Below are 57,671 nucleotides of genomic sequence, written 5' to 3'. Positions count from 1 at the left end.
CAAGGGGGAGTCAAGAAATGGTGAGTAGTTAGTTTACCAAACGATTTTGGGGTGGTTACGCCCAGCGCCCGGGGTGGTGCTGGCCCCACCCTCGATCCACCGGTCGCCGTCATGGCTCCGACCTGCGCCGGAACCCTAGGTTTTAGATGTTGACCACAGTGCGGGAAGCACCGGACGAGAGGCGGGGCCATGGGGCTGCGCGGCAAGCGACAGATCGAGGACCGTGCGATGGCGGACGTCACCACGGGCACCGGTGACTGGGCCGTCGAGCTGCGCGGGGTCTCCCGCCGCTACGGCCGCGGGACATCCGCCGTCCACGCCCTGCGCTCCCTCGACCTCGCCCTCCCGCGCGGCAGCTTCACCGCCGTGATGGGGCCCTCCGGGTCGGGCAAGTCCACCTTCCTCCAGTGCGCGGCCGGGCTCGACCGCCCGACCGAGGGGTCCGTACGACTCGGCGGCACCGAGATCACCGGCATGAACGAGAACAAGCTGACCGAGCTGCGCCGCAGCCGCCTCGGCTTCGTCTTCCAGTCGTTCAACCTGCTCCCGTCGCTGACCGTCGAGCAGAACGTAGTCCTCCCGATGCGCCTCGCGGGGGAGCGAGCCGACCGACGGCGCGCCGCGGAGGTGCTCTCCCAGGTGGGGCTGGCCGACAAGGGCGGGCGCCGCCCCGGCGAGCTCTCCGGCGGCCAGCAGCAGCGCGTCGCCGTCGCACGCGCCCTGATCACCAGCCCGGACGTCCTCTTCGCGGACGAGCCCACCGGCGCGCTCGACACGGGCACCGCGGCCGAGGTACTCGGCCTGCTCCGGCACGCTGTCGACAGCCTCGGCGCCACCGTCGTCATGGTCACCCACGACCCGGTCGCCGCCGCCTGGTCCGACCGCGTCCTCTTCCTCGCCGACGGCTCCATCGCCGACAGCTTCCACCGCGCCTCCGCCGAGCAGATCGCCGCGCGGATGGTCTCGCTCACCGCCCGGCCGGGCTCCTTCGCGGGCGCGGCCGCATGAGCCTCCCGTACGCCGCCGCGTCCCGACCGCACCAGCCGCCCGTCCAGCGGGGAGAAACCCGATGAACTCGGCCGACGCCAAGAAACCCCACCCCAGGAAGGCTGCCGCCAACGGGCTCGCCCGCGCGGCCGTCCGCTTCAAACCCGCGTCCTTCGTGGGGACCTTCGTCGCCCTCCTGATGGCCGCCATGATCGTCTCGGCCTGCGGCATCCTCCTGGAGACCGGACTACGCGCCTCCGTGCCGCCCGAGCGGTACGCCGGCGCTCCCGTCGTGGCCGCCGCCGACCAGAAGGCGCACTACGTGACCGGCCACGGCGAGGACCGTGAGAAGGAGTCCGAACCGCTCCCGGAAACGGCCCGCCTCGACGCCTCCCTCGTCGGCCGGATCGCGCACGCCCCCGGCGTCTCGGCCGCGATCCCGGACGTCACCTACCCCGCGCACCTCACCGCCGCGAAGACGGCCGCCCCCGTCACCGCGCACGGCTGGGGCTCGGCCGCCTTCACCGGCGCCGAGCTCACCACGGGCAGCGCCCCGCGCACCGGCCGGATCGTCCTCGACGAGACCACCGCGCGCGCAGCGCACGCCGGAGTCGGCGACCGCGTCGCCCTCAACACCCCCAGCGGCGCCCGCGACTTCACCGTCGCCGGTACGGCCCGTACGGCCACGCCCACCGTCTGGCTCACCGACGCCCAGGCCGTCAAGGTCTCCGGCCACCCCGGGAAGATCGACGCGGTCGCGGTGCTGCCCACGTCCGGCACCTCCGCCGACCGGCTCGCGCACTCCGTCGAGGAGGCCGTCGGCAAGGCCGCCCAGGTGCACACCGGCGACGACCGGGGCGCCGTCGAACAGCCCGCGCTCGCCAAGGCCAAGGAGATCCTGATCGGGCTCGGCGGCTCGTTCGGCGGCATCGCGGCCATGGTGGCGATCTTCACCGCCGCCGGGACCGTCGCCCTCTCCGTGAGCCAGCGCGGCCGCGAGTTCGCGCTGCTGCGCGCCATCGGCGCCACCCCGCGCCAGGTACGCCGCTCCGTCGCCGCCGAGGCGCTGCTCGTCGCGCCCCTCGCCGGAGCGATCGGCTGCCTGCCCGGCATCGCCCTGGCGCGCTGGTGGTTCGGCCAGTTGAAGGAGAAGGGCGCGGTCCCGGACGCCGTGCACCTCGCCGTCTCCGGCCTCCCGCTCGCCGCCGCCGTCGGCGTGGGCCTGCTCACCGCGCTCTGCGCAGGGGCCGCCGCCGCTCGCCGCCCGGCCCGTATCAAGCCCGGCCAGGCCCTCGGCGAGGCCGCCGTGGAGCGTTCCCGCCCCGGCGCCGTCCGTACGGCCATCGGCGTCGCGGCCCTCGTCGGCGGCGTCGTGCTGGCCATCCTCGCGGCCACCCTGACCGGCGACGACGCGGCCAACACCGCCTCCGGCGTCGTCATGCTCTTCATGCTCGGCGTCGGCCTGCTCGGCCCGCTCGTGGCCCGCCTCTGCGCCCACCTCATCGGCCTCCCGATGCGGGCCGGGAACGCCGCCGCGCACCTCGCCTCCACCAACTCCCGCGCCAACTCGCGCCGGCTGGCCTCCGCGATCACCCCGATCGTGCTGGCCATGGCCTTCGCCTCGACGCTGGTGTTCATGCACACCAGCGAGGACCACGCCCGCGAGGCGCAGCAGCGCGCCGGCATCACCGCCGACCACGTGATCTCCGCGCCCGGCGGCCTGCCGGCCGGCACGGCGGCGAAGGCGGCGGCGGCCCCCGGCGTCGAGGCGGCCGTCGGCCTGCTCCGTACGAGCGTGCTCTACACGTCCTCCGCGACCGGCAGGCCGATGACCGCCTCCACGCAGGGCGTCAGCGGCACCGGCGCCGGCCTGCGCGCCGTCCAGGACCTCGACGTCCGCGGCGGCAGCCTCGACGCGCTGGCCCCGGGCACGGCCGCGATCGACGCCAACCTGGCCTCCAGCGCGGATGTGAAGGTCGGCGACCGGATCTCCCTGATCCTCCCGGACGGCACCAAGGCCCGGCCCGAGGTCGTCGCGACCTACGGCCGAGGGCTCGGCGTCTCCCAGGTCACCATGGTCCGTACGGCCCTCGCCCCGCACGTCACCGCGGGCTTCGACAGCGACGTCCTGGTGCGGGACGCGCGCGGCGCCGACGCGCACCGGGTCGCCGAGCGGCTCGCGCCGCTCGGCACGGTCGCCGACCGCGCGGGGTACGCGGCCGCCCAGAACGCGGACCGTGAGGTCTCCGCCTGGGCCAACACCCTGATGGCCGCGGTGCTCGGCGGCTTCGCCGCCATCGCCGCCGTCAACACCCTGGTGATGACCGTCTTCGACCGCCGCCGCGAACTCGGCACGCTGCGGCTGATCGGCTCCACCCGGCGGCAGGTGCTCGGCATGGTGCGCTGGGAGGCGCTGCTGGTGGCCTTCGCGGGGGTGGTGCTCGGCACCGCGATCGCGCTCGCGACGCTCGTACCGATGATGCACGGCCTCACCGGAGCGGGCCCGTACATACCGCCGGCCCTCTACGGGAGCTTCGCGGGAGCGGCCGTGGCGCTGGGCCTCGCGGCGACGGCGCTGCCCGCCCGCGCGGTGCTGCGCAGGCGCTGAGCAGCGGTACGAGCGGCCGGATCAGGAGTCGGCGCGGGCCCGGGCCCGCGCCGTGTCTGCCGTGTCCGCTCTGAACGCCCACGCCATCTTCGGCTCCATCGCGAAGCGGAACACCCGCCGCACCGGCGGCGTGCACAACACCGTGATCAGCGCGATCGCGAGCGCCGTCACCACGAGCTCGCCCAGCGGGGAGTGCACCCACGGGTGCTCGTCGTACCAGCCCCACCACCGCGAAAGCTTGATCACGAAGCCGTGCAGCAGATACCCGTACAGGGTCCCGGCACCGAGCGCCGTGAACCACGTCCGCCGCCTCGGGACCAAGGCCAGGAAGGCGGCCGTGAGCACCATGGCGCAGCCGAAGAGGGCGAGCTCCATGACGGGCGCCGTCCACATGGGCGCGCCCATGTTCTGTACGGCCGAATTGTGGTAGAACCACGCGGTGTTCATCCGGGGCGCGGCCCAGTAGGCGAAGGCGACCGCGCAGAGCGCCACCGGCACGGCCGCGATCCGCACGGCCCGGTGCCGGACCAACTGGAAGTGCTCCGGCTTGAGATGGAGCCCTATGACGAAGAACGGCAGGAACTGGAGCACGCGCTTCATGTCGAAGTCGCTGCCGACGTGGGGGGACATGGCGGCGAGGATCGCGATGACCAGCGAGAGCGGCACCGGCCAGCGGACGAGCTTCCAGATGGGCGTGGTGAGCCGCCAGATGAAGAGCGCGGCCAGGAACCAGTTCAGATACCAGGGGTTGGTGAGGCTGATGTCCTCCGGCGGGGAGTCGTCCGCCCAGTGCTGGAAGAGCGTGTACGCGACCTCGAAGATCACATACGGCACGGCCACGCCGGTGATGAGGCGCTTGAGCTTGGCCGGGCTGAGATCGAAACTCCGGGAGAAATAGCCGGAGATGAGGATGAAGGCCGGCATATGGAAGGCGTAGACGGTCATATAGAGCGCCATGGCCGCGCGGCCGCCGTGCGTGAGGGGTTCCCACGCGTGGCCCATGGCGACGAGGACTATCGCCAGATACTTCGCGTTGTCGAAGAAGGGGTCGCGCTGCCCGGGCTTGGGGGCCGCGGGCGGTGCGGGGGAGTGCTGCCTTTCGGGCGTCGAGTCCACTGTGCGTACGGGGGGCATGGCCGCGTGGAACATTTGAGGCACCCTAGTGGTGAAACCCCGAATGCGTAAAACTTTGTCCAGGGATATTCACCGGGTATTCATCAATTCCCCGCACGGCGGCTCGATCTCGCCCGGTCCGGGCCCTTTGACCCGGCCCGTCCTCCCTAAAAGGGGCAAAAGATCAGCTTGTTCGGTATCAGGAATATCCCGCTGTGTTCGAGAACGTCATGGTTCGTGGAGCGAAATGATCAGGCCGATCTGAGTCAATGCGCCAGGTCGGCCGAAACCCGTCGCACGGACCCGTGCCCGTACGGCCCATGGGTTCGCGCCATCCGGAACCGCGACACGCGGATGGCCGACCTTCCGTCACCCGACTCCAACGGGGGGCAAGTTGGTGGCACCATGGTTGCCGCGGGGGCTGTGCGGGGCAGTATGTCTCCCGGGCCGGCGTGACGGATTCCGACCGAGGGTGTGATCAGTTGTGGCCATTTCGCTATCTGTGGTGCTTCTGTTGGCCATTGTCCTGGTAGTGCTCATGCGTGGGGGCTCCCTCAAGGCCGGGCCGGCGATCGTCGCGATGCTCTTCGGCTTCTTCCTCGCCTCCACCGGCATGGCGCCGTCGATACAGCGGTTCCTCAACTCCATCGCCGAGACCGTCAACGGGATCAAGTTCTGACCAGCCGCACCGCCGCCCTCACGGCCGCCGGGAGAGCGCGTCCCGTACGGTCTCCGAGTCGCGCGCCACGGCCGCGCTGCCGTCGTCCGCGGTGATGATCGGCCGCTGGATCAGCTTCGGGTGCGCGGCCAGCGCCTCGACCCACCGGTCGCGCTGACCCTCCTCACGCGGCCAGTCGGCGAGCCCCAGCTCCTTCGCGGCCGCCTCCTGCGTGCGCGTGATGTCCCACGGCTCCAGCCCGAGCCGCCCCAGCACCTCCCGCAGCTCCGCCGCGCTCGGCGGGTCCTCCAGGTAGCGGCGCACGGTGTAATCCGCGCCCTCCTCGTCGAGCAGCCGCACCGCCGAACGGCACTTCGAGCACGCGGGATTGAGCCAGATCTCCATACGACCACCCTAATCAGCCGCGCCGCGGGTCCCGGCAATTCACGCCACCCGCACGCCCCCCGGCCGAAGCGCGCCGCCCCGCCCTGTCCTCGTTGCCCGTGGGCCCGCCCGTAAACCCGTCCGCGAACGACTCCGGCCCGGTCCAGCGAACGTATCGCTGGGCCGGGCCGGGACCGTATGGAGCGGGCGACGGGAATCGAACCCGCGTAGCCAGTTTGGAAGACTGGGGCTCTACCATTGAGCTACGCCCGCGAGCGCCGCTTCAACCCTCCAGGGCCGGTCGCGTAAGACCGTGCGGCACGCAGTGCATCGTAGCGGGTCCGGGGCCGGCCTCGCATCACACCCCCGCGCCCGGGGTGATCCGCCGCGGTCCCCGCGCGGATAAGTGGCGTCCGGCACCCCCGCGGGCATGTACCCTACGTGTCGCACCGACGGGGTGTGGCGCAGCTTGGTAGCGCGTCCGCTTTGGGAGCGGAAGGTCGTCGGTTCGAATCCGGCCACCCCGACCAGCAAGATCACATTATGGGCGTCCAGGCGCTTGCGGTTACTATGCAAGCTGCGCGTCCGTGTGTCTCTATCCCGGGCGCGATCAGCTGAACCCAGCAGTATCGCTGAACCTCAGCAGAACCCCAGAAGTCAGCCCCAAGGAGACCGAACCGTGAAGAGCGCCGTGGAGACCCTGAACCCGACTCGGGTTCGGCTCACTGTTGAGGTGCCCTTCGAGGAGCTCAAGGACAGCCTCGACGCGGCGTACAAGAAGATCAACCAGCAGGTCACGGTGAAGGGCTTCCGTCAGGGCAAGATCCCGGCCCGCGTCATCGACCAGCGGTTCGGCCGCGGTGCGGTGCTGGAGGAGGCCGTCAACGACGCCCTCCCGAAGTTCTACACCGAGGCGGTCAACGAGGGTGAGCTCAACCCCCTCGGCCAGCCCGAGGTCGACATCACGGAGCTGAAGGACGGCGAGCTGCTGGCCTTCACCGCCGAGGTGGACATCCGCCCGGCCATCGAGATCCCGGACTACTCCGGTATCGAGGTCACCGTGGACGCCGTCGAGGTCTCGGAGGAGGACATCGACCAGTCGGTCGAGCAGCTCCGCGAGCGCTTCGCCACCACCACCCCGGTCGAGCGCGCCGCGGCCGAGGGCGACATCGTCGTCGTCGACCTGGAGGCCAAGGTCGACGGTGAGGTGCTGGAGGACGGCGTCGCGCAGGGCGTCGACTACACCATCGGCTCCGGCCAGCTGCTGGACGGCATCGACGAGGCCGTCACCGGCCTGGAGGCCGGCGGCTCCGCGACCTTCGCCTCCGAGCTCAAGGGCGGCAGCGCCGAGGGCAAGGAGGCCGAGGTCAAGGTCGGCGTCACCGCCGTCAAGTCCCGTGAACTGCCCGAGCTCGACGACGACTTCGCCCAGTTGGCGAGCGAGTTCGACACGCTTGAGGAGCTGCGCGCCGACAGCCGCAAGCGTCTTGAGCAGATGAAGAAGTACGACCAGGCCACCCAGGCTCAGGAGAAGGTCCTCGACGAGCTGCTGAAGCTCGCCGAGGTGCCGATCCCCGAGAAGCTGCTCGCGGACGAGATGGAGACCCGCAAGCACAACCTGGTGAACCACCAGCTCGGCCAGATGGGCCTCGACCTCGCCAAGTACCTGGAGATCCAGGGCAAGACCGAGGAAGAGTTCGACGCCGAGACCAAGGAGCAGGCCGAGAAGGGCATCAAGACCCAGTTCATCCTGGACGAGCTCGTCAACAAGGAGAAGCTGTCCGTCGGCCAGGAGGAGCTCACCGAGCACCTCATGCGCCGTGCGCAGTCCTCCGGCATGAGCCCCGACCAGTTCGCCCAGGCCGTCGTCGAGGGCGGCCAGGTGCCGATGCTCGTCGGCGAGGTCGCCCGCGGCAAGGCCCTCGCGGTCGTCGTCGAGGCCGCCACGGTCAAGGACAGCAACGGCGAGGCCGTGGACCTGGACGACGAGGAGGACGAGACGGCCGAGACCGTCGAGGCCGCCGCCGACGCCACGGAGTCCGACGCCGCGGCCGAGGCCAAGTCCGAGGGCTGAGCCCAGCCCGCCCCACAGCTCGTACGTACGGGTCCGGACGTGTTCGCGCGTTCGGGCCCGTACGTATAGGGCGGTGCCGTGGGGGCCCCGGAACCTGCGCTCAGAGCGAACAGTTCCTGATGCGGGATGGCCGCCGCCGACCAGCGCGTTAGGGTCCGTAGATACGCGGGCAGGGGAGTCCACGGAAGCGCGGCGCGGAGCATCGAGTGACCGGCCCGACCCCCGTCCGAGAAGAAGAGACGCTGAGACGGCACGCGGCCGTCGAACAACGAGCAGGTGGATACGTGACGAATCTGATGCCTTCCGCCGCCGGCGAGCCGAGCTTCGGTGGCCTCGGCGACCAGGTCTACAACCGACTGCTCGGGGAACGAATCATCTTCCTCGGCCAGCCGGTCGACGACGACATCGCCAACAAGATCACGGCGCAGCTGCTCCTCCTTGCCGCGGACCCGGACAAGGACATCTTCCTCTACATCAACAGCCCGGGCGGCTCGATCTCGGCCGGCATGGCGATCTACGACACCATGCAGTACATCAAGAACGACGTGGTCACCATCGCCATGGGCCTCGCCGCTTCGATGGGCCAGTTCCTGCTGAGCGCGGGCACCCCGGGCAAGCGGTTCGCGCTGCCCAACGCCGAGATCCTCATGCACCAGCCCTCCGCGGGTCTCGCGGGCTCCGCCTCGGACATCAAGATCCACGCCGAGCGGCTGCTGCACACCAAGAAGCGGATGGCGGAGCTCACCGCCCTCCACACCGGCCAGACCGTCGAGCAGATCACGCACGACTCCGACCGCGACCGCTGGTTCTCAGCCGAGGACGCCAAGGAGTACGGCCTGATCGACGGCGTCTACCAGGCCGCGGCGAACATTCCGGGCGGGGGCGGCACCGGGGCCTGAGCACCCGGACGCCTCACAGCCGACCTCCAGCCCACCGAACGCCACCAGGATGGTGAACACGCAGATGAACAGCAACCCCGGCAGCGGCCTGTACACCGGCCCCGCGGCGGAGTCCCGCTATATCGTTCCGCGCTTCGTAGAGCGCACCTCGCAGGGTGTGCGCGAGTACGACCCGTACGCGAAGCTCTTCGAGGAGCGGGTGATCTTCCTCGGCGTCCAGATCGACGACGCCTCCGCCAACGACGTCATGGCGCAGCTGCTGTGCCTGGAGTCGATGGACCCGGACCGTGACATCTCGATCTACATCAACTCGCCCGGCGGCTCGTTCACCGCGCTGACCGCCATCTACGACACGATGCAGTTCGTGAAGCCGGACATCCAGACGGTCTGCATGGGCCAGGCGGCGTCCGCGGCGGCCGTGCTGCTGGCCGCGGGCACGGCGGGCAAGCGGATGGCGCTGCCCAACGCCCGTATCCTGATCCACCAGCCGTACAGCGAGACCGGTCGCGGTCAGGTCTCCGACCTGGAGATCGCGGCCAACGAGATCCTGCGGATGCGTTCGCAGCTCGAAGATCTGCTGGCCAAGCACTCGACCACGCCGATCGAGAAGATCCGCGACGACATCGAGCGCGACAAGATCCTGACGGCCGAGGAGTCTCTCGCGTACGGTCTGGTCGACCAGATCGTCGCGACGCGGAAGACTTCCGTTTCGGTTTGATCGCTGTGCCGCTGGTATCCCCCTTGGACCGAGTCGGTCCAAGGGGGGCCCGCACGGGGGGCCCGGCAAGGTACCGTCGATAGGCAAGCACCCGGGTCCGCAGAACAGGGCGGATCCCAGGCGAAGGGGAAGCACCTCGTGGCACGCATTGGTGACGGCGGCGACCTGCTCAAGTGCTCGTTCTGCGGAAAGAGCCAGAAGCAGGTGAAGAAGCTCATCGCGGGTCCTGGTGTGTACATCTGCGACGAGTGCATCGACCTCTGCAACGAGATCATCGAGGAAGAGCTCGCTGAGACCTCCGAGGTGCGGTGGGAGGAGCTTCCCAAGCCGCGCGAGATCTACGAGTTCCTCGAAGGTTACGTCGTCGGCCAGGAGCCGGCGAAGAAGGCACTGTCAGTCGCGGTCTACAACCACTACAAGCGGGTTCAGGCGGGCGAGAACGCGGGCAACCGGGACGACGGCATCGAGCTGTCCAAGTCCAACATCCTGCTGCTCGGACCCACCGGCTCCGGCAAGACCCTGCTCGCGCAGACCCTGGCACGGATGCTCAACGTCCCGTTCGCGATCGCCGACGCGACCGCGCTCACGGAGGCCGGCTATGTCGGCGAGGACGTCGAGAACATCCTGCTCAAGCTGATCCAGGCCGCTGACTACGACGTCAAGAAGGCCGAGACCGGCATCATCTACATCGACGAGATCGACAAGGTCGCCCGCAAGAGCGAGAACCCGTCGATCACCCGCGATGTCTCCGGCGAGGGCGTCCAGCAGGCCCTGCTGAAGATCCTGGAGGGCACCACCGCCTCGGTTCCGCCGCAGGGCGGCCGCAAGCACCCGCACCAGGAATTCATCCAGATCGACACCACGAACGTGCTCTTCATCGTGGGCGGCGCGTTCGCCGGTCTGGAGAAGATCATCGAGTCGCGGGCGGGCGCCAAGGGCATCGGCTTCGGCGCCACCATCCGCTCGAAGCGCGAGATCGAGGCCAGCGACCAGTTCCAGGAGGTCATGCCGGAGGACCTGGTGAAGTTCGGGATGATCCCCGAGTTCATCGGCCGGCTGCCCGTCATCACCTCCGTGCACAACCTCGACCGCGAAGCGCTGCTCCAGATTCTCGTCGAGCCGCGTAACGCCCTCATTAAGCAGTACCAACGGCTGTTTGAACTCGACGGTGTGGAGCTGGAGTTCGATCGGCCGGCCCTGGAGGCCATCGCCGACCAGGCGATCCTGCGCGGCACCGGCGCGCGCGGCCTGCGCGCCATCATGGAGGAGGTCCTCCAGTCGGTGATGTACGAGGTGCCGTCCCGCAAGGACGTGGCCCGCGTCGTCATCACCGAAGAGGTCGTGCACTCCAACGTGAACCCCACGCTGGTGCCGCGCGAGCCGCGCATCATCGGCAAGGACGAGCGGCACGAGAAGAGCGCGTAGCGCTCTCGCACAGCTGAAGCCGAAAGGGGCGCCCGGTCGACGACCGGGCGCCCCTTCGCTGTTGGCGGACCGTCAGGCGGGCTTGCGTGTGTCCTTGTAGATGCTCGCGGTGGTCTTCGCGAACGCCTTGATGTCCACGGAGTCCTCGCTGACGTTCTTGGGGTCGACCGCCAGCACCATCGCGGCGTTCGACTTCTCGGCCCAGGTGCAGGCCGGGGCGTAGATCCGGCTCTGGATCTTGACGACCTCGCACTCGATGGTCGGGCCGTCCGAGCCGTTCGGCGTGAACTTCTGCCGCTCCTGCACCACGGTCGCGCTCATGATCCCGCCCTCGAAGCCCTTGAACATCCCGTCCTTGACCTTCTCGGGATCGCCGATGGTGCCGTACGCGCCGGAGAACGACAGGGCGGACATGGGGTTCTCGGCGCCCTGGTACTTGGCGAGGACGGACGTCGCGCCCTTGGGCATGCTGCCCTGAACGCTCTTGCCCTCCTGCTTGAGCGCATCCGTGTCGGAGGCCAGCTTGTACGCGCCGCCGTCCAGCGTCTGCGGCGTGACGAGCTTCATCGCCTGACCGCCGCCGCTGTCACCGCCGCTCAGCAGGACGGCCGCCGCCACGCCGCCGCCGACGACCACGACGGCCCCGATCGCGATCATGGCGATCAGCTTGTTCTTGTTGCGCGCCGGCGGGGGCGGCGGGAACGGCGGCTGGCCGTACGGGGGCTGCTGCCCGTACGGGGGCTGACCGTAGGGCGGCTGCTGCCCGTACTGCGGCTGTCCGTAAGGCTGCTGCTGCGGCGGCTGCCCGTAGGGCCCCGGCTGCTGCGGCGGGGGCGGCGGCGCGCCGTCCTGCGGCGGGTAGCCGTAACCCGGCTGCTGCGCATAGGGGTTCGGCTGCTGAGGGGGCTGCTGGCCGCCCCCGTACGGATTGGGCTGCCCACCCCCGTACGGACCGGGTTGCTGCGGCGGCGGCTGGTTGAAGCTCATCTGATTCCCCCTCAGGGCTGGTGCCGGCGGTCAGTTGATCTCGACGCGGGCGTCGGTGCGGAACTTGGCGGCGAGCTCGGCGACGTCTTCGAGCGGCTTGCCGCCGTTCAGGCCGCTCACCTGGTCGGCGAGGATGACCTCGCCGATCGTGCTGGAGTCAGCCCAGACGCAGATCGGGAGCGTCACCGTCTTCGTGCTCGTCGCCTTGCTGAGCTTGTACGCCTGGCACTTCATGACAGCACTGTCGGCGCCGTCCGGGGTGAACTTCTCCGGGCTGCCCTGCGGCGTGAAATTCACGCCGTTGGAGCCCTTCGCGTCCTTCGTGTTCTTCTCCTCCAGCATGAAGGTGTAGTCGACGGCGGCTTCCGGGTTGCTGACCTTCCCGTACTGGCCGTTGAACGTCACCTTGTCCGTGGTGCCGCGCTGGTACTCGGCGGCCACCGGATGGCTGTCGGTCATTCCCGGGATCCGGTTCTTCTGCGCCGCGCGCTGACTCGGCGACATATCGCTCTCGTCCTGGCCGGCGCCCTGCCGCTCGTAGCCGCCGACGATCGTCGCCGGGGTCGCCAGCTTGTACGTCTTGCCGCCGTCCGAGCCGAGCGGCTTGGAGCCGTCGGAATCGGAATCGGAGCTCGGGCCGGAGCTGGAGCCGCTGCCCTTGTCGCCGCCCTTGCCCTTCGCCTCGCTGCCGCCCTTGTCGTCGTCACCGCCGTTGAGCAGGACGATGCCGCCGACGATGGCCGCCACCACGACGACCGCGCCGACGGCTATGGCTATCGCCTTGCCTTTGTTCTTGCCGCCGCCCGGAGGCTGCTGGTACGGGCCCGGCATGCCGGGAGGGCCGTACGGGGGCTGCTGCCCGTATTGCGGCTGGCCGTACGGGTTCGGCTGCTGGGGCTGGCCGTACGGCGGGGGCGGCGGCTGCTGTCCGTACGGGCCCGGCTGCGGGGGCTGGGCGTACGGGTTCGGCTGCTGCGGCTGCCCTTGCTGCGGATACCCGTATCCGGGCTGTCCGGCCGATCCCCCATTACCGTACGGGCCCGGCTGCTGGGGCTGACCGTACGGTCCCGGCTGGTTTTCGCTCATCGTGCCTCTCATCCATACACCGAAAGATGGGCCTCATCCTCTCCGACGGCTTACACCGCCTTTACCGCGGGGCAGTAACTGGTTCGTAACGGCGGACCCGCGACCCGTAGAATTGCCCCGTGACCGACAACACTCAGCAGAGCCCCGACAGCGGGCCGAACAGCACCCCTGAACTGCCGACCCAGTACGCGCCGGCCGATGTAGAGGGGAAGCTGTACGAGCGCTGGGTAGAACGCGGTTACTTCGAAGCGGACGCGAAGAGCGACAAGCCGCCCTACACGGTCGTCATCCCGCCGCCCAACGTCACCGGCTCCCTCCACCTGGGCCACGCCTTCGAGCACACGCTGATCGACGCCCTCACCCGCCGCAAGCGGATGCAGGGCTTCGAGACGCTGTGGCAGCCCGGCATGGACCACGCCGGCATCGCCACCCAGAACGTCGTGGAGCGCGAGCTCGCCAAGGAGGGCAAGTCCCGGCACGACCTGGGGCGCGAGGCGTTCGTCGAGCGCGTCTGGCAGTGGAAGGACGAGTCCGGCGGCCAGATCTCCGGGCAGATGAAGCGGCTCGGCGACGGCGTCGCCTGGTCGCGCGAGCGCTTCACGATGGACGAGGGCCTCTCCATGGCCGTCCAGACCATCTTCAAGCGGCTCTACGACGACGAGCTGATCTACCGCGCCGAGCGCATCATCAACTGGTGCCCGCGCTGTCTGACCGCGATCTCCGACATCGAGGTCGAGTACCAGGACGACGACGGCGAGCTGGTCTCCATCCGCTACGGCGAGGGCGAGGACGCCATCGTCGTCGCGACGACCCGCGCCGAGACGATGCTCGGCGACACCGCGGTCGCCGTCCACCCCGACGACGACCGCTACCGCCACCTGGTCGGCACCGAGATCGAGCTGCCGCTCACCGGCCGCTGCATCCCGATCGTCGCCGACGAGCACGTCGACCCGGAGTTCGGCACGGGCGCCGTCAAGGTCACCCCGGCCCACGACCCCAACGACTTCGAGATCGGCCGCCGGCACGACCTGCCGAACCTCGCCGTCCTCGACGAGCGCGGCGTGATCACCGCTCCCGGCCCCTTCGAGGGCCTGGACCGCTTCGAGGCCCGCAGCGCCATCGTCGGCGCGCTGCGCGCCGAGGGCCGGATCGTCGCCGAGAAGCGCCCGTACACGCACTCGGTCGGCCACTGCTCACGCTGCAAGACGACCATCGAGCCGCGGCTGTCCATGCAGTGGTGGGTCAAGGTCGGCCCGCTCGCCGAGGCCGCGAGCAAGTCCGTCCGCGACGGCGAGGTGAAGATCCACCCGCAGGAGATGGAGTCCCGCTACTTCGGCTGGGTCGACAACCTCCACGACTGGTGCATCTCCCGGCAGCTGTGGTGGGGCCACCGCATCCCCGTCTGGTACGGGCCGAACGGCGAGATGGTCTGCGTCGGCCCCGGCGAGGAGCCGCCGGCCGGCGAGGGCTGGCACCAGGAGACCGACGTCCTGGACACCTGGTTCTCCTCCGGGCTGTGGCCGTTCTCCACCCTCGGCTGGCCCGAGAAGACCGAGAGCGTCGAGAAGTTCTACCCGAACTCGGTCCTGGTCACCGGCTACGACATCCTGTTCTTCTGGGTCGTGCGGATGATGATGTTCGGGCTGTACGCGATGGACGGCACCCCGCCGTTCCGCACCATCGTGCTGCACGGCATGGTCCGCGACGAGCGCGGCAAGAAGATGTCGAAGTCCTTCGGCAACGCCGTCGACCCGCTGGACTGGATGGACAAGTACGGCTCCGACGCCGTCCGCTTCACGCTGGCCCGCGGCGCCAACCCGGGCACGGACGTGCCGATCGGCGAGGACTGGGTCCAGGGGTCCCGCAACTTCGCCAACAAGATCTGGAACGCCACGCGGTTCGCGCTGATGAACGGCGCGACGGTCGAGGGCGACCTGCCGCCCGCCGAGCAGCTGTCGGCGCCGGACCGGTGGATCCTCTCCCGGCTGGGCACCATCGTCGCCGAGGTGGACGCCTACTACGACGACTACCAGTTCGCGAAGCTCTCGGACTCGCTCTTCCACTTCGCGTGGGACGAGGTCTTCGACTGGTACGTCGAGATGTCCAAGACCACCTTCCAGGCCGGCGGCCCGGAGGCCGACGCCTCGCGCCGCGTCCTGGGCGAGGTGCTGGACGTCACGCTGCGGCTGCTGCACCCGATCGTCCCGTTCGTCACCGAGTCGCTGTGGACGGCGCTGACCGGGCGCGAGTCCGTCGTCGTCGCCGACTGGCCCGCCGACTCCGGCTTCCGGGACCCGGCGGCCGAGCGGGAGATCGCGCTCGTCCAGCAGGTCGTCACGGAGGTCCGCCGCTTCCGCGCCGACCAGGGCCTCCAGCCGGGGCAGAAGGTCCCGGCGCGGCTGGAGCTGGCCGGCACGGCGCTCGTCGAGCACGAGGCGGCGATGCGTTCGCTGCTGCGCCTCCAGCCCGCGGGCGAAGGCTTCGCCGCCACCGCCTCACTGCCGGTCGCGGGCGCGAGCGTGGCCCTGGACCTGTCCGGCACGATCGACGTCGAGGCGGAGCGCAAGCGGCTGACGAAGGACCTCGCGGCGGCGGAGAAGGAGAAGGCGCAGGCCACGGGGAAGCTCGGCAACGAGGCGTTCCTGGCCAAGGCGCCCGATCAGGTCGTCGAGAAGATCCGTACGCGGCTGGCCAAGGCCGACGAGGACATCGAGCGGATCTCCGCGCAGCTGGCCGCTCTGCCGCAGGGCTGAGCCTGCCGAAGGGCTCGGGCCTCTGCGGGGGCCCCGGCCTCTGCCGGGCCCGGGGGCCCCGGCCTCTGCCGGGTCCGGGGGTCCGGGCCTCTGCCGGGTCGGCTCGCCCAGCGTCTGCTGGGGTGGGCCGCCCTGGCCCTTGCCCGGTCGGCTCGTACGCGCCCCCGCCGCTCCGGTTCGCCCCGGCTCCCGCCGGGGTCGGGGCGCCTGAGTCTTCGCCCGGTCGGCTCGTCCGGCCGGGCCCCCGCCGCCCGGACCGGCTCAGCCGGTCCCGTCGCCCCGTGGGTGCTCCGGAGTGAGGCCCGCCTTCCACGCCGCCTCCGCGGGGCCCTCGTACCTTCCGCGGAGGTGGGGGCCGCGGCGGCCCGGGCGCTGGCGCTGCCTCTCCCGCACCGGCCACAGCAGGACGTACGCGGTCGACACGGCCACGAACGCGAGCCGTATCAGCCCCTTGACCGAGTCGTCGTGCACCACGAAGACGCTGCCGTACAGGGTGATCAGCGCGAGCCAGCTCCACCACGGGACCAGGCGGCGCTGGCCCACCACGTCCCACAGCAGGGTGCCCAGCAGCACGGACGCCGTGTAGTAGGTGTAGACGCTCGGGTCGAGGGCGATACGGGCGTTGGCGCCCAGCAGCACGACCGCCGCCCAGCGGCCGCGCCAGACCGCTATGCAGCCCAGGATCAGCCCCAGCGCGGCCTGCGCGGGGCGGTCCCAGCCGGGTGTCTCCGGATCGCCGACGCCCAGCCAGCGCAGCGCCGACGCGGGATGGTTGGGGATGGCGAACTTCGCGGCGGCGAAGGAGTGCGGGTCCATGATGAAGAACGGCAGCCACGCCACGGCGACCAGGCCCGCGCACCACATCCCCGCCCGCAGCCACTGCCCTCTCGGGAGCGCCAGGAGCAGCGGCAGGAAGGCCAGCGCGGTCGGTTTCGAGTCCATCGCCAGGGCCAGGAAGATGCCGGTCGTCATCGCGTTGCCGCGCGTGATGGACCGTACGGCCAGCGCTGTGAAGAAGAGCGCGAGTACGTCGTCGAGGTGGCCGAAGCGGACCGAGACCTCGATCCACATGGGGATGAAGGCCAGCCCCGCGATGAGGACGCGCTGGCGCAGCCGCTGGTGGTTGGTGCCGGTGCCGAGGAAGTAGGTGGCGGCGCTGCGCCCGGCGAGTACCACGATCACCAGGCCGAGCACCGACATGACCAGCGCGGCCAGGAACTGCCCGGTGTGCTCGGAGAACGGGTTGAACAGCCCGGCCACCAGGAAGCTGATGGGGCCCATCTGGAGTTCGGGGTGGTGCGCGTACAGGTTCAGCCCGCCGTCGCCGCCGCCGGCCGCGCCCTGGTAGATCAGCTCGCCGCCGGCCCGCAGATAGTGCCAGGAGAAGCCGCCGTTCGGCTCCACCACGGCGAACCACAGCGCGGCCCACCCGGTGAGCAGCATCAAGTGCATCCGCTGACTGATTGCCGGCACGCTCAACTCCCGTATCCCCGCCGGCGGCTCTTCCCGGCGCAAAGCCCGCCGTAGAAGATGCCACAGCCGGTTCAAAGGTTGCCCGGGGGCGGGGCCCCGGCTCTCAGCCGGAGGACACGGCCGCTCAGCTCTCCACGGCGACCGGCCCGCCGGTCAGCGTCCGCTCCGCGTTGCGGCGGGTCTTCGCCCAGCCGTTGCGGCCCCGCAGCATACGGACGAAGGCCCGCGCGGACGCAGGGAAGAGATGGTACGCGTACAGCCACAGCGCCAGCCCCCACACCAGGGAGACCAGCAGGGAGCGGCCGGGCGCGCGGTCCCGGCGGTAGACGGGCCCCCACAGGACGAACGGCAGCACGGAGACCGCGGTCAGGGCGATCAGCAGGGGCCAGAGCGCGAGGACGCGGCCCAGGACCGTGCCCACGCCCTCGTCGGCGGCGGCGAGACCGAGGAAGGCGAGCATGACGGCGGTGAGCACCAGCGTGGCCAGGTGCGCGACGGGCTGGAAGAAGGTGTAGAGGGTCTCCAGCACGCCCCGGCCGCTGTAGTGCCGGGAGGAGACGATGCGCGGCGCGTAGCGCACGCACTGGAGGTTGCCCTGGGCCCAGCGGGTGCGCTGGGTGAGGTGGCGGCGGGCGAGCGGCAGGCCCTCCTGGGAGACCCAGGTCTCGGCGATGTGCGTGACGCGGTAGCCGCCCAGGATCATGTGCAGGCCCAGTTCGTAGTCCTCCAGCAGCGCGCCCCGCTGCCACGGGCGGCGCTCCGCCTGGGCGATCCGGTCGAGCGCGGTCAGCCGGGTGAACTGGCCGTTGCCGCCGAGGCCGACGGAGCCGGTGCGGGTGCGCAGCAGCTGCATCCCCGCGTTGGAGACGGAGAACTCCATGTCCTGCATGCGGACGAGCAGCCGGGCGGCGGCGTTGCGGACCCGGCCGCGGCCGGGCATGGGGGAGCGCTCCTCGACGTTCCGCATCCGGACGCTGACCTGCACGCCGCCGATCTCGGGGTCCCCGAAGCCGGTCGGGCCGCTGACGCGGGTGAGGGCGCGCGGGTCGAGCTGCCCGTCGGCGTCGATGACGCACACCACGACGCGGTCGCGGGCCGTGCCGTCGAAGTCGGCGAGGTGGCGGTTGAGCGCGTCGTACGCGGCGTTGAGGGCCGCGCCCTTGCCCTTGCGGGCGTCGGGGCGGCGGCGCCGTACGAGGTGCACCTGGCCGTCCTCGGCGGCGAGCTCCTCGACGATCGCGCCGGTGCCGTCGTCGCTGTCGTCGTCGATGACCCAGACATGTGCCCGCGGGAAGTCGGCGCGGAGCCGGGCGACGGTGGTGCCGACGACGGGCTCCTCGTCCCGGCACGGCACGAAGAAGTGCCAGTCGAAGGCGGTGGCGTCGCCGCTCTCGGCGGCGGGCCGGCGCAGGTAGGCGTAGCGCGCGCCCGCCCAGTAGAGGAGGAAGCAGAGCAGCAGGAAGAAGGGGAAGCAGAGCAGCAGGGTGTGGGTCGGCACGGGGTCTCCGGGGTCAGGCCGCGGTGGCGAGCGGGGCGGTGGCCGGTTCGGCCGCGGGGGTGGTGATCTCGGTGAGCAGCGCGGTGATCCGCTCGGAGGCGAGGCCGTCCCCGAACGGGCTGGGGAGCGCGGCCAGCCGGCGCAGCCCGTACGGGCCCTCGGCGAGGCGGCGGCGGGCGAGGACGCCGAGGCGCGGGCCGGGCTCGACCAGATCGGCGAAGTCGGCCATGGCCTCGGGGCGCTCGGTGGAGCGGCGCACCACGACCAGCGGGCGGCCGAGGACGGTGCACTCCTCCTGGATGCCGCCGGAGTCGGAGACCAGCAGCGCGGCGTGCCGGGCGAGGGCCAGGAACTCGCCGTACCCGAGGGGGCGGCACACGGTCAGCCCGGCGAGGAGCCCCTCCAGCCCGGCGGCCTCGATACGGGCCCGGGTGCGGGGGTGGAGCGGCAGCACGACGGGGGTCCGCTCGGCGAGGCCGGCCAGCTCGGTGAGGATGGCGCGCAGGGCATCGGGGGAGTCGGTGTTCTCGGGGCGGTGGACGGTCGCGAGGACGTAGCCGTCGGCGGTCAGCCCGTGCCGTGCGAGGAGCGCGGCGCGCTCGGCGTCCGCGGGCAGCTGGCCGCGGACGGCCTCGACGACGGTGTTGCCGGTGACGGCGATCCGGTGGTCGGCGATGCCCTCGGCGAGCAGGTTGCGGCGGTTCTCCGCGGTGGCCGCGCACAGCACGTCGGCGAGGCGGTCGATGACGACGCGGTTGTGCTCCTCGGGCATGTTCCGGTCGTGGCTGCGCAGCCCGGCCTCGACGTGCAGGAGCGGGATGCCGTGGGCGTTGGCGGCCAGCGCTCCGGAGAGGGCGGCGTTGGTGTCGCCCTGGACGACGACGGCGAGCGGGGGCCGCTCGGTGAAGAGTTCGTCGAGCTGGGCCAGGGCGGCGGACAGCTGCACGGCGCGGGAGCGGCCGCCGACGCCGGTCAGGAAGGTCGGCTCGGGCAGGCCGAGCTCGGTGAGGAAGCGTCCGGAGAGCTCCTCGTCGTAGTGCTGGCCGGTGTGCACGAGGTGGGCGGCGGGGCCGAGGAGGCGGACGAGGTCGGTGAGCTTCACGAGCTCGGGGCGGGTGCCGAGGACGACGGCGACGGAGCGCGGCGGAAGGGCGACGGACACGGGGACTCCAGGAGCTGGCAGGCGGCTACAGCACGTGAGTGTGTGGGCCGACGGTTGCCCGTCCGGGTGGCGTTCCGTTGTCCTTTGGTTGCTGTTGTCCGAAAAGAGAAAATACGGGACCTTTGACCCGATCAGGTCAGGGGCCAGGGTCCTCCCCGCCCCGGGCAGCAGGGCCCGCCCCGGGCACGTGGCAGCGGTATCCCATCCCGCGTACGGACTCCAGCGGATCGCCGATCTCGGCACCGGCGGCCTGCCGCAGCTTGCGGCGCACCCGCAGCACCGCGAACTTCACCCGCTCCGTGCCCACCCCCTCCGGGTCGTCCCACACCCGGGTCAGCAACTGCTCGGTGGTGACGACCCGGCCCCGGTTGCGGACCAGCACCTGGAGCAGCCGGTACTCGATGCCGCTCAGCCGCACCTCGTGCCCCTGCCAGATCGCCGAGCGCCGCTCGGGCACCAGCTGCAGCCCCTGGGCGGCCTCGGCGGTCGCCCACTGGGTGGGGCCGGCCCGCCGGAGCAGCGCCTCGACGCGCGCCAGGAACTCCTCGTTCCCGAACGGCTTGGGCAGATAGTCGTCCGCCCCGGCCCGCAGCCCGCGCACCCGGTCCGACTCGGCGCCGCGCGCCGTGAGCAGCAGGATGGGCAGATCGGCCATGTCGCGGGTGCGCTCCAGCACCTCCCAGCCGTCGAGCAGCGGCAGGTTGATGTCGAGCACCATGAGCGAGGGCCGGTCGGCGAAGAGCCGCCGCAGCCCCTCCCGCCCGTCGCCGGCGTGCACCACCTCGTACCCGGAGCGGTTGAGCAGCACCCGCAGCGCGAGCGCGAGATCGGGGTCGTCCTCGACGACGAGCACGCGCGTCACGACGGGGCCTGGGCGTCGGGCGCCGGCAGCGGCAGCCGGACGCGGAAGACCGCGCCGGAGCCCTCCCGGCCCGCTGTGCCCTCCCGGCCCTCTGCACCCTCCCGGGCTTCCCCGCCCGCGACGCTGATGGTCCCGCCGTGCAGCTGGACCGTGTCGCGGCTCACCGCGAGGCCGAGCCCCGTGCCGGGGTAGTGGCCGCCGCGGGCGTTGGGGGCCCGTACGAACCCCTGGAAGATCTCCTCCCGGAACCCCTCGGGGACCCCGATGCCGGTGTCCGCGACCTCGATCTCCCAGTGCCCGTCGCGGGGCGCGGCCGTCACCGCGACGCTCCCGCCGCGCGGGGTGAACTTCACGGCGTTCTCCAGGAGGTTGCCGAGCACCTGCTGGAGCCGGTGCTCGTCCCCGCGCAGCGGCGGCCCCGCCGCGCAGTCCAGGCTGAGGAAGACGCCCGCCGCCACCGCCGCGGCCAGGTGGTCCCGTACGGCGTTCTCCAGCATCCGCGCGACGCGCACCTCGCCGAACTCCAGCTCCAGCTGTGCCGAACGGGTCGTGGTGGCCGCCAGCAGGTCGCTGATCACCCCCCGTATCCGCTCGGCGTTGCGGTGGATCGCGTCCAGGAACGTGCGCTGGTCGTCGCTGAGCCGCCCGGCGGCCGGGTCCGTCAGCAGCTCGCAGAAGCTGATGATGGACGCCAGCGGGGTGCGCAGCTCGTGAGAGGCGGACGCCATGAACCGGTTGCGCCGCCGGGCCAGCTCGGTGAGGGCCCGGTTGTCCCGCTCCAGGTCGCGCTCGGCGCGCTTGTGCTCGGTGATGTCCCGGGCGGTCCACAGCGAGCCGAGCAGCTGGCCGCGCAGCCGCAGCGGCTCGACCGTCCGCAGGATGGTCCGGCCGTCGACGAGCGGGATCTCGGCGGACCGCGACACACGGAAGGCGCCGGTGGCGATGGCGGACCCCACGGCCCAGTCCGGCGGGTCGGCGTACGCGGCGAGCACGGCCTCGACGATGGGCTCCAGCGCGGCGCCGGGGGCGGTGTCGATCCCGGCCAGCCCGAATATGTCGACGAACCGCCGGTTGACCGCGACGACCGCGCTGCCGAGCCCCTGGAAGACCGCCGCTTCCGGCAGGGCCTCCATGACCGCCTGAAGCCGGTCCCCGTCCCCTGACGCCATGGCCCTCACCCGCCTCCCTTTCTCACCCGTCTCTCATGGACGTGCGGAACCAATGATCCCGGAAAGGGAGTTTTGAGGGTGTCCGTACGTGAAGGAGTTGCGCCATCCGATGAACCAGCCAGTGCGGCGCACCGCCGTGTTCTCCCTGTTCCTCGTCCTCTGCCTGCTCGCCTGGGCCACGTGGGTCCAGACGGCCCGGGCGGGCGGTCTGGACGACAACCCGCACAACGAGCGGCTGTCCATCGCGAAGTACGCGCATCCGCTCGGCGACATCGTCGTCGGCGGCGATCCGGTCACCGGCTCCGCCGCCACCGGCGGCGACCTCAAGTACAAGCGCACCTACCGGGACGGCCCGCTCTACGCCCCCGTGACCGGCTACTCCTCCCAGATCTACGGCTCCACCCAGCTGGAGGCCCTCGACCAGCCCGTGCTCGACGGCGCCGACCCCCGGCTCAAGAACCCCGGCCAGGCGCTTTTGCGGGAGGCGCCCAAGCCGGGCGATGTGATCACCACCATCGACCCGGCCGTGCAGAAGGCCGCCTATGAGGCGCTGGGCGGCAAGACCGGCGCGGCCGTCGCCCTCGACCCCGCCACCGGCAAGATCCTCGGCATGGCCAGCACCCCCTCGTACGACCCGGGCTCCTTCGCGGGCATGTCGGAGGCCGACCAGAAGGCGTGGGAGAAGCTCCAGAAGGACCCCGCCCAGCCGATGGTCAACCGCGCGCTGCGGCAGCCGCTCGCGCCCGGTTCGACCTTCAAGCTGGTGGTGGCCGCGGCGGCGCTGGAGAACGGCCTCTACTCCTCCGTCGACGACAAGACCCGGACGCCCGACCCCTATCTGCTGCCGGGCACCCACACCTATGTGCACAACGAGAGCGCCGCGGACCCCTGCGAGAACGCCACTCTCCGCCAGGCCCTCCAGTACTCGTGCAACACCGTCTTCGCGAACATCGCGGTCCACCTCGGCGAGCACAAGCTCACCGAGCAGGCGGAGAAGTTCGGCTTCAACGACAGCGAGGTCGACGTCCCGACCCGGGCGAACAAGAGCGTCTTCCCCTCGGGGATGAACGCGGCCCAGACCGGGCTCTCCGGCTTCGGCCAGTTCGATGTCACCGCCACGCCGCTCCAGATGGCCATGGTCGCCTCCGCCATCGCGAACGACGGCAGGCTGATGTCCCCCTACGTGGTGGACCGCACCACCGACGGCAGCTCCGGAGCGCTGGACATCACCGCACCCCGCACGTACAAGGACGGCCGGGTGATGTCCGCGGACACCGCCCGCCAGCTCCAGTCCGCGATGCGGACGGTGGTGGAGAAGGGCACCGGCTCCAACGCGAAGATCGGCGGGCTGACCGTCGGCGGCAAGACCGGCACCGCGCAGCACGGCGTGGACAACAGCGGCAAGCCGTACGCCTGGTTCGTCTCGTACGCGCGGGACGGCCACGGCAAGCAGGTCGCGGTCGCCGTCATGGTCCAGGACAGCGCCGCCGAGCGGGCCGAGGTCTCCGGAAACGGCCAGGCGGCGCCCGTGGCGAAGGCCATGATGCGAGCCGCCCTGCACTGACCGACAGCACCGCCGCGTTCTCCGTAGACTGGGTGGTGTGAGTGAGCGCCCCCGAAACGACGACGCCCAGAGCGACGGCCCCGACCGGTTCGACGAGGTCGGCGAGGCCGGAGCGGCCGATGAGTTCGACGAGTTCGACGAGTTCGACGAGATCACCGGCGCCGAGACCGGCCGCGACCCCGACCTGGCCGTGATCGAGGCGGGCAGCCGGACCCTGCGCGCCCAGTCGGCGCCCCCGCAGGGCGACGGCGTGCCCGCCCGCCCGGCCGATCCCGAGGCGGACCGGGCGCTGCGCGAGGTGGAGACCGAGCTGGCGGGGCGCTGGGGTGAGACCAAGCTCGACCCGTCGCTGGTGCGCATCGAGGCGCTGATGGACATCCTGGGGCAGCCCCAGCGCGCCTACCCCTCGATCCACATCACCGGCACCAACGGCAAGACCAGCACCGCCCGCATGATCGAGGCGCTGCTCGGCGGCTTCGACCTCCGTACGGGCCGCTACACGAGCCCGCACGTCCAGTCGGTCACCGAGCGGATCAGCCTGGACGGCGCGCCGATCGAGGCGGAGCGGTTCGTCGAGACGTTCCGGGACATCGAGCCGTACATCCGGATGACCGACGACCGGCAGGGTTTCCGGCTCTCCTTCTTCGAGGTGCTGACGGCCATGGCGTACGCGGCCTTCGCGGACGCCCCGGTGGACGTCGCGGTCGTCGAGGTCGGCATGGGCGGCGCCTGGGACGCGACCAACGTGATCGACGGTTCGGTGGCCGTGGTCACCCCCATCTCCCTCGACCACACCGACCGGCTCGGCTCCACGCCCGGCGAGATCGCCTCGGAGAAGGCCGGGATCGTCAAGAAGGACGCCACGGTCGTGCTCGCGCAGCAGCCGGTGGACGCCGCTCAGGTGCTGCTCAAGCGGGCCGTCGAGGTGGACGCCACGGTGGCCCGCGAGGGCATGGAGTTCGGCGTGGTCTCCCGGGAGGTCGCGGTCGGCGGGCAGCTGCTGACGCTGCGCGGGCTGGGCGGCGAGTACCCGGACATCTTCCTGCCGCTGTACGGGGCGCACCAGGCGCACAACGCGGTGGTGGCGCTGGCGGCAGTGGAGGCGTTCTTCGGGATCGGCTCGCAGCACGCCCGTACGCTCGACATCGACGCGATCCGCTCCGCCTTCGCCTCGGTCGTCTCGCCGGGCCGGCTGGAGGTCGTGCGGAGCAGCCCGTCCGTGGTGCTGGACGCCGCGCACAACCCGGGCGGCGCGCGGGCCGCGGCCGAGGCGGTCACCGAGGCGTTCGGCTTCAGCCGGCTGATCGGGGTCGTCGGGGCGAGCGAGGGCAAGGACGTACGGGGTCTGCTGGAAGCTTTCGAGCCGATTTTCACCGAGGTCGTGGTGACCCGGAATTCCAGCCATCGCGCGCTGGACGCGGACGAGCTGGCCGCCGTCGCGGTCGAGGTGTTCGGGTCGGACCGGGTGCAGGTCGAGCCGCGGCTGGACGACGCGCTGGAGGCGGCGATCACCCTCGCCGAGGAGGAAGGCGAGTTCTCCGGCGCGGGCGTGCTGGTGACCGGGTCCGTGATCACGGTCGGCGAGGCGCGCATGCTGCTGGGGAGGGGCTGATATGCGTACCCTGTGCGCGTCCACGCTGATCGGTGAGTTCTTCGTGATCGGCTTCGCCGGCCTGGTCGCCATGCAGATGAGCGACCTGTCGGCGGGCACGGTCTGGGCCGTCAGCGGCACCGCGATGGTGCTCAGCGTGCTGCTGTGCGGAATGCTGGGGCGGCCGGGCGGCGTGCAACTCGGCTGGCTCTTGCAGATCGGGCTGGTCGCGAGCGGGCTCGTGGTGCCGATGATGTTCATCCTGGGCGTGGTCTTCGGGGGGCTGTGGTGGGCGTCGGTCCACTTCGGCCGGAAGGTGGACGAGGCGAAGGCCCGGTTCGCGGCGGCGCCTGACGCTGCGTGACGGCCGAGCCGGTAGCCCCTGTAGCCTCAGAGCACCCTTGCCGTACGTACCGAAGGAGCCCATTCCGTGAGCCAGCGCACCCTCGTCCTCCTCAAGCCCGACGCGGTCGCGCGCGGACTCGTCGGCGAGATCATCGGCCGTATCGAGCGCAAGGCGGGCTGGACGATCAGCGCGCTGGAGCTGCGGACCCTGGACCGGGCGATTCTTGAGCAGCACTACGCCGAGCACGTGGGCCGGGAGTTCTACGAGCCGCTGCTGGCCTTCATGTCCTCCGGCCCGGTGGCGGCGCTGATCGTCGAGGGTGAGCGGGTGATCGAGGGCGTACGGACGCTGGCCGGGCCCACGGACCCGATCAAGGCTCAGGGCGGCTCGATCCGTGGCGACTTCGGGACCATCACGCGGGAGAACCTCATCCACGCCTCGGACTCCGAGGAGTCCGCGGAGCGGGAAATCAAGATTTTCTTTCCGGCCGCAGCCTGACGCCGGGTCAGCTCTCGGTACCATTCTGACCAGGGGCGACCGATACTCTTCGGTCGCCCAGCGGTCCTCTCCGTGGCGAACGGGGGAACCCGTCACCCCGACACGGCGTCCCCATTACTGGGGCGGGCTCATATTCCGCCGACAATGGCGGAGGAACCCTCGCACCGCGTTCGAGCGGGCGAGACTACGATGGAAGCTCCCGCGCTCCGTGGCGCACCACAACCTGCCGCCCTCAAGTAAGCATCGCTCCAGCTGGGAAGGCCAGACGTATCCTCATGGGGAACAACATGTCGTTCATCGGCCGTGACATGGCTGTCGACCTCGGGACCGCCAACACGCTGGTGTACGTCAGAGGCCGCGGCATCGTCCTCAACGAGCCGTCGGTCGTCGCCATCAACACCAACACCGGTGGCATCCTCGCGGTCGGCGCCGAGGCCAAGAAGATGATCGGCCGGACCCCCGGCAACATCGTGGCCGTCCGCCCGCTCAAGGACGGCGTGATCGCGGACTTCGAGATCACCGAGCGGATGCTCCGCTATTTCATCCTCAAAGTCCACAAGCGCCGGTGGATGGCCCGCCCCCGTGTCGTGGTCTGCGTGCCCTCCGGCATCACCGGCGTCGAACGCCGCGCGGTCATCGAGGCGTCCACCCAGGCCGGCGCCCGCCAGGTGCACATCATCGAGGAGCCGATGGCCGCCGCGATCGGCTCCGGCCTGCCGGTCCACGAGGCCACCGGCAACATGGTCGTCGACATCGGCGGCGGTACCACCGAGGTCGCCGTCATCTCGCTCGGCGGAATCGTCACGGCGCAGTCCATCCGCGTCGCCGGCGACGAGCTGGACAACGCGATCATCCAGCACATCAAGAAGGAGTACAGCCTCCTGCTCGGCGAGCGCACCGCCGAGAGCATCAAGATCACCATCGGCTCGGCGTACGACCTGGACAAGGACGAGCACACCGAGATCCGCGGCCGCGACCTCGTCTCCGGCCTCCCCAAGACCGTGGTGATCTCCGCCGCCGAGGTCCGCAAGGCCATCGAGGAGCCCGTCAACTCCATCGTCGACGCGGTCAAGACCACCCTCGACAAGTGCCCCCCGGAGCTCTCCGGCGACGTCATGGACCGCGGCATCGTGCTCACCGGAGGCGGCGCCCTGCTCCGCGGCCTCGACGAGCGGCTCCGCCGCGAGACCGGCATGCCGATCCACATCGCCGAGAACCCGCTGGACTCCGTCGCCCTCGGCTCCGGCAAGTGCGTCGAGGAGTTCGAGGCCCTCCAGCAGGTGCTGGACGCCCAGCCCCGCAGATGACCACCGGCGCGTCCCCTTCCCGCCCGGCTCCCCGCCCGGCTCTCGGCCCGGCTCCCCGCCCGGGATCGCTCCCGGGCCCTCGCCCGGGTGGGAAGGGCGCACCCGGCACGGTTGACGACCATCCGCGCGGCGGATCGTTGATATACAGGCACCAGGGCCTCTCCGCCCTGATCGGCCCTGATCCCCTGGACAGGTCCTGACGCTCCCGATGACCGGTCCGGGCCCGCAGCCGACCGGCCCGACGAGAAGGGCACGCCGCCGCACGTGAGGGACACACGAGAGAGCCGGCTGCTACTGGTGCTGCTGGTCGCCATCGCGTTCGCACTGATCACGATGGATATCCGCGGCGGCGAGCAGTCCCCGCTCGACGGCGCCCGCAGCGTCGCCGCATCCGCCTTCGGCCCGGTCGAACGGGGCGTGGCAGCCGCCGTCGACCCCGTCGGCAACGCCGTCGCGGCCGTCCGCGACTCCGGCGGCCGGCACAGCCGGATCAGCCAACTGGAGCGCGACAACACCGCCCTGCGGCAGAAGCTCGGCAGCGACGACCGCAACCGCGGCCGGGTCCGCGATCTCGACAAGCTCCTCAAGACCGCCGGAGCCGGCCAGTACGGCATCAAGGGCGCCCAGGTCATCGCCATAGGAGCGGCCCAGGGCTTCTCCTGGACCGTCACCATCGACTCGGGCGGCAACGACGGCATCAAGCGCGACATGACCGTCATAAACGGCGACGGCCTCGTCGGCCGCGTCACCACCGTCTCGCCCACCACCGCCACCGTGCTGCTCGCCGGCGACCCCAAGTTCACCGTCGGCACCCGGATGGAGAAGACCGGCGAGATCGGCTTCGCGGGCGGCCAGGGCGAGGGCGCCCTGAAGGTCGAACTCCTCAACGGCAGAGCCGCCGTGAAGAAGGGCGACCGCCTCGTCACCTTCGGCTCCAGCAAGGACAAGCCCTTCGTCCCCGGCGTCCCCGTCGGCGAGGTGATCCGCGTCGACCCCTCGCACGGCGACCTGACCCGCACCCTCCAGGTACGGCCCTTCGTCGGCTTCACCAAGCTCGACATCGTCGGCGTCGTCGTCCAGCCGCCGCGCCAGGACCCGCGGGACACCGTGCTGCCCCCGAAGTCCACCCCCAAGCCCACGCCGACGGTGACGGTCACCGCCACCCCCACCACGGGCGCCACCCCCAGGAGCTGACCGATGCGCCTCAACCGGACCCTGCTCTCCACCCTCCTGGTCGTCGTCGCCCTCGTGGTCCAGGTCTGCGTCCTCGCCCGCCTCCACCTGCCCGGCGCCGTACCCGACCTGCTGCTGCTCGTCGTCGTCAGCCTCGCCCTCGTCTACGGCCACGTCGCCGGCTGCCTCATCGGCTTCGGGGCCGGACTGCTCGCCGACCTCGCGCCGCCCGCCGACCACGCCGCCGGCCGCTACGCCCTCGTGCTCTGCCTGATCGGCTACCTCGCCGGACTGGCCAAGCCCGACAACGGCAGACTCCGCTCGGCCGCCGGCCCGCTCGTCGTCGTCCTCGCCGCCGCCATCGGCTCCACCCTGCTGTACGCGTGCGTCGGCTCCCTCGTCGGCGACTCCGCCGCCCGCCACGTGGGCATCACCCGCCTCCTGCTCACCGCCGCCCTCTACGACGTGCTGCTGGCCCCCTTCACCGTGCCGCTGATCATGGCCCTGGCCCGCCGCACCGAATACGACCCGCTCGGCGGCGACGGCTCCGCGGGATCGGCCGGCGGCGAGAGCTCGTACACCTGGCTGACCTCGTACGGCGCGGGGCGCGGCGGCCGGCTCGGCAAGAACGCCGGCATCGGCGGCCAGCGCGGTGGGCTGCTCACCAAGCAGACGAAGAGCAAGTCGGGCCGGCTCAAGGGGGTCAAGCGCCTGTGACGCCGTTCATGAGGCCGCGGCCCGCACCCGCCGGCCCGCGCCGCGCCCGCCCGCCCCGGCGCCGACGACAGGACCAGCGACCGCACCGGCACCAGGAGGGGGCATCGTGACCAACATCCCTGAGACCGGCCGCACGTCCCGCGTCAACATCCGGCTCATCATCATCCAGATCCTGGTCTTCTCCCTCCTGCTGACCCTCGGCGGACGCCTCTGGTACCTCCAGATCCGCAACGGCGACGAGTACACCGCCGAAGCCGCCAACAACCACATCCAGCAGGTCGTCGACCCCGCCACCCGCGGCTCGATACTGGACGCCCGCGGCGTGCCGCTCGCCGACAACGAGACCCGGCTCGTCGTCACCGCCGACCGCACCGAGCTGATGCGGATGAAGGACCGCGGCAAGGCCGTACTCGGCCGCCTCGCCGACGTCCTCGACCTGAACGCCAAGGACGTCGCCGCCAAGGTCCGGCTCTGCGACGCCAAGACGCCCCGCCCCTGCTGGAACGGCTCGCCCTACCAGCCCATCCCCATCACCGACGAGGCCACCACCCAGCAGGCCCTCCAGATCCGCGAGCGCGCCGAGGACTTCCCCGGCATCACCGCCGAGCCCACGCCCGTACGCCGCTACGCGGGCCCCGGCAAGTCCAACACCGCCCAGGTGCTCGGCTACCTCTCGCCCGTCACCGACGACGAGATCACCAAGGCCAAGAACACCCGCTCCCCGCTGCTGCGCTCCGACCAGATCGGCCGCTCCGGACTGGAGCGGCAGTACGACTCCGTGCTGCGCGGCAACGCCGGCGTCACCCGCTACGAGGTCGACAACCTCGGCCGCGTCATCGGCAAGGCCAAGAGCGACAAGTCGCAGCCCGGCTCCAACCTCGTCACCAGCATCGACGCCCGGGTCCAGGCCATAGCGGAGAAGGAGCTCAACCAGGCGATGAAGGACGCCCGCAAGGAGTTCGACAAGAACACCGGCCGCAACTACAAGGCCGACGCGGGCTCCGTCGTGGTGATGGAGGCCAAGACCGGCCGGGTCGTCGCCATGGCCTCCAATCCCACCTACGACCCCAACGCCTGGGTCGGCGGCATCTCCGGCAAGGACTACAAGCAGCTCACCGGCAAGGACTCCAACTACCCGCTGCTCAACCGCGCCATCCAGGGCCAGTCCGCCCCCGGCTCGGTCTTCAAGGCCATCTCCGCGACCGCCGCCGTCAACGCCGGATACGACTTCAACGGCAAGTACAACTGCTCCAGCTCGTACAGCATCGGCAACCAGGTCTTCAAGAACTTCGAGTCCAAGGGCTACGGACCGATCAACCTCGGCCGCGCGCTGGAGGTCTCCTGCGACACCGTCTTCTACGACCTGGCCTACCGCCAGTGGCAGAAGGACGGCGGCAACAACCCCAAGCACCCCGCCGACTGGTTCTACCGGACCGCCCACCAGTTCGGCCTCGGCAACGAGACCGGCGTCGACCTCCCCAACGAGGTCAGCGGCCGCGTCCCCGACCGCCAGTGGAAGAAGAAGTACTGGGAGGCCAACAAGGACTCCTGGTGCCGGCAGGGCAAGGACGACGACAGCTACGCCGGGAAGATCGCCAAGGAGAACTGCGAATCCGGCATGCGGATGCGCGCCGGTGACTCCGTCAACTACTCCATCGGCCAGGGCGACACCCTCGTCACCCCCATCCAGATGGCCACCATCTACTCGGCCATCAGCAACGGCGGCACCCTCTACAACCCCACCGTCGGCAAGGCCGTCGTCAGCCCCGACGGCAAGACGGTCCAGGAGCTCCAGCCCAAGTCCCACGGCAAGCTGCCCTTCCAGGGCAAGACCCGCGACCAGCTCGACTCCGCACTCGCGGGCGTCGCGACCCGCGGCAGCGCCGCCTGGCGGTTCCAGGGCTGGCCCCAGAAGCAGATCCCGATGCACGCCAAGACCGGTACCGCGGAGGTCTACGGCAAGCAGACCACCTCCTGGTTCACGACGTACACCAAGGACTACACGGTCGTCATGACCATCTCCCAGGGCGGCACCGGCTCCGGCGCCTCCGGGCCCGCGGTGCGCAAGATCTACGACGCCCTCTACGGAGTCGACGACAAGGGCCACGTCGACGAGAAGAAGGCGCTCCTGCCCCGCCCCGAGGCCAAGCTCCCCAAGATCGAGAGCGACGGCTCCATCGAGGCCCAGGCCATCAGCGCCGGGAGGCGGAAGCAGTGACCACCTCCCACAACTTCTCCATCAGCCGCTACGCGCCCGAGCGCTCCACCTGGCGCAAGCTCATCGCACGCGACTCCATCGTGCGCCGCCTCGACTGGCTCATGCTGCTGGCCGCCCTCGCGCTCTCCGCGATGAGCACCCTGCTCGTCTACTCCGCCACCCGCGGCCGCACCGAGCTGAACCACGGCGACCCGTACTACTTCCTGCTCCGCAACGCCCTCAACATCGGCATAGGGGTCGCCCTCGCCGTCGGCACCATCTGGCTCGGCCACCGCACCCTGCGCGGCGCCGTCCCCATCCTGTACGGCGTCTCGGTGGTGCTCACCGCCGCCGTCCTCACCCCGCTGGGCGCCACCATCAACGGCGCGCGCTCCTGGATCCAGCTCCCCGCGGGCTTCTCCATCCAGCCCTCCGAGTTCATCAAGATCACGATCACCCTCGGCATGGCCATGCTGCTGGCCGCCAAGGTCGACGCGGGGGACCGCCCCCACCCCGACCACCGCACGGTCCTCCAGGCCCTCGGCCTCGCCGCGCTGCCGATCCTGATCATCCTGCTGATGCCGGACCTCGGCTCGGTGATGGTCCTCGTCGTGATCGTCCTCGCCGTGCTGCTCGCCTCCGGCGCCTCCAACCGCTGGATCGTCGGCCTGATCGGCACCGGCGTCGCGGGCTGCGTCCTGATCTGGCAGCTCGGCGTCCTCGACGAATACCAGATCAACCGCTTCGCGGCCTTCGCCAACCCCGCCCTCGACCCGGCCGGCGTCGGCTACAACACCAACCAGGCCCGCATCGCCATCGGCTCCGGCCGCCTCACCGGCTCCGGCCTCTTCCACGGCTCCCAGACCACCGGCCAGTTCGTCCCCGAGCAGCAGACCGACTTCATCTACTCCGTCGCGGGCGAGGAACTCGGCTTCATCGGCGCGGGCCTGATCATCGTGCTGCTCGGCATCGTCCTGTGGCGCGCCTGCCGCATCGCCCGCGAGACCACCGAGCTGTACGGAACGGTCGTCGCCGCCGGCATCATCGCCTGGTTCGCCTTCCAGGCGTTCGAGAACATCGGCATGACGCTCGGCATCATGCCGGTCACCGGGCTGCCCCTGCCCTTCGTCTCCTACGGCGGATCGTCGATGTTCGCCGCCTGGATCGCCATAGGGCTGCTCCAGTCCATCAAGGTCCAACGCCCGCTCTCGGCCTGATCCCGCCGCACCCCGCGCGGGGACTGCCCAGACCCGCGGCCCGCGACTAGATTCCGGCCCATGGCGGACACCGTGCGGGAGTACGAGCGGGAGTACGAGCGGAAGTACGAAGCGGCCGGTACGGCCCGGCTGCCCTCGCTGACCGGCGTGAGCCGGGTCGCGACCGTGGCGGACGAGGGAGTCACCGAACTCGACGCCGTCTACTACGACACCGCGGACCGCCGCCTGGCCGCCGCGGGCATCACCCTCCGGCGGCGCACCGGCGGCGCCGACGCGGGCTGGCACCTCAAACTGCCGGTGGCCCCGGGCGTACGCGACGAGGTCCGCGCCCCGCTCGCCGACACCGTGCCGAGCGCGCTCACCGCGCTCGTACGGTCCCGACTGCGGACCGCCGCGCTCACACCGCTGGTGCGGCTGAACACGCGCCGGGACGTACACCGGCTGCTGGACGCCGAGGGCAGGCCGCTCGCGGAGGTGGCCGTGGACGCCGTCACGGCGCGGCGGCTGGACGGCGAGGGCGGCGAACGGTCCGTTCACTGGTCGGAAATCGAGGTGGAGCTGACCGCGGGAGGCGACGAGGCGCTCCTCGACGCCGTGGAGAAGAAGCTCACCAAGGCCGGACTGCGGCCGGCGACGACCGCTTCGAAACTGGCCCGCGCGCTGCGGGAGACGGACCCGAAGCGCGCGAAGACCGGCAAGGGGAGCGGCGGCGAGAAGGTCGCCACCGGCAAGGCGGGCGGCCCGGAGCACCTCCCGAAGCAACCGCCGGACCGCCCCCCGGCCCCGCGCACCGCCGCCGACCACGTGCTGGCGTACGTACAGCGGCAGGTGGACGCCATCGTCGGACTCGACCCGGCCGTACGCCGCGACCAGCCCGACTCCGTGCACCAGATGCGCGTGGCGACCCGGCGGACCCGCAGCGCGCTGCGCTCGTACGGAAAGGTCCTCGACCGCGCGGCCACCGACCCCATCGGCGCCGAACTGCGCTGGCTGGCGGGCGAACTGGGCGTCGACCGCGACCGCGAGGTGCTCACCGACCGGCTGACGACCGCCCTCGGCAAGCTGCCGGGCGAACTGCACACCGGCCCCGTCCGCACCCGGCTGCGCACCTGGTCCCGCGCCCGCCGCCGCGGCTCACGGCGACGACTGCTCGCCGTGCTCGACGGCAAGCGCTACCTGACGCTCCTCGACGCCCTCGACGCGCTCGTCGCCGATCCGCCGCTGCGGCCGAAGCCGCCGCGGAACGCGCTGGTCGCGGCCGTACTGCGGGACTACGAGCGGCTGGCCGGACAGATCTCCGAGGCGCTGGAGGCCCCTTCGGGCCCCCGGCGCGACGCCGCCATGCACGAGGCCCGCAAGTCGGCCAAGCGCACGCGGTACGCGGCGGAGGCGGCCGCTCCCGCGCTCGGCGCCCCGGCCGAGAGCGTCGCCGCGCACGCGAAGGCGCTCCAGAACCTCCTCGGCGAGCACCAGGACAGCGTCATGGCGCGCCTGGCCCTGCGCGAACTGGCCGCGCACGCTCACGAGGCGGGGGAGAGCGCGTTCACCTACGGGGTGCTGTACGGGCGCCAGGAGCGTACGGCCGCGGACTGCGAGGAGGGGCTGGCGCGCAACGGGACGCGGCCGATGCCGGACCGGATCGCGGCCCTCAAGGGCGAGCCCCCGCCGCCCCGCCCCCGCGTGCCCCGGTGGCTCACGGAGGAGGAGGCCGAGGCCATGGCGTCGGGCGCGGACGAGCCGCGGGCGGACTTCCCGAGGTGACGGGCGGAAACCGGCTGCCCTGACCCGGCCCGAACGCCGTACGGTGGGCCGCTTCGGGCGCGTTACGCTAGAGAGTCGCCCACCCCAGTCAGCTCAGGAAAGTTCTCGATGTCTGTCGATTCGGTCTTCCCACAGCTCGAAGCTCTGCTCCCGCATGTGCAGAAGCCCATTCAGTACGTGGGCGGTGAGCTGAACTCCACCGTCAAGGACTGGGACGCCTGCGCCGTCCACTGGGCGCTCATGTACCCCGACGCGTACGAGGTGGGGCTGCCCAACCAGGGCGTCATGATCCTCTACGAGGTGCTCAACGAGCGCCCGGACGTCCTCGCCGAGCGCACGTACAGCGTCTGGCCGGACCTCGAAGAGCTGATGCGCGAGCACCAGGTCCCGCAGTTCACGGTGGACGCGCACCGCCCCGTCGGCGCCTTCGACGTGTTCGGGCTCTCCTTCTCCACCGAGCTCGGCTACACCAACATGCTCACCGCCCTGGACCTCGCGGGCATCCCGATGGAGTCCAAGGACCGCACGGTCGAGCACCCCATCGTGCTCGCCGGCGGCCACGCCGCGTTCAACCCCGAGCCGATCGCGGACTTCATCGACTGCGCGGTCGTCGGCGACGGCGAGCAGGCGGTCCTGGAGATCACCGACATCATCCGGGACTGGAAGGCGGCGGGCCGCCCCGGCGGCCGGGACGAGGTGCTGCTGCGCCTCGCGCGGACCGGCGGCGTGTACGTACCGCGCTTCTACGACGTCGAGTACCTGGCCGACGGCCGGATCGCCCGCGTCGTGCCCAACCGCTCGGGCGTGCCGTGGCGGGTGTCCAAGCACACCGTCATGGACCTGGACGAGTGGCCGTACCCGAAGCAGCCGCTGGTCCCGCTCGCGGAGACCGTGCACGAGCGCATGTCCGTGGAGATCTTCCGCGGCTGCACGCGGGGCTGCCGCTTCTGCCAGGCCGGCATGATCACCCGCCCGGTGCGGGAGCGGAGCGTCACCGGCATCGGCGAGATGGTGGACAAGGGGCTCAAGGCGACGGGCTTCGAGGAGGTCGGCCTGCTCTCGCTGTCCTCCGCGGACCACACCGAGATCGGCGAGATCGCCAAGGGCCTCGCGGACCGGTACACGGAGGACAAGGTCGGCCTGTCGCTGCCGTCCACCCGCGTCGACGCCTTCAACATCGACCTCGCCAACGAACTGACGCGCAACGGCCGCCGGTCCGGGCTGACGTTCGCGCCCGAGGGCGGCTCGGAGCGCATCCGCAAGGTCATCAACAAGATGGTCTCGGAAGAGGACCTGATCCGGACCGTCTCGACGGCGTACGGCAACGGCTGGCGCCAGGTGAAGCTGTACTTCATGTGCGGCCTCCCCACCGAGACCGACGAGGACGTCCTCCAGATCGGTGACATGGCCGTCAACGTCATCGCCGAGGGCCGCAAGGTCTCGGGGCAGAACGACATCCGCTGCACGGTCTCCATCGGCGGCTTCGTGCCCAAGCCGCACACCCCGTTCCAGTGGGCTCCGCAGCTCTCCGCCGAGGAGACCGACGCCCGGCTGAAGAAGCTCCGCGACAAGATCCGCGGCGACAAGAAGTACGGCCGCTCCATCGGCTTCCGCTACCACGACGGCAGGCCCGGCATCATCGAGGGCCTCCTCTCCCGCGGCGACCGCCGCATCGGCTCCGTCATCCGCGCGGTCTACGAGGGCGGCGGCCGCTTCGACGGCTGGCGCGAGCACTTCAGCTACGACCGCTGGATGACCGCCGCCGAGAAGGCGCTGCCCGAGTTCGGCGTGGACGTCGCCTGGTACACCACCCGCGAGCGCACCTACGAGGAGGTCCTGCCCTGGGACCACCTCGACTCGGGCCTCGACAAGGACTGGCTCTGGGAGGACTGGCAGGACGCTCTCGACGAGACGGAGGTCGAGGACTGCCGGTGGACTCCTTGCTTCGATTGCGGGGTGTGCCCTCAGATGGACACCGAGATCCAGATCGGCCCGACGGGCAAGAAGCTGCTGCCGCTGACGGTGGTGAAGTGACGGCTCGCTGAGCGCGCTCACCGGTACGACCCCCGCCTTATAGCTTGAGAGGTAGGGGTCGTATTGCTGTCCGGGTGAAGAAAATGTTTCTGCGCTGGCGACGGATCGGCATTCTGAATACGCATTCGCATTCACTTGCGTCCGCCCTGTACGCCTGGCGAGCGGTGCCCGACGATCCCTGGCCGGAGGTCCGTGCGGTGCGGGACAAGCTCGCCCGCGCGGGCTGTCACCGCTCGGCCGGAGTGGTCGATCTCCTCGTCGCGGTGACGGCCCTGCACCACCGCCTCACGCTGCTGCACTACGACCGCGACTTCGAGACCATCGCCCAGCACACGGGGCTCAGGACCCAGTGGGTCGCGGAGCCCGGGACCATCGACTGATCTTTACGGACCGCCGACACGCGCGGATGCACAATGACCCGATGCCACAGCTCATCACCCCCACCACCCGCGTCCACGCCTCCTTCCTCGCCGCCATCGACGAGTTCCGCGCCGAGGGGGCCGGGAGCGAGGAGCAGCAGTCGACCATGTCCCGTGAGATCCGCGAGTACCACGGGAAGTGGGACCGCCCCGAGGGGTTCGCCGGGTACATCCGGATGCTGACGGACGGCCTGGCCGGGGATTCCCAGGGGTGGGGGGACGTGACCACCCTCTGGTACGTGGACGGCGACGAGTACCTCGGCCGGCTCTCCGTGCGGCACCGGCTCACGCCCGAGCTCCTCGACTTCGGCGGGCACATCGGCTACGGCGTCCGGCCCTCCGCGCGCCGCCGCGGGCACGCCACCGGCATGCTGCGGGCCTCCCTCCCCGTCGTCCACGGCCTCGGCATCGATCCGGTCCTCGTCACCTGTGACGTCGGCAACACCGCCTCCCGCAGAGTGATAGAGGCGTGCGGCGGCGGGCTGGAGGACGAACGCGGGGGCAAGCTGCGGTACTGGATCGCCACGGCGGGGTGAGCCGGGCGGGGGCCGGGGCCTGCCACCGGGCGGGGACCGCCGGGGAGCGGCGGCGCGTGGGGCACGTACCCTGGGAACAACGTCCGGGCGCGACTGTTGTCCCCGCCCACGCGGGGGCGATCCGGACAGGACGGCGCTCGGCGAGCGCCATCCGGGACGGTCCCCGCCGACGCTGGGACGGCGTCCAGTAGCGCCCCCGCACCAAGGAGAAGTAACACTGGGCAAGCGACAGCCCGAAGGCCCGCCGCCCGCACCCGCGGTGCAGCGCATCCGCCTGCGCTACACCAAGCGCGGCCGCCTCCGGTTCACCAGTCACCGTGACTTCCAGCGCGCCTTCGAACGGGCGCTGCGCCGCGCCGAGGTGCCCATGGCGTACTCGGCGGGATTCACCCCGCACCCCAAGGTGTCCTACGCGAACGCGGCGCCCACCGGTACGGGCAGCGAGGCCGAGTACCTGGAGATCCAGCTCACGGCCGCGAGAGACCCCGAGAAACTCCGCGTACTGCTGGACGAGTCGATGCCCGCAGGGCTCGACATCATCGACGCGGTGGAGGCCCACACCTCCTCGTTCGCCGACCGGCTGCAGGCGTCCGTATGGGAGCTGCGGCTCGACGGCGTACGGGCCGAGGACGCCGAACGGGCCGTCGCGGCCTTTCTGGCGGCGGAGGCCGTGGAGGTCGAGCGCCGTACGAAAAACGGGTTGCGGACCTTCGACGCGCGTGCCGCGGTCGTCAGTCTCGAAGCGTTCGCGGCCCCGGCCGATAGGCCCGAGGTCACTGCCTGTGCGATACTGCGGCTGGTTGTTCGGCATTTGACACCTGCCGTTCGACCCGACGACGTCCTGTCCGGTCTCCGCGCCACGGCCGACCTGGCGCCGCCGGTCCCCGCAGGGGTGACCAGGCTGGCGCAGGGGCTGCTCGATGAGGAGTCCGGCACGGTGACCGACCCGCTCGCGCCCGACCGCGACGCTGCCACGGCCGCCCCACCCACGGCCGCCGGGCTGAGTGCCGCGAAGGCGATGGCCGGGGACTCCCCGCCGAAGGCCGGGGAAGGTTCCGCGTAGGACGGCCGTCAACGCGCCGCCGGTCCACCAGGGAGCCACCCGGGTCCGGCAGGCGCACTGACCAGGAGACTTTCGCCGGTGCCGACAACTCGGACCCGGCGAGCGAGACGACAGCTCCCGTGCGGCGCCCGCGCCCCGGAGGCGGTACCGCGCACATCACGCGGGCCGCAGACCGGACACAGACGCGGCGCCCGGGAGCGTGACGGGAGAACCGCCCGCATGTTCGAGCCGATCGAACCCACTGAGGCGGCGCGCTACAGCGCCGCCGGGGATAACACAGACGACACCCCCAGCGACACCCTGCCGCCGCGCCGCAGGCGCCGCGCGGCCTCTCGGCCGGCGGGTCCGCCGGTCGCGGGTGAGGCCGCACCGGCCACCGCCTCCGCGCCCGCTCAGCCGGCGGCGGAGAGCGTCGGCGGCCTGGCCGCCGCGGAGCAGGCGGCCGAGGCCCCGGCCGACGCTGCGCCCGCGCGACCGCGCCGCCGTGCCACCCGCAAGGCGACCGCCCCGGCGGGCGCGCCCCAGAAGGGCACGGACGCCGAGGCCCCGGCCGTATCCGAAGCGGTCGCGCCGAGCGTCGCGCCCGTGGAGCCGTCGGCCGCCGCGGACCCGGCTGCCTCCGCCGAGCCGGTCGAGGCGAGTGGGGACGCCAAGCCGGCCCGTACGCGCCGCCGCGCCACTCGTAAGGTGGCCGCTCCCGAGAGCGCGCCCCAGACGGACGCGGACCAGACGGGTGAGGCTGCCGCCGAGCCGGCCAAGTCGGCCGAGGCGCCCGCGGAGGCTCCCGCCGAGGAGACGAAGCCCGCTCGTACGCGTCGCCGCGCGACCCGAAAGGCGGTCGCTCCGGTGGCGGAGCCCGACGAGAATGAGACCGATGTGGCCGCCGCCGACGCGGCCGCGGCTCCCGAGCCCGTAGCCCCCGAAGCGGCTGCCCCGGCCCCCGAGGGGTCGAAGCCCGCCCGTACGCGCCGCCGTGCGTCCCGCTCCGAGAGCGCGCCGGAAGCCCGTGAGGAGAGCGCCGAGAGCGCCGCCCCCGCCGCTGAGCAGAAGCCCGCCGAGTCCGGCGAGGACGCGCCGCGCGGCCGTGGCCGTCGCCGCGCCGTCCGGCCGCCGTCGGCCGTCTTCCAGGCGCCGGTGTTCACCGAGCCGATGTTCCAGACGCCGGAGAGCGCCGCGGCCGCGGCCGCCGCCTCCGAAGAGCCGGAGCCGGACGAGACAGAGACGGTGGAAGAGGCCCCGGCCGAGCAGCGGCAGCAGCCCGCCGCGGGCGGCCGTCGCCGTCGCCGCCGTCGCGGTGAGGCCGCCGAGCCCGAGCAGGACGCCGCCCCCGCGCCCGCCCCCGCCCCCGTCGAGGAGAGCGCGGCCGCGGACGCCGACGAGGAGCAGGTCGAGGACTCCGAGGACGCCGCGCACGACGACGAGTCGGGCGACCGCCCCTCGCGCCGCCGTCGCCGGGGCGGCCGTCGCCGTCGCCGTGGCGAGGCCGCGGACTCCGACGACGACCAGGAGCAGGAGAGCGAGCAGTCCGACGCCGAGCCGGAGGCCGGGCGGGACGCCGACTCCGCTGACGACGACTCCGACGAGGACGACGAGCAGGGCGGTTCGGGCTCCGCGAACAGCCGGCGCCGCCGCCGTCGCCGGCGCCGCAGCGGTGACGGCCAGGACGCCGAGGGCGGCGGTGACGACCCGGAGCGTACGGTCGTCAAGGTCCGCGAGCCCCGTAAGAAGGAGGCCGAGCGCGAGCCCGGCACCGGCTTCGACGAGGTCCAGTCCATCAAGGGCTCGACCCGTATGGAGGCCAAGAAGCAGCGCCGTCGCGAGGGCCGTGAGCAGGGCCGCCGCCGGGTGCCGATCATCACGGAGGCCGAGTTCCTGGCCCGCCGCGAGGCCGTCGAGCGCGTGATGGTGGTGCGCCAGAGCGGTGAGCGCACCCAGATCGGCGTGCTGGAGGACAACGTCCTCGTCGAGCACTTCGTCAACAAGGAGCAGGCCACCAGCTACGTCGGCAACGTCTACCTGGGCAAGGTCCAGAACGTGCTGCCGTCCATGGAGGCCGCCTTCGTCGACATCGGCAAGGGCCGCAACGCCGTCCTGTACGCCGGTGAGGTCAACTTCGAGGCGCTCGGAATGGCCAACGGCCCCCGGCGCATCGAGACCGCCCTGAAGTCCGGTCAGCCCGTTCTGGTGCAGGTCACCAAGGACCCGATCGGCCACAAGGGCGCCCGGCTCACCAGCCAGGTGTCGCTGCCGGGCCGCTACCTCGTGTACGTGCCCGAGGGCTCGATGACCGGCATCAGCCGCAAGCTCCCGGACACCGAGCGGGCGCGGCTGAAGCAGATCCTCAAGAAGATCGTCCCCGAGGACGCGGGCGTCATCGTCCGTACGGCCGCGGAGGGCGCGAGCGAGGACGAGCTGCGCCGGGACGTGGAGCGCCTCCAGGCGCAGTGGGAAGAGATCCAGCAGAGGGCGAAGAACGGCGGCGGCTCCAACGCCCCGACCCTGCTCTACGGCGAGCCGGACATGACCGTTCGCGTCGTCCGCGACATCTTCAACGAGGACTTCTCCAAGGTCATCGTGAGCGGCGCCGACGCGTGGGAGACGATCCACGGATACGTCGCGCACGTCGCGCCCGACCTGACCGACCGGCTGCAGAAGTGGACGTCGGACGTCGACGTCTTCGCCACGTACCGGATCGACGAGCAGCTGATGAAGGCGCTGGACCGCAAGGTCTGGCTGCCGAGTGGCGGTTCGCTCGTCATCGACCGGACCGAGGCGATGATCGTCGTCGACGTCAACACCGGGAAGTTCACCGGCCAGGGCGGCAACCTGGAGGAGACGGTCACCAGGAACAACCTGGAGGCGGCCGAGGAGATCGTGCGCCAGCTGCGGCTGCGCGACCTCGGCGGCATCATCGTGATCGACTTCATCGACATGGTGCTGGAGTCCAACCGCGACCTCGTGCTGCGGCGGCTGCTGGAGTGCCTGGGCCGGGACCGTACCAAGCACCAGGTGGCCGAGGTCACCTCGCTGGGCCTGGTCCAGATGACCCGTAAGCGGGTCGGGCAGGGGCTGCTGGAGTCCTTCTCCGAGCCCTGCGTGCACTGCAACGGCCGTGGCGTGATCGTCCACATGGACCAGCCGACCGCGGTCGGCGGCGGCGGTGGCGGCAAGCGCGGCAAGAAGAAGGGCAAGTCGGGCGGCGGCCAGCAGCACGACCACGATCACGATCACGACCACGAGCTGCCGCTCGCGGACGAGCCGGAGGCCGTGGCCGAGGAGGAGTCGCAGCCCGAGCTGGAGCCCGTGGCGGTGACGGAGGCCGAGCTGCGGCCGGCGGTCGAGGCGGACGACGAGTGGTTCGGCAGCGCGGCCGAGGCCCAGGAGGCCGCCGAGTCGCGCGGCCGCGGCCGGGGCCGCCGCCGGGCGACGCGCAAGGTGTCCGCTCCGGCGGGGTCGCCGAAGCCCGAGGCCGACGCCGCCGCCACGGTGGTCGTGGAGCCGGAGCCGGTGGCCGAGGTCCGGGTGAGTGAGCCCGAGCCGGCCGCGGAGCCCGCTGCCGAGCCCGCCGCCCAGCCGGAGGCCGAGCCGAAGCCGGTGCGTACGCGCCGTCGGGCGACCCGCAAGGCGAGCGCTCCGGCGGGTCCCCCCGGGGCCGCCGAGGACGCCTCCGTGGTGGTCGTCGGCGCGCCCGCTCAGGAGCCGAAGGCGGAGCCCGAGGCCCCTGCCGCCGAGCCGTCGGTCGTCGAGGCGGCCGAGGAGCCGTCCGCGGACGCCGAGGAGGCGGCCCCGGCCAAGAAGGCGGTCCGTAAGAAGGCCGCCACGGCGAAGAAGACGACGGCGAAGAAGGCCCCGGCCAAGACGGAGAAGAAGGCCGCCGCCAAGAAGGCGCCGGCCAAGAAGGCGGCCGCCACGAAGACCGCGGCGGAGAAGGCCCCGGCCAAGAAGGCGGCCGCCAAGAAGACGACGGCGAAGAAGGCCCCGGCCAAGAAGACGGCGAAGAAGGCCGCGGCGGCGGAGCAGCCGCAGTCCTCCGTCTCGGCTTCCGCCGAGGACTGAGTCCGCAAGGCCGGCCGCCGGGGGGCAGCCCCCGGTGGCCGGTCGCACGAGGGGGCCGGTGCGCATCCGTGCGTGCCGGCCCCGGCTCGTACCGGAGGGCGCGCGAGCGGCTCGTACCGGAGGGTCGCGCGAGCGGCTCGTACCGGCAGCGGCGGCCCGTGCCCGCGGGGATCGGTTTGACCCCATGGTCAAGGGCCCCGTAACCTGGACCGTCGGCGTGTGCAACGCCAAACCCCTGAGCACATCCCTTCCGGTTCGCCGGTAGAGGCCGCTCGTCCATTCGGATCTCACGGACCGTTCGCGGTCCGTGTGGGTGGCTGGCATCAGAGGTCCCGTTTACTAGCGAGAGAGTGAGATCCGCGTGTACGCAATCGTGCGTAGTGGCGGCCGTCAGCACAAGGTTGCTGTTGGTGACGTCCTTGAGGTCGACAAGATTTCCACCGGCAAGGTTGGCGACGCGGTCGAGCTCTCGACGCTGCTCGTCGTCGACGGCGACGCGGTCACCAGCGACCCGTGGGTGCTGGCCGGCGTCAAGGTCCAGGCCGAGATCGTGGACCACCACAAGGGTGCCAAGATCGACATCCTGAAGTACAAGAACAAGACTGGCTACCGCAAGCGGATCGGTCACCGCCAGCAGTACACGGCGATCAAGATCACCGGCATCGACGCGGCTGCTAAGTAAGGGACTGAGGAGACATGGCACACAAGAAGGGCGCATCGTCCACTCGGAACGGTCGCGACTCCAACGCTCAGCGGCTCGGCGTCAAGCGCTTCGGCGGCCAGGCCGTCAACGCCGGCGAGATCCTGGTCCGCCAGCGCGGCACCCACTTCCACCCGGGCTCGGGCGTCGGTCGCGGTGGCGACGACACCCTGTTCGCGCTGGCCGCCGGTGCGGTGCAGTTCGGCACGCACCGGGGTCGCAAGGTAGTGAACATCGTTCCGATCGCTGAGTAATCAGCTTTCCGCACGACCCAGCACCTTTCCGAGGGCGGACCAGGCTTTCCCGGCGACGGGGAAGCGGGTCCGCCCTCGGCGTGTTAGTACAGAGAACAATCCCGTTCTTATCTGGAGGCAACCGTCATGACCACCTTCGTGGACCGCGTCGAGCTGCACGTCGCCGCGGGTAGCGGGGGCCACGGCTGCGCCTCCGTTCACCGTGAGAAGTTCAAGCCGCTCGGCGGCCCGGACGGCGGCAACGGCGGCCGGGGCGGCGATGTGATCCTGGTCGTCGACCAGTCGGTCACCACGCTCCTGGACTACCACCACAGTCCGCACCGCAAGGCCACCAACGGCAAGCCCGGTGAGGGCGGCAACCGCTCCGGCAAGGACGGCGGCGACCTGGTCCTGCCGGTCCCGGACGGCACCGTCGTGCTCGACAAGAAGGGCGAGGTCCTCGCCGACCTGGTCGGCGAGGGCACCACCTTCGTCGCCTCCCAGGGCGGCCGCGGCGGCCTCGGCAACGCCGCGCTGGCCTCGGCCCGCCGCAAGGCCCCAGGCTTCGCGCTGCTCGGCGAGCCGGGCGACTCCGGCGAGGTGGTCCTGGAGCTCAAGACCGTCGCGGACGTCGCGCTCGTCGGCTTCCCCAGCGCCGGCAAGTCCTCGCTGATCTCGGTGCTCTCGGCCGCCAAGCCGAAGATCGCCGACTACCCCTTCACCACCCTGGTCCCCAACCTCGGCGTGGTGACGGCCGGTTCGACCGTCTACACCATCGCGGACGTGCCCGGCCTCATCCCCGGCGCCAGCCAGGGCAAGGGGCTCGGCCTGGAGTTCCTGCGGCACGTCGAGCGCTGCTCGGTGCTCGTGCACGTACTGGACACGGCGACCCTGGAGTCGGACCGCGACCCGCTCTCCGACCTCGACCAGATCGAGGCGGAGCTGGCGGAGTACGGCGGGCTGGAGGACCGGCCGCGGCTCGTCGTCCTCAACAAGGTCGACATCCCCGACGGCAAGGACCTCGCCGACATCATCCGGCCCGAGCTGGAGTCGCGCGGCTATCAGATCTACGAGGTGTCGGCCGTCTCCCGGCTGGGCCTGAAGGAACTGTCCTTCGCGCTCGCGGGGATCGTGGCCGAGGCGCGCGCCGCCAAGCCCAAGGAGGAGGCGACCCGCGTCGTCATCCGCCCGAAGGCCGTGGACGACGCGGGCTTCACGGTCGTGCCCGACGAGGACGGCATCTTCCGGGTGCGCGGCGAGAAGCCCGAGCGCTGGGTGCGCCAGACCGACTTCAACAACGACGAGGCCGTCGGCTACCTCGCCGACCGGCTCAACCGCCTCGGCGTCGAGGACGCCCTGCTCAAGGCGGGCGCCCGCGCGGGCGACGGCGTCGCGATCGGCAGCGACGAGGACTCGGTCGTCTTCGACTGGGAGCCGACCCTGGCCGCCGGTGCGGAGATGCTCGGCCGCCGCGGCGAGGACCACCGCATGGAGGAGCCGCGACCGGCCGCGCAGCGCCGCCGGGACCGCGGCGACGCACGGGACGACGCGGACCAGGAGTTCGACGAGTTCAAGCCCTTCTGAGCGTACGCACGGGCTGAATCCGAGCGTACTGACGGGCTGAAGCGGAAAAGGGGAAGGCCCCGGGAGATTTCTCCCGGGGCCTTCCGCACGCGGTTTTCCGCTCTCAGACGCCGGCGCGCTCCTCCGGGGAGTCCGGGGCCGGGCGCATCTCGTCGGCGGCCGGGTCCATGTCGCGGGGGGAGGGGACGTCGCCCGGGGCGCGGGCCGCCATCCGGGCGCGGCGCTCGTCGGCCTCGTCGCACAGCGCGAGCGCGGCGGCGTTGAAGCGGGCCAGCGAGGGCGGGTCGGAGGGGCCCAGCAGCTCCACCTTCAGCTCGGCGCGGGCCGTGGCGAGGCGGTCCTTCGCGGGGTTGCGCACGGCCTCCAGCAGCGCCGGTACGCCCTCGGCCCTGGGGGAGAGGATGGTGGCCGCGCTGACGGTCGGGAAGCCCGCGACGAACTCCTCCTCCGGCATGTCGCTGGTGTTGGCCACCGCGTACGGCTTCTCGCTGCTCAGGTAGTCCGAGACGACGCTGGACACATCGCTGATGAGCACGTCGGACTGGTTGAAGCAGGTGTAGAGGGCGGGCCGCGCGGCGGTGATGACCTGGTGCTCCCAGGCCGGCAGCGAGGCCCAGTAGGCGGTCTCCCAGGCGGTGGTGGCCGCCTCCACGGTCGCGGCGCGGCCGGGCTCGGGGGCGCCCTGGAGCATCATCCGCTCGACCTCGTCGGCGCTGTCCCGGAAGGTGCTGGTGGTGAGGCGGTCCAGCTCGGCCGTGCGGCGGGCCAGTTCGGCCGCGGCCTCGGGGCCGGGGCGGGCGCCGGAGCGCTTGGCGGCGGCCTCGCGGACCATCGCCATGATGCGCTCGTTGGCACGGCCGGCCCGGGGGTCGACGGAGCCGGTCATCGGGTGCGGCTTGTAGAGCAGGCGAACCTTGGGGTCGGCGAGGAGTTCCCGGACGATGTTCTCGCCCGCGAGAATCACCGAGGTGTTGCCGGGGTTGCCGTCCCAGCCCTCCCAGGTCGGCGCGTACAGCACGGTGGTGAACTCGCCCTCGGGCGCGCCCCCGTACGGCTGGATGGGGGCCAGCTGCGGGCGGCCGACCTCGACGACGTCCTTGTCCTCGACGCCGATGTCGGCGAGCTGGTAGCGCTCGCGGGCGGCGGGGCCGGCGACCCAGACCTCGTCGTACGCCTTCGAGTACGGGTTGCAGCTGGAGAGCTTGTCGCTCTCGCCGTGGTTGGTGAACGCGTGCTTGATCGAGGGCATGCGCAGCACCTGCGAGGTCTTACCGGAGTTGGCCGGGTGGAGCATCATCTTGATCGACGACTCCTCCAGCGCCATCAGGTGGACGACCTTGGGGATGCAGATGATGGGCACGTCGGTGGCCTCGATCTTCTGCACCATGAAGCGCTCGCGGAGCACGATGACCGGGTTGCCGTCCAGCTCGGCGAGGGTGGAGAGCCACATGTTCGCCTGGTAGGCGGAGGAGGTGCCGCCGGAGAAGTACATGCCGACGGTGGGCTGGTACGCGGCCAGCCACTTGTCCAGCCAGGCCAGCGCCTGCTGTTCGACGGCGATGCGCTTCTTGGGCAGCAGCCAGGTGGCGAGGTAGGCCGTGCCGCCGATGGCGAGGACCAGCGCGATGCCGAGGCCGATCTCGCCCCACAGGGCGTTGCCGGTGGCGGCGGTGGTGAGCAGGCCGGCGCTGGCCGGCGCCGTGAAGCGCAGCAGCCGGCGGCCCTGCTGACGGGCGAGCAGGCGCGGCGGGGCGGCGGACAGGCGCAGCCCCGCCGCGTCGATGTTGCGGGTCAGGAACGGCAGCGTACGGGTCCGGCGGACCACCACCGCGGCGGCCTGGCAAGCGAAGTGGGCGCAGTAGAAGAGCAGCAGCGCGATGAAGAGCGGCGCGTGCTCGCGCGTCGCGTCGATGTTGTGGACGCGCAGCAGCCCGACCATGATCAGCATGTCGCGCAGCAGCTGCCGGACCGTGACGTCGAGGCGGATTCTGCTCAATAGCGAGAGCAGACCGGGGTCGCGGTGCTGTAGGACGAGATCGAGCGCGAGCCCCGCTGCCGAGGCGGCGACGAAGACCGGCACATTGGGCAGCAGCGCGCCGACGAGCTGGGCGGCGAAGAACACGAGCATCGCGAGCAGCGCCGCGAGCGCTGCGGCTCGGCGGGAGGCTGTTCCGGCAGAAGGCACTGGGCGGGCTCCTGGCAGCAGGACTGGAGGATTGGAGGCGACCATTTTGGGGAACGGTCGACCACTGACCGTATGTCGAGCGTTGGCCCGGTAGCAATCTGCCGTGATGTGAATCACCCTAAAAAGGATTATTCACCTGCGCTCGGAGGGATATCCTCCGCCCCTGCGCCCGCGCCCACTTGAACCGTCGCGAGCCGTCGTGGCTCCCCACGCCCCGTCCGGAGGCCGAAACGGCCCGGCGCGCCGGCCGGTGCCTGCCGTAGATTTGCGAATCGGACAAGAACGGCATCGGCGAGCACAGGGGTTGTACGCGCGTGGCACAGGCGAGACAGGACGTGACGGACGCCCGCAGGGTCGTGGTCAAGGTGGGCTCCTCCTCGCTCACCACCGCCGCCGGAGGGCTGGACGCCGACCGGGTCGACGCGCTCGTCGACGTCCTCGCCAAGGCCCGCGGGCCGCGGCCCAGGGAGATAGTCCTGGTCTCCTCCGGCGCCATCGCCGCCGGCCTCGCGCCGCTCGGCCTCGACCGGCGCCCCCGCGACCTCGCCCGCCAGCAGGCCGCCGCCAGCGTCGGGCAGGGCCTCCTGATCGCCCGTTACACGGCCTCCTTCGCGCGCTACGGCCGCCGCGTCGGCCAGGTGCTGCTGACCTCCGACGACACCAGCCGCCGGGCCCACTACCGCAACGCCTGCCGGACCCTGGACCAGCTGCTGGCCATGCGGACCGTACCGATCGTCAACGAGAACGACACGGTCGCGACGGACGAGATCCGCTTCGGCGACAACGACCGCCTCGCCGCGCTCGTGGCCCATCTCGTCCGGGCCGACCTGCTCGTCCTCCTCTCCGACGTCGACGGCCTCTACGACGGCGACCCCAGCACCCCCGGCACCGCCCGTATCGCGGAGGTCAGCGGCCCGGCGGACCTCGACGGCGTCACCATCGGCAGCGCGGGCAAGGCCGGCGTGGGCACCGGCGGCATGGCCACCAAGGTCGAGGCCGCCCGGATCGCCGCCGCCGCGGGCATCCCGGTCGTCCTGACCTCCGCCAGCCAGGCCGCCGACGCGCTGGCCGGGCGGCCCACCGGCACGTACTTCCACCGCACCGGCCGGCGCTCCGCCGACCGCCTGCTGTGGCTCGCGCACGCCTCCACGCCGCGCGGCGCGCTCACCCTGGACGAGGGCGCCGTACGGGCCGTACTGGAGCGGCACGGCTCGCTGCTGCCCGCCGGCATCGAGGCGGTCGAGGGGGAGTTCGCGGCGGGGGACCCGGTCGAGCTGCGGGACGGCGCCGGGCGCGCGGTGGCGCGCGGCCTCGTCAACTTCGACGCCAGGGAGATCCCCCAGCTGATCGGCCGCTCCACCAGGGACCTGGCCCGCGAACTCGGCCCGGAGTACGAACGCGAGGTCGTGCACCGCGACGACCTGGTCGTGCTGAGCCCCTGACGGGCGCGGGGCTGAGCCTTGACGGGCGTCCGCCTGAGTACTCAGCAGTACTCGGCAGTACTCGGCGGGCGCTCGCCCGAGCCCCCGGCGGGCGCCTGCCCGCCTCCCCGACGGGCGCGGGCCGCGGGCGGGGCCGGTGCGAAGTCCAGCCTTTCACCAGCCTTTGTACGGACACCTTCGCGAAAACCGCCACGCGGCCGCCGCCAGGCTGGTCAACTTTGAAGAACGGCCGCCTTGGGCAGCGGCCGTCCGCAACGCACATGCTGCGCGCAGCAGCGGGAAACAGCACGGAACGGCTCCGCCGCACGCGCGCGGAGCAGCGATCAACAGGAGGCCGCCGGTGAGACGAGGGCGCCCGGGCGCGCTGCCCCGAGGGACGGCGGAGCGCGCACTGACCAGCGTCGGGACAGGCGAGGAGGTACAGGTGCCGGGTGGGGCCGGCGCCGCGGAGCCGAGTTCCGACCCGCAGCCGCGGGGCGCCGAGGTATCGCGGCTGTGGCACATCACGCTCAGCGTCTCGGGCACCGAGGCGCCGTTGAAGGAGGTCCGGCGGGCGCTCGAACAGCTCGCCCACGACCACCCCTTTCTGCTGACCAGCCGCTACGCCAACGATCACGCCGAGATCCGCTACTGGGAAGAGGCCAGGGACCTCCACGACGCGGCGGCGGTCGCGCTCCGGCTGTGGGGCGAGCACCGCTCGACGGCCCGGCTCCCGCCGTGGGAGATCGTCGGCCTGGAGGTCATCGACCGCGAGACCTATCACCAGCGCATCGCGGAGGGCTACGGTCCGCCGCCTGCCTCCCCGGTGGGCGTGCACCCGTTCTGAGCGGCGCTTCGGGCGTGGGCCGGTTCTGAGCGGTGCGCGCCCGGCGCGGGCCGGTTCCGAGAGGCGCCGGCGCGCGTCGATGCCGAGAAAGCCGGGGAAGCGGGGAGGCGGGGAAGCCGAGGACGTGGGGAAGCCAAGGACGCCGGGGAAGCCGTGGAATACGCCCGGCGCGGGCCGTACCGGTCGGCGCCGGAGCCGTATACGATCCCCGCCCCGGCCCGCGGCACCGCCGCCGCCGTGCTCGCGGCCGTGATCACCGTCTCGCAGTGCGGGATCTGCGCCATAAGGGGTGGGGCCGGGCTCCGCGCTCAGTAGGCTGCCGTCATGAGCAGTGTCTTCCCCTCGCCCCTGGCCGACCCCATGCCGCAGTCCCCGGTGCTGCGCGCCGCCTACCGCGCCCGCGCCGCGGCCGCCGACCTCGCGCCCCTGCCGCGCTCGGTCAAGGACGAGGCGCTGCTGGCCATGGCCGACGCCCTGGAGGTCCGCACGAAGGACATCCTCGCGGCCAACGCCGAGGACGTCGAGCGCGCGCGGGCCGCCGGGACCGCCGAGGCCGTCGTCGACCGGCTGACCCTGACCCCCGAGCGGGTCCGCGCCATCGCCAAGGACGTACGGGACGTGGTGGCGCTGCCCGACCCGGTCGGCGAGGTGGTGCGCGGCTCCACCCTGCCGGGCGGCATCGACCTGCGGCAGGTCCGGGTGCCGCTCGGCGTCGTCGGGATCATCTACGAGGCCCGCCCGAACGTGACCGTGGACGCCGCCGCGCTCTGCCTCAAGTCCGGCAACGCGGTGCTGCTGCGCGGCTCGTCCTCCGCGGCCGCCTCCAACGCCGCGCTCGTGAAGGTCCTGCGCGACGCCGTCGGCGGCTCCGGACTGCCCGCGGACGCCGTGCAGTTGGTGCCGGGGGAGAGCCGGGAATCCGTACGGGAGCTGATGCGCGCCCGCGGCATGGTGGACGTGCTGATCCCGCGCGGCGGGGCGTCGCTGATCCGTACGGTCGTCGAGCAGTCCACGGTCCCGGTGATCGAGACCGGCACCGGCAACTGCCATGTGTACGTGGACGCCGAGGCCGACCTCGACATGGCCGTCGACATCCTCGTCAACTCCAAGGCGCAGCGCCCGAGCGTCTGCAACGCCGCCGAGACGCTGCTCGTGCACCAGGACATCGCCGCCGCGTTCCTGCCGCGCGCGCTGGCCGCGCTGGCCGAGGCCGGGGTCACGGTGCACGGCGACGAGCGGGTGCTGGAACTGGCCGAGGGGTCGCAGGCGACCGTGGTCGAGGCGACCTTCGAGGACTGGGAGACCGAGTACCTCTCGTACGACATCGCCGCCGCCGTCGTGGAGTCGCTGGACGCGGCCGTCCACCACATCCGGCTCTGGTCCTCGGGCCACACCGAGGCCATCGTCACCTCCTCGCAGCAGGCCGCCCGCCGCTTCACCCAGCTCGTGGACTCGGCGGCGGTCGCGGTCAACGCCTCCACCCGCTTCACGGACGGCGGTCAGTTCGGCTTCGGCGCGGAGATCGGCATCTCGACGCAGAAGCTGCACGCGCGCGGGCCGATGGGCCTGCCCGAGCTGACGTCGACGAAGTACATCGTGACGGGGGACGGGCACACGCGGTGAGCCTCCGGGCGCATGGCTCCGAAGTCAGTACGGCTCCGGGGCGCACGGCCTCGGGGCGCGGGGCACCAGGGCGTAGGGCACCAGGGCGCGGGGCACCGGGACGTACGGCTCCTGAACGCACAGCCCTTGAACGGTCCTTGAACGCACAGCCCTTGAACGTACGGCCCCGGGGCGCGCGGCGTTGGGACACACGGCCTCGGGACACACGTCCTCGCATGTGTTAATTGCCGTACTCTCTGCCCAAATTGACCCCTCCGGGGCTACGCTGGAAACGTGCCGGACGACACGGGGGGCAGGCCGTTCCCGGACGGCGAAGAGCCCGAGAGCCAGAACCACGGCCATGGGGACGCGGACGACCCGTTCGCCTCCGTGGTCCTCGACGAGGACTTCGTACGGTCCGCCAAGATCCATGAGCCCACCGCGGTCGAGCGGATGCTCGCGGCGGCCCAGTCCCGCCGCGCACTCTCCACGCCCGCCGACGAGGACGCGTACGACGAGACGTATGACGACGGCCGCGCCGGGCTCCGCCCCGGCAGGGGCCGCGACGGCCGCGGCGCCCGCCGCCTCGACCCGGACGACGCCTACGGACCGTACGGCCGCTACGGCGGCCTCCGCCGCCCCTACCGCGGCCACGCCCGCTGGCACCGCCCGGTGGCCTGGGTGCTCGCCGTGCTGATGGGCATCGGCGTGGTCGCCCTCGCCTTCACCGCCGTCTACCGCGGCGCCTCCTCCAACAGTCGGCAGGGCCCGGCGGCCCCGCCCGCCACGAGCGGGGTGGACAGCCCCGCCAAGGAGCATCAGGACCCCTTGCCCTCGGTCTCCGCGGACTCCGAGCCGCCCGTGGCCTCGGCGGCGCCGCGCCATCCTTGAGCGGCCCGGCGTCCTTGAGCGTCCTTGAGCGGTCCGCCACCGTTGAGGCGTCTGCCGCCCGTGAGCGGTCCGCCTTCCGTGAACCACCCGCCGACCCTTGAGCGGTCCGCCGACCCGTGAGCGAGCGGTCCGTCTTCCGCGAGCGCCGCGCCGTCCCCGAACGGTGTGCCCGACCCGGGCCGACGCGTCAGCTTTCGTCCGAACTTGTCGTGTACCAGGGCGTTTACCTGAGCGTCCGCAGACCTACTCTTGAAGTATGGCCGGGCCTGGAGAGCCACCTGAGGGGACTCCCGAAAGTGTCCCCGGAAGCAGCGACGACGAGTACGGTTCCGTCGCCTTCGACGAGTCGTTCGTGCGCGCTGCCCGGCTTCAGGAGTTCTCCGCCCGGGAGCGCATGCGCGACCACGCCCAAGCGGTGCGCAGCCGCTCGCCCTGGGCGCGCATCGGCGCCCCGCGGCAGGTGCTCGTCCTGGTGCTGCTGATCGCCCTCGCCTTCGGCACCGCCGTCTACATGGGCGTACGCCACCCCTACAAGGAAACGCCGCCGCCCGCCGCCGACCCGCTGCGCACCACGCTCATCCCGCTCGCGCCCACCGGCGCGGTCGTCGGCTCCTCGGCCCGCGACCTCTTCGAGCACAGCCCCGCCGCGCAGTTCAGCGACGGCTCGGAGGGCGTGGCGCTGCCCGCCGCCCGGAAGACCCGGCACTTCTCCGAGAGCCAGGTGCTGGCCGCGCTCGCCGCCGCCAAGGAGTACGTCGTCAAGTCCTCCCTCGACCCGGGCGTGCTCACCGGCGGCGACACCCGGACCACGCGCGTACTGCTCGACCCCTCGCAGCTCGCCCAGTACGACCAGAGCCTCGCCCACCCGCAGGACGACGGGCGGCACGCGGCCACCGGCTGGCTGGTCCGCTTCGACGCGTCGAAGACCGCCCTCGCGGACGCGCCCGTACGGGTCGGGGGCACCCTCTCCGTGACCGAGACGGCCGGCGCGCTGGAGGTCACCGCCGACCACACCTTCGTCTACCCGCTGCGCCCGGCGCGGGCCGGTCGCGGCCCGTCGGCCGGGGCGGACCAGGTCTCGCTCTTCACCGTCCGGCGCGAGATGCGCTTCCGCTTTGACCGGGACGACCTGCGCGATCACCACATCGAGGTGGCGCAGGCCAATGTGCAGGCCGGCCCGGAGTCCTGCGCGGCGGACGCGGCCGGGTATCTGCGCCCCTTGCTGGCCGGGGAGCGGGCCAAGGACGAGGGCCCGGCCGGTACGGACCCGTACGCGACCGGCCGGGCCACAGCGTCGCTCTGCGGGGTGCTGGCGGCCGGCGCCCTGCCGACCCCCACGGGCCGCCGCTAGCGCCCCGCAGGCCCCGCGGGCCGGCCGTAGCGCCCCGCAGGCCCTCGCGGACCGGCTGTAGCGCGCCACAGCCCCCGCAGGCGGCCCGTAAGCGTCAGGCAGCCCGTAAGCGCCAGGCAGCCCCCCCGCAGACCGGCTCAGCGACCCCCAGGCCCCCGCGGGCCGTCACCGGCGTCGCTCGGCGGGTCCTCGGGTCCCTCCGCGGGGCCCTGCCCGGTGGACGCCCCGCTCCGGCCGGTGAAGGTGTCCCGGAGCTTGCCGCCCAGGTCGCCCGCGCCGCCCGCGATGTCCCGTACGAGCCCCATCAGCGGGTCCTTGCTGGACCGCACCGAATCGGCGTAGTGCGTCGCGGACTCCTTGAAGGAGTCGGTCACCGAGGTGTCCTTGTCCTCGTCGCGGCGCGGGTAGTGGCCGTCCATGATCCGCTGGTAATCGCGGCTCTCGGCCCACTTCTTGAGCTCGGCGGCCCGTACGGTCGTGAAGGGGTGGCTGCGCGGCAGCACGTTCATGATCTTGAGCACGGAGTCCCGCAGATCGCCGCCCGACTCGTACTCCTCGGCCTGCGCCAGAAACGCGTCCACATTCATCTCGTGCAGGTGGTTGCCGCCCGCGATCTTCATCAGGCCGCGCATCGACGCCCGCAGATCCTGCCCGACCAGCAGCCCGGCCCGGTCCGCCGACAGCTCCGACTTGCGGAACCACTCGCGCAGCGCCGTGACGATCGCCATGATCGCGATATTGCCCAGCGGTATCCAGGCGACCTTGAGTGCGAAGTTGGTAAGAAACAGCAGGATGGTGCGGTAGACGGAGTGCCCGGACAGTGCGTGGCCCACCTCGTGGCCCACCACCGCCCGCATCTCCTCCTCGTCGAGCAGCTCGACGAGCCCGGTGGTGACGACGATGATCGGCTCGTCCAGGCCGATGCACATGGCGTTGGGCTGCGGGTCCTGGGTGACGTACATCGGCGGGACCTTCTCCAGGTCCAGGATGTGGCAGGCGTCCCTCAGCATGGTGTTGAGGTGCTGGAACTGCTGGTCCCCGACCCGCACCGAGTCGGAGAGGAACAGCAGCCGCAGGCTGCGCTCCGGCAGCAGCCCGCTCAGCGCCTTGAAGACGGTGTCGAAACCGCTCAACTTGCGCAGCGCCACCAGCGCCGATCGGTCCGCCGGGTGCTCGTATGCGCGCGAGGAGATACCGGGGAATCGTTTCCGTTCACGGCTGGGCACCTGCTCGTGTCCCCCGCCACTGCTGTCACTGTCGCTCATGGTGACCCCCTTTACTGGGCTGATCAGGCTGATCCGAACCCGTCCCCCCCGCTATTCGGACCCCAGCCTAGATGTTGATATCGGGCTGGCTACCGTGGAGCCATGCCCGACATGAATGGCCTGACCGGCTACCCCGGCTTCACGGAACTGCTCGCCGTCTCCAAAGGAGACGGGGGGCCCGGCATGCTGCTGCGTACGGTCCTCATCGTCTCGGTCGCCGGCATCGCCCTCCTCGCCTGGTTCCTGCTGCGCGGGTACGGCAACAAGGACTGATCGCCGGGTGCTGAACGCGCCTGACTAGGACGGACGCGTGGAGTCGCCGTGAGGTTGCCACCCGCTGCCGCATACGATGTGTCAGAAGTCTCTGCCCGATCCCATCCCGGATAGGTCCTGCCGAAGATGACCGCATTCAGCACCGCCCACACCGCCCTGGTCACGCTCGCCGCCGAGGGCGAGCACGTGGACACCCACGAGAGCATCAGCCCCTTCATGACGGGCGGCGCGGCCCTCGTCATCCTGCTGCTCCTCCTGTGGGGCGTCACCCGTTTCAACCGCGACCGCTGAACCGCCGTCCCGGTGTGCGGCCGAGCCCAGTAGGGTCTGCACGCATGGGAGAGCAGACAGAGCCCGCGAAGCGGCGACTCGGCGTGATGGGCGGGACCTTCGACCCGATCCACCACGGCCACTTGGTCGCCGCGAGCGAGGTGGCCTCGCAGTTCCACCTGGACGAGGTGGTCTTCGTACCGACCGGGCAGCCGTGGCAGAAGAGCCACAAACAGGTGTCCCAGGCCGAGGACCGCTATCTGATGACGGTCATCGCCACCGCGTCCAACCCGCAGTTCTCGGTCAGCCGCATCGACATCGACCGTGGCGGTCCCACCTACACCACCGATACGCTGCGGGACCTGCGCGCCCAGCACGGTGACGCGGACCTCTTCTTCATCACCGGAGCCGACGCGCTCTCGCAGATCCTCACCTGGCGGGACACCGAGGAGCTGTTCTCGCTGGCCCACTTCATCGGGGTGACGCGGCCGGGGCACGTACTGGCCAACCCGGGGCTTCCGGAGGACGGCGTCTCCCTGGTCGAGGTGCCCGCGCTGGCGATCTCGTCGTCCGGCTGCCGGACGCGCGTCGCACAGGGCGACCCGGTCTGGTATCTGGTGCCGGACGGCGTGGTCCGCTACATCGACAAGCGCAAGCTGTACCGGCACGACGGCTGAATCCGGCAGACACCGGCTGACACCGGTTGAAGGGGCTCTGGTGAACGACCGACAGGACCCGTACGCACAGGAACCACTGGTGTACGGCTACGACGCCTATGGGCAGCCGGTGTACCAGCCGAACGACCCGCAGCGGGTGTACGACCAGTACGGGCAGCCGATTCAGCAGGGGCAGCCGAATCAGCAGGGCCATACGGGCCAGCAAGGCCACACGGGCCAGCAGGGTCATACGGGCGGGCACGGGCAGTCGGTTCCGCAGCAGCAGGGGCAGCAGCAGTACCAGCCGCAGCAGCAGTATCAGCAGACACAGCAGCCGTACGACCCGTACGGGGCCGGGACGCAGCAGGGGTACGGCTACGACCCGTACGCGCAGCAGTCCTACCAGCAGCAGCTGTATCCGCAGCATCAGCAGTCGGCTCAGCAGCCCCAGCAGCCCGCTCGACAGCCCGAGCAGCAGCAGTACCAGCAGTCTCAACAGGGGCAGTCCCAGCAGCACCACCAGCCTCAGCAGCAGGTCCAGCAGCAGGAGTGGATCCCGCAGCAGGCCGCGGCCCCGCGCCACGAGGAGCGCGCCGAAACGCCGGTGGAGCCGACGGGGCGACCCGAGAGCCCGGACGGGACCGCCGCCGAGGAGGGCGAGGAGTACCGGACCGAGCAGTTCTCCTTCATCGAGGAGCCGGACGAGGACTCCGAGGACGTCATCGACTGGCTCAAGTTCAGCGAGAGCCGCACCGAGCGCCGGGACGAGCGCAAGCGCCAGGGCCGCAACCGCGTCGTCGTGCTCGTCGTCGTCCTCGCGCTGGTCGTGGCCGGCGGCGTCGGCTACCTCTGGTACGCGGGGATGCTGCCCGGCACGGGCGGCGACGCGAAGGGCGCTGCGGCCTCCGGCGGCGCGCAGAAGCGCGACGTGATCGTCGTCCACCTGCGCGAGACCAAGGGCGGCGGCAGCTCCACGGCCCTGCTGGTCGACAACGAGACCACCGACCGGGGCACCACGGTCCTGCTGCCGAACTCGCTCGCCGTCTCCACGGACAGCGGCGGCGCCACCACGCTCGGCAAGTCGGTGCAGGACGGCGGCACCGGCGCCACCCGCGACGCCCTGAACACGCTGCTCGGCGCGGACATCAAGGGCAGCTGGCGGCTGGACACCCCCTACCTGGAGAACCTCGTCGAACTGGTCGGCGGCATCTCGCTCGATACGGACACGACGGTGCCCGGCGCGAAGAAGGACGACAGCCCAAGGGTCAAGCAGGGCAAGGACCAGGGGCTGAACGGCCAGGCGGCCGTCGCGTACGCCACCTACCGCGCGTCCGGAGAGGCGCAGGCCAAGCAGCTCGCACGGTTCGGCCAGGTCATGCAGGCGGTCCTGAAGAAGGTGTCGACGGACACCGGCTCGGCCGTCAACACGGTGGAGTCGCTCGCCCAGATCCCCGACCCCTCGCTCTCCGAGAAGCAGCTCGGGGCCTCCCTGGCGCACCTCGCCGAGCTGGCCAAGAAGGGCTCGTACGACACCACGCTGCTGCCCGTGCAGGGGGACGGAGCGCTCAGCCCGAAGGCCACCGAATCGATGGTCAAGGACGTGCTCGGCGGCACGGTGAAGGAGACCGCCTCGGACACGCCGCCGCGGGTGAGCGTGAAGAACGCCACGGGGAAGAAGGCGGCCGCCGGTTCGGCGCAGATCACCCTCGTCAACGGCGGTTACACCTTCGTCGACGGCGGCGCGCAGAGCTCCGGGCAGCCCGCGTCGGCGGTGACGTACTCCGACGAGAAGCGGGCGGCACAGGCCAAGGAGATCGCCAAGACGCTCGGCCTGCCGGCCGGGGCCGTGACCAAGGGCAAGGGCGCCCCGAACGCGGATGTCACGGTGGTCCTGGGGAGCGACTACAAGGGGTGACGGCCCCCGCGGCGCGACACGGCGTGACGCGTCCCCCGGCCCGTACGACCGGACGGGCCGGGGGAGAGGACAACGCGGGGGGAGGGGTGGCCAGTAGGAGGGTCGGGCGCGGTGGCAGGGCGGTCAGAGGAGAATTAGGACCC

General features: G+C 71.5%; 46 protein-coding genes and 2 tRNA genes. 36 read left to right on the top strand and 12 right to left on the bottom strand.

Annotated features, from left to right (window positions below; translation table 11 throughout):
• Nucleotides 1-189 precede the first annotated feature (189 nt).
• Together AC07AB_RS24715 and AC07AB_RS24710 are read left to right on the top strand one after the other, a co-directional pair.
• Complete coding sequence (locus tag AC07AB_RS24715) at nt 190-1,008, top strand: ABC transporter ATP-binding protein (protein WP_478570533.1); 819 nt, start codon at nt 190-192, stop codon at nt 1,006-1,008.
• A 61-nt stretch (nt 1,009-1,069) separates the two neighbouring features.
• A complete protein-coding gene (locus tag AC07AB_RS24710; protein WP_478570531.1) occupies nt 1,070-3,595 on the top strand; it encodes an ABC transporter permease in 2,526 nt (841 codons plus the stop codon).
• A 21-nt stretch (nt 3,596-3,616) separates the two neighbouring features.
• Here the strand turns inward: AC07AB_RS24710 and AC07AB_RS24705 are convergent, their stop codons facing one another.
• A complete protein-coding gene (locus AC07AB_RS24705; RefSeq protein ID WP_478570528.1) occupies nt 3,617-4,744 on the bottom strand; it encodes an acyltransferase family protein in 1,128 nt (375 codons plus the stop codon).
• A gap of 448 nt (nt 4,745-5,192) precedes the next feature.
• Between AC07AB_RS24705 and AC07AB_RS24700 the strand changes: the two genes are divergently transcribed.
• A complete protein-coding gene (locus AC07AB_RS24700; protein ID WP_030890073.1) occupies nt 5,193-5,387 on the top strand; it encodes a hypothetical protein in 195 nt (64 codons plus the stop codon).
• 18 nt (nt 5,388-5,405) lie between these two features.
• Here the strand turns inward: AC07AB_RS24700 and AC07AB_RS24695 are convergent, their stop codons facing one another.
• On the bottom strand, nt 5,406-5,771 hold the full coding sequence (locus tag AC07AB_RS24695; protein WP_478570526.1) for an arsenate reductase family protein: 366 nt from the start codon (nt 5,769-5,771) through the stop codon (nt 5,406-5,408).
• Nucleotides 5,772-5,949: 178 nt separating this feature from the next.
• Nucleotides 5,950-6,023, bottom strand: a tRNA-Gly gene (locus AC07AB_RS24690).
• Nucleotides 6,024-6,203: 180 nt separating this feature from the next.
• Between AC07AB_RS24690 and AC07AB_RS24685 the strand changes: the two genes are divergently transcribed.
• The 5 genes from AC07AB_RS24685 to clpX all read left to right on the top strand — a co-directional run bounded on the left by AC07AB_RS24685 (nt 6,204) and on the right by clpX (nt 10,866).
• A tRNA-Pro gene (locus tag AC07AB_RS24685) sits at nt 6,204-6,280 on the top strand.
• Nucleotides 6,281-6,429: 149 nt separating this feature from the next.
• Nucleotides 6,430-7,824 carry a trigger factor gene (gene tig / locus AC07AB_RS24680; RefSeq protein WP_478570523.1) on the top strand — a complete coding sequence of 465 codons (1,395 nt, stop codon included), beginning with the start codon at nt 6,430-6,432 and terminating at the stop codon, nt 7,822-7,824.
• 284 nt (nt 7,825-8,108) lie between these two features.
• Nucleotides 8,109-8,723 (top strand): ATP-dependent Clp protease proteolytic subunit, encoded by a 615-nt coding sequence (locus tag AC07AB_RS24675; protein WP_478570520.1) that lies wholly within the window; start codon nt 8,109-8,111, stop codon nt 8,721-8,723.
• Between the two features lie 52 nt (nt 8,724-8,775).
• Nucleotides 8,776-9,441 (top strand): ATP-dependent Clp protease proteolytic subunit, encoded by a 666-nt coding sequence (locus tag AC07AB_RS24670; RefSeq protein WP_478570593.1) that lies wholly within the window; start codon nt 8,776-8,778, stop codon nt 9,439-9,441.
• 138 nt (nt 9,442-9,579) lie between these two features.
• Nucleotides 9,580-10,866 carry an ATP-dependent Clp protease ATP-binding subunit ClpX gene (gene clpX, locus AC07AB_RS24665; RefSeq protein WP_363131806.1) on the top strand — a complete coding sequence of 429 codons (1,287 nt, stop codon included), beginning with the start codon at nt 9,580-9,582 and terminating at the stop codon, nt 10,864-10,866.
• 72 nt (nt 10,867-10,938) lie between these two features.
• On the opposite strand, the gene AC07AB_RS24660 is transcribed toward clpX, so the two are convergent.
• Together AC07AB_RS24660 and AC07AB_RS24655 are read right to left on the bottom strand one after the other, a co-directional pair.
• Entirely contained in the window at nt 10,939-11,853 is a 915-nt protein-coding gene (locus tag AC07AB_RS24660; RefSeq protein WP_478570518.1) for a hypothetical protein, read from the bottom strand.
• Nucleotides 11,854-11,883: 30 nt separating this feature from the next.
• Nucleotides 11,884-12,939, bottom strand: coding sequence for a hypothetical protein (locus tag AC07AB_RS24655; protein ID WP_478570516.1), 1,056 nt, complete (start codon nt 12,937-12,939; stop codon nt 11,884-11,886).
• A gap of 119 nt (nt 12,940-13,058) precedes the next feature.
• Between AC07AB_RS24655 and AC07AB_RS24650 the strand changes: the two genes are divergently transcribed.
• Nucleotides 13,059-15,692: a valine--tRNA ligase gene (locus AC07AB_RS24650; protein ID WP_478570513.1), complete on the top strand. Its 2,634-nt coding sequence runs from the start codon at nt 13,059-13,061 to the stop codon at nt 15,690-15,692.
• A 261-nt stretch (nt 15,693-15,953) separates the two neighbouring features.
• Here AC07AB_RS24650 and AC07AB_RS24645 read toward each other — a convergent pair whose 3' ends face one another.
• From AC07AB_RS24645 to AC07AB_RS24625, 5 genes are all read right to left on the bottom strand, one after another.
• On the bottom strand, nt 15,954-17,165 hold the full coding sequence (locus tag AC07AB_RS24645; protein WP_478570511.1) for a hypothetical protein: 1,212 nt from the start codon (nt 17,163-17,165) through the stop codon (nt 15,954-15,956).
• A 124-nt stretch (nt 17,166-17,289) separates the two neighbouring features.
• Nucleotides 17,290-18,663, bottom strand: coding sequence for a glycosyltransferase (locus AC07AB_RS24640; RefSeq protein ID WP_478570508.1), 1,374 nt, complete (start codon nt 18,661-18,663; stop codon nt 17,290-17,292).
• 13 nt (nt 18,664-18,676) lie between these two features.
• Nucleotides 18,677-19,825 (bottom strand): non-hydrolyzing UDP-N-acetylglucosamine 2-epimerase, encoded by a 1,149-nt coding sequence (wecB, locus tag AC07AB_RS24635; RefSeq protein WP_478570505.1) that lies wholly within the window; start codon nt 19,823-19,825, stop codon nt 18,677-18,679.
• 136 nt (nt 19,826-19,961) lie between these two features.
• Nucleotides 19,962-20,687, bottom strand: coding sequence for a response regulator transcription factor (locus tag AC07AB_RS24630; RefSeq protein WP_478570503.1), 726 nt, complete (start codon nt 20,685-20,687; stop codon nt 19,962-19,964).
• Entirely contained in the window at nt 20,684-21,856 is a 1,173-nt protein-coding gene (locus AC07AB_RS24625; RefSeq protein ID WP_478570501.1) for a PAS domain-containing sensor histidine kinase, read from the bottom strand. The genes AC07AB_RS24630 and AC07AB_RS24625 overlap by 4 nt, the downstream gene beginning before the upstream one ends.
• Before the next feature lie 109 nt (nt 21,857-21,965).
• On the opposite strand from AC07AB_RS24625, the gene AC07AB_RS24620 reads away from it, so the two are divergent.
• From AC07AB_RS24620 to obgE, 18 genes are all read left to right on the top strand, one after another.
• Nucleotides 21,966-23,420, top strand: coding sequence for a peptidoglycan D,D-transpeptidase FtsI family protein (locus tag AC07AB_RS24620; RefSeq protein WP_478570498.1), 1,455 nt, complete (start codon nt 21,966-21,968; stop codon nt 23,418-23,420).
• Between the two features lie 37 nt (nt 23,421-23,457).
• Nucleotides 23,458-25,032, top strand: coding sequence for a bifunctional tetrahydrofolate synthase/dihydrofolate synthase (folC, locus tag AC07AB_RS24615; protein ID WP_478570496.1), 1,575 nt, complete (start codon nt 23,458-23,460; stop codon nt 25,030-25,032).
• Between the two features lies 1 nt (nt 25,033).
• Entirely contained in the window at nt 25,034-25,375 is a 342-nt protein-coding gene (locus tag AC07AB_RS24610; RefSeq protein ID WP_478570494.1) for a DUF4233 domain-containing protein, read from the top strand.
• A 66-nt stretch (nt 25,376-25,441) separates the two neighbouring features.
• The gene (gene ndk, locus AC07AB_RS24605; RefSeq protein WP_363131795.1) at nt 25,442-25,855 is read left to right on the top strand and encodes a nucleoside-diphosphate kinase; all 414 of its coding nucleotides are present in this window, start codon (nt 25,442-25,444) and stop codon (nt 25,853-25,855) included.
• Nucleotides 25,856-26,142: 287 nt separating this feature from the next.
• Nucleotides 26,143-27,162 (top strand): rod shape-determining protein, encoded by a 1,020-nt coding sequence (locus tag AC07AB_RS24600; RefSeq protein ID WP_478570590.1) that lies wholly within the window; start codon nt 26,143-26,145, stop codon nt 27,160-27,162.
• Nucleotides 27,163-27,426: 264 nt separating this feature from the next.
• Nucleotides 27,427-28,356 (top strand): rod shape-determining protein MreC, encoded by a 930-nt coding sequence (mreC, locus tag AC07AB_RS24595; RefSeq protein ID WP_478570491.1) that lies wholly within the window; start codon nt 27,427-27,429, stop codon nt 28,354-28,356.
• Nucleotides 28,357-28,359: 3 nt separating this feature from the next.
• Nucleotides 28,360-29,052 carry a rod shape-determining protein MreD gene (gene mreD / locus AC07AB_RS24590; RefSeq protein WP_478570488.1) on the top strand — a complete coding sequence of 231 codons (693 nt, stop codon included), beginning with the start codon at nt 28,360-28,362 and terminating at the stop codon, nt 29,050-29,052.
• Nucleotides 29,053-29,158: 106 nt separating this feature from the next.
• A complete protein-coding gene (mrdA, locus tag AC07AB_RS24585; RefSeq protein WP_478570486.1) occupies nt 29,159-31,270 on the top strand; it encodes a penicillin-binding protein 2 in 2,112 nt (703 codons plus the stop codon).
• On the top strand, nt 31,267-32,466 hold the full coding sequence (gene rodA, locus AC07AB_RS24580; RefSeq protein ID WP_478570483.1) for a rod shape-determining protein RodA: 1,200 nt from the start codon (nt 31,267-31,269) through the stop codon (nt 32,464-32,466). The genes mrdA and rodA overlap by 4 nt, the downstream gene beginning before the upstream one ends.
• A 60-nt stretch (nt 32,467-32,526) precedes the next feature.
• Complete coding sequence (locus tag AC07AB_RS24575; RefSeq protein ID WP_478570480.1) at nt 32,527-34,227, top strand: CYTH and CHAD domain-containing protein; 1,701 nt, start codon at nt 32,527-32,529, stop codon at nt 34,225-34,227.
• 108 nt (nt 34,228-34,335) lie between these two features.
• Nucleotides 34,336-36,261: a TIGR03960 family B12-binding radical SAM protein gene (locus AC07AB_RS24570; RefSeq protein WP_478570478.1), complete on the top strand. Its 1,926-nt coding sequence runs from the start codon at nt 34,336-34,338 to the stop codon at nt 36,259-36,261.
• Nucleotides 36,262-36,425: 164 nt separating this feature from the next.
• The gene (locus tag AC07AB_RS24565; protein WP_478570475.1) at nt 36,426-36,641 is read left to right on the top strand and encodes a PIN domain-containing protein; all 216 of its coding nucleotides are present in this window, start codon (nt 36,426-36,428) and stop codon (nt 36,639-36,641) included.
• A 41-nt stretch (nt 36,642-36,682) separates the two neighbouring features.
• Nucleotides 36,683-37,216: a GNAT family N-acetyltransferase gene (locus AC07AB_RS24560; protein ID WP_478570472.1), complete on the top strand. Its 534-nt coding sequence runs from the start codon at nt 36,683-36,685 to the stop codon at nt 37,214-37,216.
• Between the two features lie 259 nt (nt 37,217-37,475).
• Nucleotides 37,476-38,279 carry a TIGR03936 family radical SAM-associated protein gene (locus AC07AB_RS24555; RefSeq protein WP_478570469.1) on the top strand — a complete coding sequence of 268 codons (804 nt, stop codon included), beginning with the start codon at nt 37,476-37,478 and terminating at the stop codon, nt 38,277-38,279.
• A gap of 219 nt (nt 38,280-38,498) precedes the next feature.
• Nucleotides 38,499-42,335 (top strand): Rne/Rng family ribonuclease, encoded by a 3,837-nt coding sequence (locus AC07AB_RS24550; RefSeq protein WP_478570466.1) that lies wholly within the window; start codon nt 38,499-38,501, stop codon nt 42,333-42,335.
• 361 nt (nt 42,336-42,696) lie between these two features.
• On the top strand, nt 42,697-43,017 hold the full coding sequence (rplU, locus tag AC07AB_RS24545; protein WP_030876900.1) for a 50S ribosomal protein L21: 321 nt from the start codon (nt 42,697-42,699) through the stop codon (nt 43,015-43,017).
• Nucleotides 43,018-43,031: 14 nt separating this feature from the next.
• Nucleotides 43,032-43,289 carry a 50S ribosomal protein L27 gene (gene rpmA / locus AC07AB_RS24540; RefSeq protein ID WP_030876897.1) on the top strand — a complete coding sequence of 86 codons (258 nt, stop codon included), beginning with the start codon at nt 43,032-43,034 and terminating at the stop codon, nt 43,287-43,289.
• A 126-nt stretch (nt 43,290-43,415) separates the two neighbouring features.
• The gene (obgE, locus tag AC07AB_RS24535; RefSeq protein WP_478570463.1) at nt 43,416-44,852 is read left to right on the top strand and encodes a GTPase ObgE; all 1,437 of its coding nucleotides are present in this window, start codon (nt 43,416-43,418) and stop codon (nt 44,850-44,852) included.
• Between the two features lie 103 nt (nt 44,853-44,955).
• Here obgE and AC07AB_RS24530 read toward each other — a convergent pair whose 3' ends face one another.
• Entirely contained in the window at nt 44,956-47,037 is a 2,082-nt protein-coding gene (locus AC07AB_RS24530) for a hypothetical protein (protein ID WP_478570460.1), read from the bottom strand.
• Between the two features lie 335 nt (nt 47,038-47,372).
• On the opposite strand from AC07AB_RS24530, the gene proB reads away from it, so the two are divergent.
• The 5 genes from proB (at nt 47,373) to AC07AB_RS24505 (ending at nt 53,149) form a co-directional block, all read left to right on the top strand.
• Entirely contained in the window at nt 47,373-48,479 is a 1,107-nt protein-coding gene (gene proB, locus AC07AB_RS24525; RefSeq protein WP_478570588.1) for a glutamate 5-kinase, read from the top strand.
• A 340-nt stretch (nt 48,480-48,819) separates the two neighbouring features.
• Nucleotides 48,820-49,305 carry a hypothetical protein gene (locus AC07AB_RS24520; RefSeq protein ID WP_478570458.1) on the top strand — a complete coding sequence of 162 codons (486 nt, stop codon included), beginning with the start codon at nt 48,820-48,822 and terminating at the stop codon, nt 49,303-49,305.
• Between the two features lie 324 nt (nt 49,306-49,629).
• Nucleotides 49,630-50,928 carry a glutamate-5-semialdehyde dehydrogenase gene (locus AC07AB_RS24515; RefSeq protein ID WP_478570455.1) on the top strand — a complete coding sequence of 433 codons (1,299 nt, stop codon included), beginning with the start codon at nt 49,630-49,632 and terminating at the stop codon, nt 50,926-50,928.
• Between the two features lie 273 nt (nt 50,929-51,201).
• Nucleotides 51,202-51,798 carry an SCO2584 family spore wall biosynthesis protein gene (locus tag AC07AB_RS24510; protein ID WP_478570452.1) on the top strand — a complete coding sequence of 199 codons (597 nt, stop codon included), beginning with the start codon at nt 51,202-51,204 and terminating at the stop codon, nt 51,796-51,798.
• Nucleotides 51,799-52,054: 256 nt separating this feature from the next.
• A complete protein-coding gene (locus AC07AB_RS24505; RefSeq protein ID WP_478570449.1) occupies nt 52,055-53,149 on the top strand; it encodes an SCO2583 family membrane protein in 1,095 nt (364 codons plus the stop codon).
• Between the two features lie 137 nt (nt 53,150-53,286).
• On the opposite strand, the gene AC07AB_RS24500 is transcribed toward AC07AB_RS24505, so the two are convergent.
• On the bottom strand, nt 53,287-54,414 hold the full coding sequence (locus tag AC07AB_RS24500; RefSeq protein ID WP_478570446.1) for a M48 family metallopeptidase: 1,128 nt from the start codon (nt 54,412-54,414) through the stop codon (nt 53,287-53,289).
• 102 nt (nt 54,415-54,516) lie between these two features.
• Here AC07AB_RS24500 and AC07AB_RS24495 point away from each other — a divergent pair, with 102 nt between their 5' ends.
• The 4 genes from AC07AB_RS24495 (at nt 54,517) to AC07AB_RS24480 (ending at nt 57,528) form a co-directional block, all read left to right on the top strand.
• Nucleotides 54,517-54,687 (top strand): hypothetical protein, encoded by a 171-nt coding sequence (locus AC07AB_RS24495; protein ID WP_478570443.1) that lies wholly within the window; start codon nt 54,517-54,519, stop codon nt 54,685-54,687.
• Nucleotides 54,688-54,813: 126 nt separating this feature from the next.
• Nucleotides 54,814-54,978 (top strand): hypothetical protein, encoded by a 165-nt coding sequence (locus tag AC07AB_RS24490; RefSeq protein ID WP_363131773.1) that lies wholly within the window; start codon nt 54,814-54,816, stop codon nt 54,976-54,978.
• 44 nt (nt 54,979-55,022) lie between these two features.
• Nucleotides 55,023-55,634 carry a nicotinate-nucleotide adenylyltransferase gene (gene nadD / locus AC07AB_RS24485; protein WP_478570440.1) on the top strand — a complete coding sequence of 204 codons (612 nt, stop codon included), beginning with the start codon at nt 55,023-55,025 and terminating at the stop codon, nt 55,632-55,634.
• Between the two features lie 40 nt (nt 55,635-55,674).
• Nucleotides 55,675-57,528 carry an LCP family protein gene (locus tag AC07AB_RS24480; protein WP_478570438.1) on the top strand — a complete coding sequence of 618 codons (1,854 nt, stop codon included), beginning with the start codon at nt 55,675-55,677 and terminating at the stop codon, nt 57,526-57,528.
• The last annotated feature ends 143 nt before the right edge of the window (nt 57,529-57,671 follow it).

It is taken from the genome of Streptomyces sp. NPDC044033, assembly GCF_056434425.1.
This window is presented reverse-complemented; position numbering and strand designations above follow the sequence as displayed.

Excerpts from the sequence above, each read along its gene's own strand:
- AC07AB_RS24575 (WP_478570480.1), top strand. The coding sequence starts at position 32,527 with ATGGCGGACACCGTGCGGGAGTACGAGCGGGAGTACGAGCGGAAGTAC.
- AC07AB_RS24490 (WP_363131773.1), top strand. The coding sequence starts at position 54,814 with ATGACCGCATTCAGCACCGCCCACACCGCCCTGGTCACGCTCGCCGCC.
- AC07AB_RS24550 (WP_478570466.1), top strand. The coding sequence starts at position 38,499 with ATGTTCGAGCCGATCGAACCCACTGAGGCGGCGCGCTACAGCGCCGCC.
- rpmA (WP_030876897.1), top strand. The coding sequence starts at position 43,032 with ATGGCACACAAGAAGGGCGCATCGTCCACTCGGAACGGTCGCGACTCC.
- AC07AB_RS24620 (WP_478570498.1), top strand. The coding sequence starts at position 21,966 with ATGAACCAGCCAGTGCGGCGCACCGCCGTGTTCTCCCTGTTCCTCGTC.
- AC07AB_RS24625 (WP_478570501.1), bottom strand. The coding sequence starts at position 21,856 with ATGGCGTCAGGGGACGGGGACCGGCTTCAGGCGGTCATGGAGGCCCTG.
- AC07AB_RS24505 (WP_478570449.1), top strand. The coding sequence starts at position 52,055 with ATGGCCGGGCCTGGAGAGCCACCTGAGGGGACTCCCGAAAGTGTCCCC.
- mreD (WP_478570488.1), top strand. The coding sequence starts at position 28,360 with ATGCGCCTCAACCGGACCCTGCTCTCCACCCTCCTGGTCGTCGTCGCC.
- AC07AB_RS24570 (WP_478570478.1), top strand. The coding sequence starts at position 34,336 with ATGTCTGTCGATTCGGTCTTCCCACAGCTCGAAGCTCTGCTCCCGCAT.
- AC07AB_RS24500 (WP_478570446.1), bottom strand. The coding sequence starts at position 54,414 with ATGAGCGACAGTGACAGCAGTGGCGGGGGACACGAGCAGGTGCCCAGC.
- nadD (WP_478570440.1), top strand. The coding sequence starts at position 55,023 with ATGGGAGAGCAGACAGAGCCCGCGAAGCGGCGACTCGGCGTGATGGGC.
- AC07AB_RS24560 (WP_478570472.1), top strand. The coding sequence starts at position 36,683 with ATGCCACAGCTCATCACCCCCACCACCCGCGTCCACGCCTCCTTCCTC.
- AC07AB_RS24710 (WP_478570531.1), top strand. The coding sequence starts at position 1,070 with ATGAACTCGGCCGACGCCAAGAAACCCCACCCCAGGAAGGCTGCCGCC.
- AC07AB_RS24715 (WP_478570533.1), top strand. The coding sequence starts at position 190 with ATGGGGCTGCGCGGCAAGCGACAGATCGAGGACCGTGCGATGGCGGAC.
- AC07AB_RS24600 (WP_478570590.1), top strand. The coding sequence starts at position 26,143 with ATGTCGTTCATCGGCCGTGACATGGCTGTCGACCTCGGGACCGCCAAC.
- obgE (WP_478570463.1), top strand. The coding sequence starts at position 43,416 with ATGACCACCTTCGTGGACCGCGTCGAGCTGCACGTCGCCGCGGGTAGC.
- AC07AB_RS24660 (WP_478570518.1), bottom strand. The coding sequence starts at position 11,853 with ATGAGCTTCAACCAGCCGCCGCCGCAGCAACCCGGTCCGTACGGGGGT.
- AC07AB_RS24610 (WP_478570494.1), top strand. The coding sequence starts at position 25,034 with ATGCGTACCCTGTGCGCGTCCACGCTGATCGGTGAGTTCTTCGTGATC.
- AC07AB_RS24515 (WP_478570455.1), top strand. The coding sequence starts at position 49,630 with ATGAGCAGTGTCTTCCCCTCGCCCCTGGCCGACCCCATGCCGCAGTCC.
- AC07AB_RS24495 (WP_478570443.1), top strand. The coding sequence starts at position 54,517 with ATGCCCGACATGAATGGCCTGACCGGCTACCCCGGCTTCACGGAACTG.
- AC07AB_RS24695 (WP_478570526.1), bottom strand. The coding sequence starts at position 5,771 with ATGGAGATCTGGCTCAATCCCGCGTGCTCGAAGTGCCGTTCGGCGGTG.
- AC07AB_RS24655 (WP_478570516.1), bottom strand. The coding sequence starts at position 12,939 with ATGAGCGAAAACCAGCCGGGACCGTACGGTCAGCCCCAGCAGCCGGGC.
- AC07AB_RS24705 (WP_478570528.1), bottom strand. The coding sequence starts at position 4,744 with ATGTTCCACGCGGCCATGCCCCCCGTACGCACAGTGGACTCGACGCCC.